General features: G+C 66.6%; 62 protein-coding genes and 1 pseudogene (2 of these 63 only partly in view). 32 read left to right on the top strand and 31 right to left on the bottom strand.

What is annotated here, in order from left to right:
* Both ACN0TP_RS07095 and ACN0TP_RS07090 read right to left on the bottom strand, forming a co-directional pair.
* On the bottom strand, window positions 1-1,296 hold the 5' portion of the coding sequence (locus tag ACN0TP_RS07095; protein ID WP_417218086.1) for a sulfatase-like hydrolase/transferase. The gene continues 255 nt to the left of window position 1, outside the view; 1,296 of the gene's 1,551 nt are visible here — the first part of the coding sequence; it begins with the start codon at window positions 1,294-1,296; its stop codon lies off the left edge, out of view.
* A gap of 184 nt (window positions 1,297-1,480) precedes the next feature.
* Complete coding sequence (locus tag ACN0TP_RS07090) at window positions 1,481-1,729, bottom strand: hypothetical protein (protein ID WP_417218084.1); 249 nt, start codon at window positions 1,727-1,729, stop codon at window positions 1,481-1,483.
* Between the two features lie 163 nt (window positions 1,730-1,892).
* Between ACN0TP_RS07090 and ACN0TP_RS07085 the strand changes: the two genes are divergently transcribed.
* From ACN0TP_RS07085 to ACN0TP_RS07065, 5 genes are all read left to right on the top strand, one after another.
* Entirely contained in the window at window positions 1,893-3,794 is a 1,902-nt protein-coding gene (locus ACN0TP_RS07085) for an FAD-binding monooxygenase (RefSeq protein WP_417218083.1), read from the top strand.
* A 161-nt stretch (window positions 3,795-3,955) separates the two neighbouring features.
* Entirely contained in the window at window positions 3,956-4,099 is a 144-nt protein-coding gene (locus tag ACN0TP_RS07080) for a hypothetical protein (RefSeq protein ID WP_417218081.1), read from the top strand.
* Window positions 4,100-4,291: 192 nt separating this feature from the next.
* Entirely contained in the window at window positions 4,292-4,819 is a 528-nt protein-coding gene (locus tag ACN0TP_RS07075) for a reprolysin-like metallopeptidase (RefSeq protein ID WP_417218079.1), read from the top strand.
* A gap of 32 nt (window positions 4,820-4,851) precedes the next feature.
* Window positions 4,852-5,187, top strand: a complete 336-nt coding sequence (locus ACN0TP_RS07070) for a hypothetical protein (protein WP_417218078.1) — start codon at window positions 4,852-4,854, stop codon at window positions 5,185-5,187.
* Window positions 5,188-5,228: 41 nt separating this feature from the next.
* Window positions 5,229-5,762, top strand: a complete 534-nt coding sequence (locus ACN0TP_RS07065; RefSeq protein WP_417218076.1) for a DUF6036 family nucleotidyltransferase — start codon at window positions 5,229-5,231, stop codon at window positions 5,760-5,762.
* Here the strand turns inward: ACN0TP_RS07065 and ACN0TP_RS07060 are convergent.
* The 6 genes from ACN0TP_RS07060 to ACN0TP_RS07035 all read right to left on the bottom strand — a co-directional run bounded on the left by ACN0TP_RS07060 (window position 5,759) and on the right by ACN0TP_RS07035 (window position 11,647).
* Window positions 5,759-6,055 carry a hypothetical protein gene (locus tag ACN0TP_RS07060; protein WP_417218075.1) on the bottom strand — a complete coding sequence of 99 codons (297 nt, stop codon included), beginning with the start codon at window positions 6,053-6,055 and terminating at the stop codon, window positions 5,759-5,761. The two genes, ACN0TP_RS07065 and ACN0TP_RS07060, sit on opposite strands and share 4 nt — an antisense overlap.
* Window positions 6,056-6,126: 71 nt before the next feature.
* The gene (locus ACN0TP_RS07055) at window positions 6,127-6,435 is read right to left on the bottom strand and encodes a hypothetical protein (RefSeq protein WP_417218073.1); all 309 of its coding nucleotides are present in this window, start codon (window positions 6,433-6,435) and stop codon (window positions 6,127-6,129) included.
* A 462-nt stretch (window positions 6,436-6,897) separates the two neighbouring features.
* The gene (locus ACN0TP_RS07050) at window positions 6,898-7,461 is read right to left on the bottom strand and encodes a cysteine hydrolase family protein (protein ID WP_417218071.1); all 564 of its coding nucleotides are present in this window, start codon (window positions 7,459-7,461) and stop codon (window positions 6,898-6,900) included.
* 3 nt (window positions 7,462-7,464) lie between these two features.
* The gene (locus tag ACN0TP_RS07045) at window positions 7,465-8,898 is read right to left on the bottom strand and encodes a purine-cytosine permease family protein (RefSeq protein WP_417218069.1); all 1,434 of its coding nucleotides are present in this window, start codon (window positions 8,896-8,898) and stop codon (window positions 7,465-7,467) included.
* Window positions 8,895-10,559 carry a BCCT family transporter gene (locus tag ACN0TP_RS07040; protein WP_417218067.1) on the bottom strand — a complete coding sequence of 555 codons (1,665 nt, stop codon included), beginning with the start codon at window positions 10,557-10,559 and terminating at the stop codon, window positions 8,895-8,897. The genes ACN0TP_RS07045 and ACN0TP_RS07040 overlap by 4 nt, the downstream gene beginning before the upstream one ends.
* A gap of 131 nt (window positions 10,560-10,690) precedes the next feature.
* Complete coding sequence (locus tag ACN0TP_RS07035) at window positions 10,691-11,647, bottom strand: flavin reductase (protein WP_417218065.1); 957 nt, start codon at window positions 11,645-11,647, stop codon at window positions 10,691-10,693.
* Between the two features lie 139 nt (window positions 11,648-11,786).
* Between ACN0TP_RS07035 and ACN0TP_RS07030 the strand changes: the two genes are divergently transcribed.
* From ACN0TP_RS07030 to ACN0TP_RS07000, 7 genes are all read left to right on the top strand, one after another.
* A complete protein-coding gene (locus ACN0TP_RS07030; RefSeq protein ID WP_417218064.1) occupies window positions 11,787-12,488 on the top strand; it encodes a GntR family transcriptional regulator in 702 nt (233 codons plus the stop codon).
* A 77-nt stretch (window positions 12,489-12,565) separates the two neighbouring features.
* Complete coding sequence (locus ACN0TP_RS07025; RefSeq protein ID WP_417218062.1) at window positions 12,566-13,690, top strand: LLM class flavin-dependent oxidoreductase; 1,125 nt, start codon at window positions 12,566-12,568, stop codon at window positions 13,688-13,690.
* Window positions 13,683-14,303 carry an amino acid synthesis family protein gene (locus ACN0TP_RS07020; RefSeq protein WP_417218060.1) on the top strand — a complete coding sequence of 207 codons (621 nt, stop codon included), beginning with the start codon at window positions 13,683-13,685 and terminating at the stop codon, window positions 14,301-14,303. Before ACN0TP_RS07025 ends, ACN0TP_RS07020 begins: the two co-directional genes overlap by 8 nt.
* Window positions 14,300-14,851 carry an amino acid synthesis family protein gene (locus ACN0TP_RS07015; protein WP_417218058.1) on the top strand — a complete coding sequence of 184 codons (552 nt, stop codon included), beginning with the start codon at window positions 14,300-14,302 and terminating at the stop codon, window positions 14,849-14,851. The genes ACN0TP_RS07020 and ACN0TP_RS07015 overlap by 4 nt, the downstream gene beginning before the upstream one ends.
* A 2-nt stretch (window positions 14,852-14,853) precedes the next feature.
* On the top strand, window positions 14,854-15,603 hold the full coding sequence (locus tag ACN0TP_RS07010; RefSeq protein ID WP_417218056.1) for an alpha/beta fold hydrolase: 750 nt from the start codon (window positions 14,854-14,856) through the stop codon (window positions 15,601-15,603).
* Window positions 15,596-17,077, top strand: a complete 1,482-nt coding sequence (locus ACN0TP_RS07005; protein ID WP_417218054.1) for an aldehyde dehydrogenase — start codon at window positions 15,596-15,598, stop codon at window positions 17,075-17,077. The genes ACN0TP_RS07010 and ACN0TP_RS07005 overlap by 8 nt, the downstream gene beginning before the upstream one ends.
* A 2-nt stretch (window positions 17,078-17,079) precedes the next feature.
* Window positions 17,080-17,268: a tautomerase family protein gene (locus ACN0TP_RS07000; protein ID WP_417218052.1), complete on the top strand. Its 189-nt coding sequence runs from the start codon at window positions 17,080-17,082 to the stop codon at window positions 17,266-17,268.
* Between the two features lie 37 nt (window positions 17,269-17,305).
* Here ACN0TP_RS07000 and ACN0TP_RS06995 read toward each other — a convergent pair whose 3' ends face one another.
* The 3 genes from ACN0TP_RS06995 to ACN0TP_RS06985 form a co-directional block, all read right to left on the bottom strand.
* On the bottom strand, window positions 17,306-18,166 hold the full coding sequence (locus tag ACN0TP_RS06995) for an alpha/beta hydrolase fold domain-containing protein (RefSeq protein WP_417218050.1): 861 nt from the start codon (window positions 18,164-18,166) through the stop codon (window positions 17,306-17,308).
* Between the two features lie 67 nt (window positions 18,167-18,233).
* Complete coding sequence (locus ACN0TP_RS06990; protein WP_417218048.1) at window positions 18,234-18,863, bottom strand: hypothetical protein; 630 nt, start codon at window positions 18,861-18,863, stop codon at window positions 18,234-18,236.
* 55 nt (window positions 18,864-18,918) lie between these two features.
* Window positions 18,919-19,590 carry a DNA alkylation repair protein gene (locus tag ACN0TP_RS06985; RefSeq protein WP_417218046.1) on the bottom strand — a complete coding sequence of 224 codons (672 nt, stop codon included), beginning with the start codon at window positions 19,588-19,590 and terminating at the stop codon, window positions 18,919-18,921.
* A gap of 416 nt (window positions 19,591-20,006) precedes the next feature.
* On the opposite strand from ACN0TP_RS06985, the gene ACN0TP_RS06980 reads away from it, so the two are divergent.
* Complete coding sequence (locus ACN0TP_RS06980) at window positions 20,007-20,297, top strand: hypothetical protein (RefSeq protein ID WP_417218044.1); 291 nt, start codon at window positions 20,007-20,009, stop codon at window positions 20,295-20,297.
* A 75-nt stretch (window positions 20,298-20,372) separates the two neighbouring features.
* Here ACN0TP_RS06980 and ACN0TP_RS06975 read toward each other — a convergent pair whose 3' ends face one another.
* Window positions 20,373-21,071 (bottom strand): TetR/AcrR family transcriptional regulator, encoded by a 699-nt coding sequence (locus tag ACN0TP_RS06975; protein WP_417218042.1) that lies wholly within the window; start codon window positions 21,069-21,071, stop codon window positions 20,373-20,375.
* Window positions 21,072-21,152: 81 nt separating this feature from the next.
* Between ACN0TP_RS06975 and ACN0TP_RS06970 the strand changes: the two genes are divergently transcribed.
* Together ACN0TP_RS06970 and ACN0TP_RS06965 are read left to right on the top strand one after the other, a co-directional pair.
* Window positions 21,153-22,370, top strand: a complete 1,218-nt coding sequence (locus ACN0TP_RS06970) for a glycosyltransferase (protein ID WP_417218040.1) — start codon at window positions 21,153-21,155, stop codon at window positions 22,368-22,370.
* Between the two features lie 116 nt (window positions 22,371-22,486).
* Complete coding sequence (locus tag ACN0TP_RS06965; RefSeq protein WP_417218038.1) at window positions 22,487-23,170, top strand: SDR family oxidoreductase; 684 nt, start codon at window positions 22,487-22,489, stop codon at window positions 23,168-23,170.
* A 38-nt stretch (window positions 23,171-23,208) separates the two neighbouring features.
* On the opposite strand, the gene ACN0TP_RS06960 is transcribed toward ACN0TP_RS06965, so the two are convergent.
* A complete protein-coding gene (locus tag ACN0TP_RS06960) occupies window positions 23,209-23,673 on the bottom strand; it encodes a hotdog fold domain-containing protein (protein ID WP_417218036.1) in 465 nt (154 codons plus the stop codon).
* Between the two features lie 17 nt (window positions 23,674-23,690).
* Window positions 23,691-24,578: a DNA-formamidopyrimidine glycosylase family protein gene (locus tag ACN0TP_RS06955; protein WP_417218034.1), complete on the bottom strand. Its 888-nt coding sequence runs from the start codon at window positions 24,576-24,578 to the stop codon at window positions 23,691-23,693.
* 143 nt (window positions 24,579-24,721) lie between these two features.
* Between ACN0TP_RS06955 and ACN0TP_RS06950 the strand changes: the two genes are divergently transcribed.
* Window positions 24,722-25,195, top strand: coding sequence for a carboxymuconolactone decarboxylase family protein (locus ACN0TP_RS06950; protein ID WP_417218032.1), 474 nt, complete (start codon window positions 24,722-24,724; stop codon window positions 25,193-25,195).
* Window positions 25,192-25,665: a hemerythrin domain-containing protein gene (locus ACN0TP_RS06945; RefSeq protein ID WP_417218031.1), complete on the top strand. Its 474-nt coding sequence runs from the start codon at window positions 25,192-25,194 to the stop codon at window positions 25,663-25,665. The genes ACN0TP_RS06950 and ACN0TP_RS06945 overlap by 4 nt, the downstream gene beginning before the upstream one ends.
* Before the next feature lie 4 nt (window positions 25,666-25,669).
* Here ACN0TP_RS06945 and ACN0TP_RS06940 read toward each other — a convergent pair whose 3' ends face one another.
* A complete protein-coding gene (locus tag ACN0TP_RS06940) occupies window positions 25,670-26,227 on the bottom strand; it encodes an HNH endonuclease family protein (RefSeq protein ID WP_417218029.1) in 558 nt (185 codons plus the stop codon).
* A 347-nt stretch (window positions 26,228-26,574) separates the two neighbouring features.
* Window positions 26,575-27,501, bottom strand: a complete 927-nt coding sequence (locus ACN0TP_RS06935) for an excalibur calcium-binding domain-containing protein (protein WP_417218027.1) — start codon at window positions 27,499-27,501, stop codon at window positions 26,575-26,577.
* Window positions 27,502-27,557: 56 nt separating this feature from the next.
* Here ACN0TP_RS06935 and ACN0TP_RS06930 point away from each other — a divergent pair, with 56 nt between their 5' ends.
* A complete protein-coding gene (locus tag ACN0TP_RS06930; protein WP_417218025.1) occupies window positions 27,558-28,211 on the top strand; it encodes an isocitrate/isopropylmalate family dehydrogenase in 654 nt (217 codons plus the stop codon).
* Between the two features lie 102 nt (window positions 28,212-28,313).
* Here ACN0TP_RS06930 and ACN0TP_RS06925 read toward each other — a convergent pair whose 3' ends face one another.
* The 3 genes and pseudogenes from ACN0TP_RS06925 to ACN0TP_RS06915 form a co-directional block, all read right to left on the bottom strand.
* A complete protein-coding gene (locus ACN0TP_RS06925) occupies window positions 28,314-28,607 on the bottom strand; it encodes an antibiotic biosynthesis monooxygenase family protein (RefSeq protein ID WP_417218023.1) in 294 nt (97 codons plus the stop codon).
* A gap of 106 nt (window positions 28,608-28,713) precedes the next feature.
* Window positions 28,714-29,137: pseudogene (locus tag ACN0TP_RS06920) on the bottom strand (heat-shock protein HtpX).
* A gap of 103 nt (window positions 29,138-29,240) precedes the next feature.
* Complete coding sequence (locus tag ACN0TP_RS06915) at window positions 29,241-30,269, bottom strand: MIP/aquaporin family protein (RefSeq protein ID WP_417218021.1); 1,029 nt, start codon at window positions 30,267-30,269, stop codon at window positions 29,241-29,243.
* A 194-nt stretch (window positions 30,270-30,463) separates the two neighbouring features.
* Between ACN0TP_RS06915 and ACN0TP_RS06910 the strand changes: the two genes are divergently transcribed.
* The 3 genes from ACN0TP_RS06910 (at window position 30,464) to fdhA (ending at window position 35,203) form a co-directional block, all read left to right on the top strand.
* Window positions 30,464-32,275, top strand: coding sequence for a glycerol-3-phosphate dehydrogenase/oxidase (locus ACN0TP_RS06910; protein WP_417218222.1), 1,812 nt, complete (start codon window positions 30,464-30,466; stop codon window positions 32,273-32,275).
* A 69-nt stretch (window positions 32,276-32,344) separates the two neighbouring features.
* The gene (glpK, locus tag ACN0TP_RS06905) at window positions 32,345-33,862 is read left to right on the top strand and encodes a glycerol kinase GlpK (protein WP_417218019.1); all 1,518 of its coding nucleotides are present in this window, start codon (window positions 32,345-32,347) and stop codon (window positions 33,860-33,862) included.
* 120 nt (window positions 33,863-33,982) lie between these two features.
* A complete protein-coding gene (gene fdhA / locus ACN0TP_RS06900; RefSeq protein WP_417218017.1) occupies window positions 33,983-35,203 on the top strand; it encodes a formaldehyde dehydrogenase, glutathione-independent in 1,221 nt (406 codons plus the stop codon).
* Between the two features lie 157 nt (window positions 35,204-35,360).
* Here the strand turns inward: fdhA and ACN0TP_RS06895 are convergent, their stop codons facing one another.
* The 4 genes from ACN0TP_RS06895 to ACN0TP_RS06880 all read right to left on the bottom strand — a co-directional run bounded on the left by ACN0TP_RS06895 (window position 35,361) and on the right by ACN0TP_RS06880 (window position 38,512).
* Complete coding sequence (locus tag ACN0TP_RS06895) at window positions 35,361-35,993, bottom strand: response regulator (protein ID WP_417218016.1); 633 nt, start codon at window positions 35,991-35,993, stop codon at window positions 35,361-35,363.
* Window positions 35,990-37,123 (bottom strand): sensor histidine kinase, encoded by a 1,134-nt coding sequence (locus ACN0TP_RS06890; protein WP_417218014.1) that lies wholly within the window; start codon window positions 37,121-37,123, stop codon window positions 35,990-35,992. Before ACN0TP_RS06890 ends, ACN0TP_RS06895 begins: the two co-directional genes overlap by 4 nt.
* A gap of 4 nt (window positions 37,124-37,127) precedes the next feature.
* Window positions 37,128-37,655, bottom strand: a complete 528-nt coding sequence (locus ACN0TP_RS06885) for a hypothetical protein (RefSeq protein WP_417218012.1) — start codon at window positions 37,653-37,655, stop codon at window positions 37,128-37,130.
* Window positions 37,656-37,735: 80 nt separating this feature from the next.
* Window positions 37,736-38,512, bottom strand: a complete 777-nt coding sequence (locus ACN0TP_RS06880) for an IclR family transcriptional regulator domain-containing protein (RefSeq protein ID WP_417218010.1) — start codon at window positions 38,510-38,512, stop codon at window positions 37,736-37,738.
* A gap of 237 nt (window positions 38,513-38,749) precedes the next feature.
* Between ACN0TP_RS06880 and ACN0TP_RS06875 the strand changes: the two genes are divergently transcribed.
* From ACN0TP_RS06875 to ACN0TP_RS06855, 5 genes are read left to right on the top strand one after another with little or no spacing between them, the layout of a single operon-like run.
* Window positions 38,750-40,036 carry a cation:dicarboxylate symporter family transporter gene (locus tag ACN0TP_RS06875; protein ID WP_417218008.1) on the top strand — a complete coding sequence of 429 codons (1,287 nt, stop codon included), beginning with the start codon at window positions 38,750-38,752 and terminating at the stop codon, window positions 40,034-40,036.
* Between the two features lie 24 nt (window positions 40,037-40,060).
* Entirely contained in the window at window positions 40,061-40,606 is a 546-nt protein-coding gene (locus ACN0TP_RS06870) for a carboxymuconolactone decarboxylase family protein (protein ID WP_417218007.1), read from the top strand.
* A complete protein-coding gene (locus ACN0TP_RS06865) occupies window positions 40,599-41,483 on the top strand; it encodes an amidohydrolase family protein (protein ID WP_417218005.1) in 885 nt (294 codons plus the stop codon). Before ACN0TP_RS06870 ends, ACN0TP_RS06865 begins: the two co-directional genes overlap by 8 nt.
* Window positions 41,484-41,510: 27 nt before the next feature.
* Window positions 41,511-42,308: an SDR family NAD(P)-dependent oxidoreductase gene (locus tag ACN0TP_RS06860; RefSeq protein WP_417218003.1), complete on the top strand. Its 798-nt coding sequence runs from the start codon at window positions 41,511-41,513 to the stop codon at window positions 42,306-42,308.
* Between the two features lie 23 nt (window positions 42,309-42,331).
* Window positions 42,332-42,958 (top strand): hypothetical protein, encoded by a 627-nt coding sequence (locus ACN0TP_RS06855; protein ID WP_417218001.1) that lies wholly within the window; start codon window positions 42,332-42,334, stop codon window positions 42,956-42,958.
* A gap of 136 nt (window positions 42,959-43,094) precedes the next feature.
* Here ACN0TP_RS06855 and ACN0TP_RS06850 read toward each other — a convergent pair whose 3' ends face one another.
* The 5 genes from ACN0TP_RS06850 to ACN0TP_RS06830 all read right to left on the bottom strand — a co-directional run bounded on the left by ACN0TP_RS06850 (window position 43,095) and on the right by ACN0TP_RS06830 (window position 47,843).
* A complete protein-coding gene (locus ACN0TP_RS06850; RefSeq protein WP_417218000.1) occupies window positions 43,095-43,826 on the bottom strand; it encodes a CPBP family intramembrane glutamic endopeptidase in 732 nt (243 codons plus the stop codon).
* 265 nt (window positions 43,827-44,091) lie between these two features.
* Window positions 44,092-45,102 (bottom strand): glycine betaine ABC transporter substrate-binding protein, encoded by a 1,011-nt coding sequence (locus ACN0TP_RS06845; protein ID WP_417217998.1) that lies wholly within the window; start codon window positions 45,100-45,102, stop codon window positions 44,092-44,094.
* A 2-nt stretch (window positions 45,103-45,104) separates the two neighbouring features.
* The gene (locus tag ACN0TP_RS06840) at window positions 45,105-45,902 is read right to left on the bottom strand and encodes an ABC transporter permease (protein WP_417217996.1); all 798 of its coding nucleotides are present in this window, start codon (window positions 45,900-45,902) and stop codon (window positions 45,105-45,107) included.
* Window positions 45,899-47,209 carry an ABC transporter ATP-binding protein gene (locus tag ACN0TP_RS06835; RefSeq protein WP_417217994.1) on the bottom strand — a complete coding sequence of 437 codons (1,311 nt, stop codon included), beginning with the start codon at window positions 47,207-47,209 and terminating at the stop codon, window positions 45,899-45,901. The genes ACN0TP_RS06840 and ACN0TP_RS06835 overlap by 4 nt, the downstream gene beginning before the upstream one ends.
* Complete coding sequence (locus ACN0TP_RS06830; protein ID WP_417218221.1) at window positions 47,202-47,843, bottom strand: ABC transporter permease; 642 nt, start codon at window positions 47,841-47,843, stop codon at window positions 47,202-47,204. Before ACN0TP_RS06830 ends, ACN0TP_RS06835 begins: the two co-directional genes overlap by 8 nt.
* Window positions 47,844-48,117: 274 nt before the next feature.
* Here ACN0TP_RS06830 and ACN0TP_RS06825 point away from each other — a divergent pair, with 274 nt between their 5' ends.
* Both ACN0TP_RS06825 and ACN0TP_RS06820 read left to right on the top strand, forming a co-directional pair.
* A complete protein-coding gene (locus ACN0TP_RS06825) occupies window positions 48,118-48,672 on the top strand; it encodes a type 1 glutamine amidotransferase domain-containing protein (RefSeq protein WP_417217992.1) in 555 nt (184 codons plus the stop codon).
* A gap of 40 nt (window positions 48,673-48,712) precedes the next feature.
* Entirely contained in the window at window positions 48,713-49,309 is a 597-nt protein-coding gene (locus tag ACN0TP_RS06820) for a Dps family protein (RefSeq protein WP_417218220.1), read from the top strand.
* A 75-nt stretch (window positions 49,310-49,384) separates the two neighbouring features.
* On the opposite strand, the gene ACN0TP_RS06815 is transcribed toward ACN0TP_RS06820, so the two are convergent.
* Window positions 49,385-49,708 carry a DUF1905 domain-containing protein gene (locus tag ACN0TP_RS06815; RefSeq protein WP_417217990.1) on the bottom strand — a complete coding sequence of 108 codons (324 nt, stop codon included), beginning with the start codon at window positions 49,706-49,708 and terminating at the stop codon, window positions 49,385-49,387.
* 3 nt (window positions 49,709-49,711) lie between these two features.
* Window positions 49,712-50,152: an acyl-CoA thioesterase gene (locus tag ACN0TP_RS06810; RefSeq protein ID WP_417217988.1), complete on the bottom strand. Its 441-nt coding sequence runs from the start codon at window positions 50,150-50,152 to the stop codon at window positions 49,712-49,714.
* A 233-nt stretch (window positions 50,153-50,385) separates the two neighbouring features.
* Here ACN0TP_RS06810 and ACN0TP_RS06805 point away from each other — a divergent pair, with 233 nt between their 5' ends.
* Window positions 50,386-50,829 carry a hypothetical protein gene (locus tag ACN0TP_RS06805; protein WP_417217986.1) on the top strand — a complete coding sequence of 148 codons (444 nt, stop codon included), beginning with the start codon at window positions 50,386-50,388 and terminating at the stop codon, window positions 50,827-50,829.
* Complete coding sequence (locus ACN0TP_RS06800) at window positions 50,829-51,455, top strand: RES family NAD+ phosphorylase (RefSeq protein ID WP_417217985.1); 627 nt, start codon at window positions 50,829-50,831, stop codon at window positions 51,453-51,455. The genes ACN0TP_RS06805 and ACN0TP_RS06800 overlap by 1 nt, the downstream gene beginning before the upstream one ends.
* A 32-nt stretch (window positions 51,456-51,487) precedes the next feature.
* Here ACN0TP_RS06800 and ACN0TP_RS06795 read toward each other — a convergent pair whose 3' ends face one another.
* Entirely contained in the window at window positions 51,488-52,882 is a 1,395-nt protein-coding gene (locus ACN0TP_RS06795) for an NtaA/DmoA family FMN-dependent monooxygenase (RefSeq protein ID WP_417217983.1), read from the bottom strand.
* A 305-nt stretch (window positions 52,883-53,187) separates the two neighbouring features.
* Between ACN0TP_RS06795 and ACN0TP_RS06790 the strand changes: the two genes are divergently transcribed.
* Both ACN0TP_RS06790 and ACN0TP_RS06785 read left to right on the top strand, forming a co-directional pair.
* Complete coding sequence (locus ACN0TP_RS06790) at window positions 53,188-54,867, top strand: ABC transporter substrate-binding protein (protein ID WP_417217981.1); 1,680 nt, start codon at window positions 53,188-53,190, stop codon at window positions 54,865-54,867.
* Between the two features lie 2 nt (window positions 54,868-54,869).
* On the top strand, window positions 54,870-55,026 hold the 5' end (the start) of the coding sequence (locus ACN0TP_RS06785; protein WP_417217979.1) for an ABC transporter permease. The gene runs 875 nt beyond the window's last position; the window shows 157 of its 1,032 coding nt (coding positions 1-157); the start codon lies at window positions 54,870-54,872; its stop codon lies beyond the right edge, outside the window.

Raw genomic sequence — 55,026 nt, 5'->3', positions numbered from 1 at the left:
GATCCGGTTGAAGATCGTGCGGTTGTCGTTGTTGTCCAGTTGCTTGTGGAAGGCGTCGCCCCCGCCCATGTGCTTGAGGTGGTCACCCATGATCACCACTGCGGTGTCCTCGAGGTAGCCCTTCTCCTTCATGTAATCCACGAATCCGGCAACCTGGGTCATGGAGCAGAAGAACATCGAGGTGACGACCTCTTGCGTATCCACGTCGCAGTAGTCGTAGATGTGCGCCGGCTCGTGGGTGTCCAGGGTCAGCATGGAGAGGTTGAACGGCTGGCCGGTCTTCTCCGATTGGGCATGCAGCTGGTCGATCTCGTCCCTGGCGTGCTCCAAGAGGCGCTTGTCGCTCAGGCCCCAGTCGCTGCGGAAGCTCTTCGCGGGGTCGCCGGCGGCCCGCCAGTCGGACAGGCCCTTCACGGAGGAGTAGCCGTGGCCTTCCAAGAAGGTGTCCTTCGCGGCGAAATTGCCGTTGGCGCCGCCCAGGAAGGTGCTGTTGTAGCCGTGTTTGTCCAGGACGTCACCCAGGCAGGTGAGCCCTCCAAGGTACGAGCCCACATCGCTGCCGAGCTCATTGAGGTTTCCGCTTCCCAGGACGGAACCGGTGCCCTTCAACGGGACGCCGCACTGCGTGGAGCTGATGCCGGCCATGGTCCAGCCCCCACCCTCGTACTGCTGGAATTCGTCCACGCTCTGCCACCCGTCGGCAGCCTGCGTGGCCTTCTCCAGGGGTGCAAACGCGTCCTTTTCGAAGAGCTGGTCGTCCGCGAGAGTGGCCTCACCGGACTCGAGGTAGATCAGCACCAGGTTGCGCTTGTCCTGGTCGCTGGTGATGGTCGGTTCGACGTAGTAGTCGTCGACGTCGTAGTTGGAATTGCCCGCCTTGATGTAGTCAGCCAAGCCGACGGTGGAGGAAAAGGCAGTGGTGCCACTGACCACCACGGCCGCCACCAGAACGCCCGAAATGGAGCGCCGGATCCATGGCGAGTTCCGGGTCCGACCGCCGCCGGCCCGGCGCTTGCGCAGCCGTGAGCGGTGCCAGAAGGCGATCCCTGCGATGACCAGCAGGGGCAGGACGACGATCAGGAGGATGCCAATCCAGACGAGGGGACCCCCGCCGCCGTCGGTCTGGACGGAGACCAGGTTCAAGAGCATCTGGCCGACGGAGATCTTGCCGAAGAACACGCGGATGCCGATGCCCGCGAACAGCAGAACCAGCCCCGCCCAGAGCAGGATGTAGACCAGGACGCGTACGGTGATGACGCCAACCCGTCGGGCAACGTTGGGCATCTGGTTGGACATGGCACACCTCGCGTTCCTGAAGTCCGCCTGTTTGCCGACCACCTTTGACTGCTGGCCCTTTTTTGGGCCCATAGAAGTTTAGTACCCCTACGATACCCGTTCAACCCCAGTTCACCTGGTGGCAACGGCTCGTACACCGAACGCCCGGGCACCCATCGGGGCCCCTTCCACGGTGTCGGGAGGACTACAGCCGCGCAGATCCGCCGCGTGTTGGCCGGTCGGCGACGGCCGCCTTTTTCCCGACGATCCATCCGACGATCCCGATCGTCGCACCCACGATGGCCGTCGGCACCGAGACCAGCAGGAGCAGCGCACCGCCGATGTTCGGCCCGGTCCCGTCGGGTACCGCCACCCCGGCGAACACGAACCCGGCGGCACCTGCAGCGGCCCCCACGGCCAGGATCACCAGCCCGGTCTTGGTCACGATTCCCATGGGTCAATCCTTGCATCCCATGCGGGCAACCCATGGCAACACTTGTTACCCACGTCATAGGCCCCGTATAGTGTGTTGCAGATCGCGTGTTCGATAATCGAATCAGGAATTCAAATATAGAACACGCACGAACGACCCGTACACAGCGAAGTGAGGATCCACCGTGCAGTTCCACCACCACGGATACGTTTCAGGCGACCCGCGCGTCCAGCCGGTTGACGGAGTCGGCATCGACCGCCCCGAGGAGCTGCCCGATGAGGTCGACGTGCTCATCGTCGGCTCGGGCCCGGCGGGCATGCTCACCGCCGCCCAGCTCTCCCAGTTCCCCGACATCACCACCCGCCTGGTCGAACGCCGCGGTGGCCGCCTGGAAATCGGGCAGGCCGACGGCATCCAGGCCCGGTCCGTCGAGACGTTCCAGGCGTTCGGCTTCGCCGAGGCCATCACCGCCGAGGCCTACTGGATCACCGAGATGGCGTTCTGGCGCCCGGACACCGAAAACCCCACCCACATCGTGCGGGGCGGCCGCGCCAAGGACGACGAGACGGGCATCAGCGAGTTCAAGCACCTGATCGTCAACCAGGCCCGCGTGCTGGACTACTTCGCCGAGGTCGCCCGCAACTCCCCCACCCGCCTGGTCCCCGACTACGGCTGGGACTTCCAGGGCCTGGAGGTCACCGACGAGGGCGATTACCCGGTCAAGGTCACGCTGGTGCGCAGCGCCGGCCCCGACGAAGGCGCCACCAAGACCGTCCACGCCAAGTACGTCGTCGGCTGCGACGGCGCCCGCTCCAAGGTCCGCTCCTCCATCGGCTGCACCATGGCCGGGGACCAGGCCAACCACGCCTGGGGCGTCATGGACGTGCTCGCCAAGACCGACTTCCCGGACATCCGCACCAAGTGCGCCATCCAGTCGCACGACGGCGGCTCCATCCTGCTCATCCCCCGCGAAGGCGGGCATCTCTTCCGCATGTACGTGGACCTCGGCGTCGTGCCGGATGATGACAACGGCAACGTCCGCAAGACCAGCATCGAGCAGATCATCGCCAAGGCCAACGCCATCATGAACCCCTACACGGTGGAGGTGCGCAACGTCGCCTGGCACAGCGTCTACGAGGTCGGCCACCGCCTGACCGACCGCTTCGACGACGTGCCCACGGCGGACATCGGCACCCGCACCCCGCGCGTGTTCATCACCGGCGACGCCTGCCACACCCACTCCGCCAAGGCCGGGCAGGGCATGAACGTCTCCATGCAGGACGGCTTCAACATCGGCTGGAAGCTCGCCCACGTGCTCGAGGGCCGCAGCCCCGAAGCGCTGCTCTCCACCTACTCCGCCGAACGCCAGGTCGTGGCCAAGAACCTCATCGACTTCGACAAGGAATGGTCCACCATGATGGCCAAGAAGCCCGAGGAGTTCGACAGCCCCTCGGACCTCGAGGACTTCTACGTCGCCACCGCCGAATTCCCGGCAGGCTTCATGACCGAATACACCCCCTCGCTGATCACCGCCGAAGCCACGCACCAGGACCTGGCCACCGGCTACACCGTCGGCAAGCGCTTCAAGTCGGCCATGGCCGCCCGCGTCTGCGACACCAACCCCCTGCAGCTGGGCCACCAGGCCGAGGCCGACGGCCGCTGGCGCATCTACGTCTTCGCCGACCCCGCCACCGCCGGCTCCGCCTCCCCCACCACGGACCTGGGCACCTGGCTGGCCACCGCACCGGACTCCCCGCTCGCCGCCACCCCCGAGGGGTACGACGACGATGCCTGGTTCGATGCGAAGGTCATCTACCAGCAGCCCCACGAGGAGATCGATATCAACGCAGTCCCGGAGGTGTTCCGCCCCGAGGTCGGCCCGTTCAAGCTGACCAACCTCGAGAAGGTCTTCGGCACCGTGCCCGGCGCCGACATCTTCGACGAGCGCGGGCTCAGCCGCGACGGCGTGATCGTCATCGTCCGCCCGGACCAGTACGTGGCCAACGTGCTGCCGCTGACCGCCACCGACGAGCTCGCCGCGTTCTTCGCCCCGCTGCTGCACGCCAACGCGGCCCAGAAGGCGTAGCCTTCGGCCGGCGGAACAACCCGCGGGGTCCGGCCACGCGTTGGCCGGGCCCCTTTCCATGGCATGGAAGTTCTAGCCGTCCACCTATTGCCGATAGTCCAGACGATGTGCTGATATCAGGCAACGGCCACCACCGGCCGGGTTGGGGATCGGGGAAGACCATGGAGAAGCTGCTCTTGCCGGTGCTGGCCTTGGGCTTGGTTTTCGGGACGGCCGGTTGCTGGGGAAGCTCGTCCGATGGCCAGTGCGCCGAGGAATCGATGTCCCCGGGCCAGGAATGCGACGACGTGGGAATCGGCGAATAGACCCCAGCCGCTCTGGTCCCGGGATCGAACTCGACCTCCAAGAAGTGCTCGAGCAGCTCCTGGACAAGGTCGCACAACGGTTCCCGGTAGGCCTTCTACTGGTCCTACAACACACGCAGCCAGAGGTACGCAGGGGAAAGCGCCACCGCCGGCGGCGCGACCGTAGTCACCAACGGGGTCGACGGGTGCGGGTTGCCGACGCCTTCGCCACGTCCCTCCCACATCTACAAGGGCAAGGTGAACGACACCAGATACCCGCAGGTGAAATCCAACGGCGGCTGCGGGGCACGGGATGGCCACAATGTCGTGGCGTGGAGGACCACCCCCTCGAGCAACCTCGCCCGGACCTGCGCCTGGTGGAACATTGTGACGAAGAAGATGGAGCAGGCGGACATCGCCTTCAGCCGCAACCCCAACCACCGCTTCTACACCGGAAGCACCTGCGTATCGGGGCGCTACGACTTACGCGGGGTGGAGGTACACGAATCCGGGCACGTCTTCGGGCTGAACCATGCGCCCAGCGACAGCGGCCAGGTCATGCAGGCCAGCACCGGAACCTGCAACACCTCGTCAGGCCGTGGCGGCAACCGCAGGGTAGGGCCATGTGCTGGTGGAGAGCCGCTCTGGTGGCGCGGCGCGACACTTGATGCGACAACTAGAGTTGAGGGCAGGGATGGCAGGGCAAGGCTGGATCGGCATGATTGGAACTGGCATAATTGACTTGAGTCGCCCACTGAAAAGGAGGGAGCACCATGAAGCTTGATCGCAGCCACACGGTCAGCCTGCGCATGCATACCCTCCTGAGCCAGCGCCTTGACCCCGAATCCCTGCAGGACTGGTCCGCGACCATCCTCTCCAACATCGACCGGATGACGAAAACCGTCAGCGGGCGCACCCACCACAACTCATTGAAGCGGTGGCGCGAGCTCGTAGAGACCGGTGACATCGACGGCATGAAGCGCATCATGACCGGCTTGGACCCTCTGGGCGTCCAGATGCGCGAGATGGGCCCCTTCCTAGGGCTTGTCACCCCAAGTGAGCGGCAGCTGGCGATCAACACGACGCGCCCGCTGCCGGTGGCGGCCTGAAACTCAATCAGGCCGATCTGGCCGTAGTCCAGTCTTGCCGTGTGCTTAAGGTCAACCACGTCATCGTCGTAGGCTCGCAGGCAATTCTCGCCACCTACGCCGAAGACGACCTGCCGGCAGGCGCATCCCGGTCGTTGGAACTCGATGTCATGCTCGACACCACCGACCACATGCTCGCCGAGGCAGCCGCTGACGAGCTCACCGGCACATTGGGTGAGTATTCCCCATTCAACGTCGAGAACGAGATCCACGTGGACGGAGTGGACTACACCACCTGTGTCTTGCCAGCAGGGTGGCGCGACCGACTCATCCGCCGCCCCACCCCCGCATTCCCCGGGGATTATGAAGGCTGGTTCCTGGAAAAGCACGACCTCGGAGCGGCCAAGCTGTGTGCCGGCCGCGAAAAGAATACGGAGGTCGTTTGGAGCCTTCTGACCATCAACAAGCTGTCAGGAATTACGCTCACTGAACGCCTGCGCACGTGCGACCCCTGGTCGCAGCCCGATGAGGACAACGCAAACCACGTGCACGCGAACATCCAACGCGCACTGCAATCGCTCAAGGGCGAGCTCTAGCCGCCCGGGGTAAAGCGGGCCCAGGCCTGCATGGCGTGCTTGAGCTCGGCGATCGCCTCGTGCACGTCTCGCTCGCCCCACACGTCCATCATGGCGACCTCCATGGACTCCGGGTCCCCCCGGAAATCGCCGTCATACAGCCCGGCGGCACTCGCGGCCCCGGCCAGGAGCCGGTCCCCGTCGACGGGGGCCAGGTCAATGGGTGCCTCGCCGGCGGGGAGGAGTCCGAAAGTGCCGTGGGAGGCGCGTGCGGCCTCGATGGAGGCGCGGTGCAGGTCGTAGCTGGTGGACATGGTGGTCTCCTTGATCGTGGTCAGACGTTGACGCGTTCCCAGACGGCTTCATGCCCCGCCCAATCCAGGAGCTACCGGACCTGGTTGGAGAACAATGCGGTGATCTCCTGCTTGCGCGGTGTCACCCGAACCAGGAACCCCGAAGGGCCCGGGCCCGTGCCGTCGACCTTTTCGGGAAGTGCGGCCGCCAGATCGGAGAACCCGACCGCATGCGCCGGCCCGGGAACCGGGTCCTTGCCGCGGGGGACGTTGAAGGCGCATTCGACGGGGTCCCCGTCCTCGTCCCGGGCGACAACGTAGACGTTCTCGCCTTTCAAAGCAGGGGAGTGGGCCACCACGTTCTTGATCGCGGCTGCCAGCTCGTCGTGTTCGGCGCTCATGCCCATACCGTGTGCGGGCAGGATGCGAAGCGCCCGCTCAGAAGGAGCGCATGCCGCCCCAGGCGACCTCCATGTAGCTGGCGATGTCGATGATCCGGCCCACGTCCCCGGCGGACATGTCATCGCCAGCCCGATGGCCCATTCGACACGTTTCCACCCTTGATCCCGCTTGTCAGCGGCCGCCTTCTGTCGGTAGGTCCGCCACGCCGCGAAGGCAACAACAAACGTCGCCTGCGGGCCGAGCGACGACAGCCCTCGAAGGAACGGCCAGAAACCGTCGTTCCAGAAGCCAATGACGTCCATGTTCGAAGCATGGGCCCAGATGTGGTTCCCCGGGCCGGTCGTCCACAGCCGCCCCAAGGCGGCAACTGCCGCCTGCCGATGCCTTGGCCGCCGGGTGGTTCCCGAATGGCACCGCTGCCGCACGGGCGCTGAAGTCGGCCCCACCGCCGGGGCTGCTTCCTATACAGCCGTTGGTTGGGCCAGCAACTCGGTGGTCGTCACCAGCCGGACCATCGGGGCGAGCAGCCCCATCAGCGCCACCGCGCCGTCGTGGGCCGCATCGTCCTGGCCGGCGCAGGCGTCGGTGACGACGGTGGCGAAGCGTCCGGCATCGACGGCGGCCAGCACGGTGGCCAGCACGCAGCAGTCGGTGGCCACACCGGCGACGATGAGCTCACCGCCCACCGGCACCTGTTCGGCCAACCCCGGCCCCCACTTGCCGAACGTGGGCAGATCCAGGGTGGCTTCGCCGTCGTACCCGGGGCAGGCCATGTCCCAGACCGGATGCTGCGGCGGCCGCCGCATCGCATCCCAGCGGTCGTAGTAGGCGCCCCACGACCCGGGCTCGGCGGGGTCGGGGACGAACCGGGTGAAGAGCGGGTCGTCGATCGCCTCGATGAGCCGGTGGACCCGTTCCGCCGCCTGGTCGTAGCGCGGCACCTGCCACTGGCCCTCCTGGCGGAAGGCCCGCTGCATGTCGATGACGACCAGCCGGGCGCCGCCGCTCCCCCGTGTTCCCTCCATGGCCTAGGCGTCCTGGCCGGCGGTGAGTGCGTCGCGGCGGGACAGGCGCGGCAGCCGGTAGGTCAGCAGGTAGACGATCGTGGCGATGGCCGCACCGACGTAGAACGTCAGGTCGCCCAGTTGCGGGTTCGCGGCGGCGATGGGACCGGTGTAGAGGGACGAGATCCAGAACGGGGTGGAGCCGAGTACGCCGGCGGCCCAGGCGACGAAGCCCCATTCGACCTTGCGCGACTTGTCGAACAGTTCGCGCAGTCCGCGATCGCTGCGCCGGTGGCCCAGGACGTAGTCGCAGATCAGCACCATGACGTACGGGGCCACGAAGTAGGCGGTGAGGTTCAGGAACACGGTGAAGCCGTCGTTGAAGCCGCTCTGGCCCCAGAGGGCCACCAGGTAGGAGGCGGCGCAGATGAACACGACGGCGGTGTGCCGTTTCACGGGAACGCCCATGGTCTGGATGGAGATGGCCCCGCCGTACACGTTCAGGAAGTTCTGCGTGAAGGAGGACAGCGCGACGATGCCCATGCCCACGATCGCCCACGGGCCCATCAGGTCCTTCAGCGCGCCGATGGCGTCGTCGGTGGTGGCTGTGGCCCCGAGCAGGACACCGAGGATGCCCATCCAGGACAGGGTCACGAAGTTGCCCAGCATCGTGAAGACGCCGGCCCCGCGGCGGTTGGCCGAGGTGTTGGGCAGGTAGCGGGAGTAGTCGGAGGCGAAGGGCATCCACGCGATGATGAAGGACATGAAGTAGCCGAAGAAGATGACCCAGCCGCCGATGCCGGCGAACCCCTCGGCCGATTCGTTGACGGAGTTGACGATCTTGCCCTGCGCCAGGGCGACGACGGTGATGAACACGAAGCCGGCGAACAGGATGATCGAGAGGACCCGCTGCAGGAAGTGGATCAGGTTGTAGCCCATCACGGCGACGCCGAGCTGGAGCAGCATCAGGACCAGGGCCGAGACCCAGAACGGCATGCCGGAGAGCAGGGCGATGGCCTGTCCGCCGAGGATGACGGTCACCGCAGCCCAGCCGATGCCGGCGAAGACGTTGACGTAGGCGACCGGCAGCAGGTTGCCCAGGAAGCCCAGCGGCCCGCGGGCCTGCATCTGCTGCGGCACGCCCAACCGGACACCCATGCCCGAAAGGTAGCCCATGATGGTGGCGGCGATCAGGCCTGCGGCGAGGATCGCCAGGGCGGCAGACCAGAACGGCAGGCCGAAGTAGGTGGCGCTGAAGCCCAGGACGACGATCGGGAAGTTCATGCCGGCGGCAAACCACAGGAAGAACTGCGAGGACGGCTTGCCGTGGCGTTCCACGTCGGGGATGTGCTCGATCCCGTAGGGCTCGATCTTGGTCAGGCTGTTGCGGTAGCCGCGGTCCTCGGCGAGGGAGTCCTCGGACGCCATCGCGGACTTCTGGGGCTTGATGGTGGTCATGAAAGTTCCTTGCTGTCCGCTGGAAGCTGGTCCGTGGAGTTAGTGGCGTGGCCCACGGGCGGCCCTGGCGGAATGGTTGTGGCGTGGGGACGGTAGGCGGCGAATTCGGGGTCGTTGCGCAATTCGATGATCAGCGAGATGCCCAGCAGCGCAACGATCACCGTGAACGGCAAGGCGGAAAGCATGGCTGCCTGTTGTAGTGCGGCAAGACCGCCCACCAGGAGCAGGACGATGGCGCTGATACCGGTGATTGCTCCCCACGTGGTCAGGACTGGTTTGGTTGGCTGCAGGGATCCCTTGGAGGAGAGCATGCTCAACACGAAGGTGTTGGCATCCGCACCGGAGATGAAGAAGAGTGCGACCAGGATGATCGTGACCACGGAGGTGATCTGGAGCAACGGCAGGCCCTCGAGCATAGCGAAGAATGCGTTGTTCAAGTTTTCATCGGTCTTGGCGGCGATGTCTGCGCCGCCCATCTCCATGTGGATCGAGGTCCCGCCGAAGATGGTGAACCAGGCAAAGAACACGAGGCTGGGAACGCCCAGGACGCCGGCAACGAACTGCCGTACGGTCCGTCCACGGGAGATCTTGGCCAGGAAGACGCCCACGAAGGCGCCCCAGCTCAGCCACCAGGCCATCATGAAGTAGGTCCACCACTGCATCCATTGGAGGTCATCGGCAGTGGAGGGCGTGATCAGGCTCGTGGCGACGAAGTCGGAGGCGTATTGGCCCACGGCACGGAAGAAGATGTTGGAGATGAAGTTGGTCGGCCCGGCAATGAAGACATAGATCGCCAGTGCTACGGACAGCCCCATGGTGAATTGGCTGATGTACTTGATCCCGCGGTTGACACCGGAGAGCGCCGAGAGCGTGAAGAGGATGGTGATCACCGCGATGATCACGATCTGGACCACCAACCCGGAGGGCAAGCCAAACACCCGTCCCATGCCTTCTTCGATCTGGGCTGCGCCAAGACCGAGGGATGTGGTGGTGCCGAACAAGGTGGCGATGATGGCTACGATGTCGATCGCCTTGCCGACCCAGCCGTCGACGATCCTACCCAGCACGGGGCGCAGCATCGGCGAAATGAGGCCGGGCCGGTTCTTACGGTGTGTCGAATAGGCGATCGCCAGGCCGAAGATGCCGAAAACGGCCCAGGCATGCGGACCCCAGTCGAAGAAGCTGAATTGTAAGGCGGTCACCGCGGCGTCCATCGTTCCGGCCTCCGCCAATCCGTGGGGTGGAGCCATGAAGTGCGAAATCGGCTCGGCGACACCGTAGCTGATCAGGCCGATGCCCATCACCGCCGAGAGGATCATGGCCAGCCACGCCCAGGTGCTGTGCTCGGGACTGGCGTCGTCAGATCCCAAACGGATGCCACCGAAGCGGCTGAAGGCCAGGTAGACCATGAGCATGATGCACAGCAGGGTCACCACCAGGTAGCTCCACCCCACCGAGGCAGCGGCCCAGTTCATGCTGGCGGTCATGGCTCCGCCCAAGCTGGACGGCGAGATGGCCGCCCAGAGGATGAAGGCGCCGATGAGGATGACCGACCCCCAGAAGACTGCACCGACGCGGTAGGCCCGGGGATCGTCGGGGGCCCGGTGACGGAGGGGCGGGATCGGCCGTTCTGCAAGCGGTGTCGAAAGGTGGTCGGCCACGGTGGGCTCCATTTCTGCTTCGTCGCACAATGGGTGGAGTGTGTACCGGCGTACCGGTCAGGGCGGCAAGATCGGCTGATCCCGCCCACGTGCTCCGGCGCAGCCCACAGGGCGGGGCCGGAGCACGTAGATCACAGCGGGCTGAGTTGTTCCCCGTCGTAGAACCGACCGGCCTTGTAGACCATCGGCTCGTTGTCGCTGACTTCTGCATGTCGGACGCGGCAAACAAAGATGGTGTGCGTCTTGGCCTGGAATCGCTCTCGGATCTCGGCCTCGATGGACGCAGAGGACCCGTCGATCAGGGGGCTCCCATGGGGCCCTTCATGCCAGTCGATTTCTGCGAACTTGTCGGCCGACTTGGAGGCAAACGTGCCCACCGTGGCCTTCTGGCTATTGGCAATGATGTTGATGCCCAGATGCGTGGAAGCAAACAGTGCGGCGTACGTCGATGACGTCTTCTGCACGCACACCATGACCAGGGGCGGCTCCAACGAAATCGAAGCATAGGCGTTGACGGCCAGCCCCTTGGGCGTCTGCCCGTCCTTGGTGGTCACTACGGTGACCCCGGTGACGAACTGGCGGTTGAAGGTCTTCATAACCTCCGGGTCCGGTTCCCCCCAGAGCGGGTCGACGACCACGTCGGACGGGCCGGATGCCTCTGCGGCAATGGCGTCGCCCAGGGAGCGGACGCCCAGGGAATTGAGAAGCTCGCCGCCGTCCCAGGTGACCACTTCGGAGGAGATGCGCCCCTCGACCAGGGTCACGTAATTGGATCCGCGGGTGTTGACCGTCCGTCCAGTCGGCGGAACGCCGAGGAAGGACTGGGAATGGGTCCCCGTGCTGGACCAGAAGATCGCGCCGCGCTCCCCATCGAGCACCACGGAGTCGATGGTCGTCTTCAGGTCAGGGAAGCCCTCGCGGATAGCCAGGATCTCTGCCTTGAAGTCTTCGAGGGTGTCGCCGGTACCCCTGCTCTTGCTGGTGCGTACGTAGTCGTCGGTGACCAAGGCATCGAGCGCTGCGACATCGCCGTCGTCCCACGCTGCAGCCCAGGCATCTGCCAAGAAAGTTTCGAAAGTCTGTTGCATGCTAGAGACCGTAATCCAGATCACTCATGAGTGCAACGCTTATTTAAAATTTCTTGTAAATAGTGCGGAAATCCCTTCATCTTGCATCAAATCAACGAAGGTGTTGACGGTCTCATGTATGCAACGTAAGCTCTCTTGCATGCAACAGACATCAACAGTTGGAACAGCGGAATCTGCTGTGACCGATGACCAAAGTCTCCTGGAGAAGGTCCGGGCACTGGTCCTTGGCGGCGACTACCTGCCGGGCGCGCCGCTGTCGGAAATCTTCCTGTCCCAGGAATTCAACGTCAGCCGCACCCCCATTCGCGAGGCACTCAAACAGCTCCAACACGAGGGACTCATCGAGATCCGTCCCAAAGTCGGCACGTTTGTCCGCGAGCCCACCCGGCGGGAAATCGTGGAGATGTTCCAGTTGAAGGAGAGTTTCGAGGGCATGGCCGCCGGCCTGGCCGCCCGTCGTGGGCAGGTTCCTGAACTCGATGTCCTCCAGCGCAATATCGAGGATTCCGACGCTGCGGCGGCACGAGACGACGCCGCCCGCTACGCGGAGCTGGTCCACGAATTCCATTGGACCCTGATCAGGGCAGCCGACAACACCAAGCTTGTCGAGCACTACCAGCGCCTGATGAACCAGCTGGCCTATCACCGACTGGTCCTGAAAACGGTTGAACGTCCGGGAAGGATCCATGCGTCCACTGACGAACACCGCAGCGTGTTGGAGATGATCCGGGCCAAGGACGCCTTCGGCGCGGAATCGACCATGCGCAACCACGTGTACGCGTCGGCCCGTGAAGTGCTCACTGATTCACGGACTGCCTACGGACAAGACCAGATCCACTAAGGACCACAGCAGCGGAAACCCGCACCGAACACACCAATACGGCACGCAGCGACGCGTGCCCCACGAAAGGAGCCATCATGCGCTTTTCCGTCTTCCACGGCCTCGGAGCACCCGGCGATGTGGAGAACTACAACCAGCATATGAAGGACGCCCGCGAATACGCGGTGGCCGCTGAAAACTACGGCTTCTGGTCCACCTGGTACACCGAGCACCACTTCGGCCACGAGGGCCAGGAACTGACCCCGAACCCGATCATGATGGGCGTGGACATCGCCGCCCGGACGAGCACCATCCGCATCGGGCAAGCCGCCGCCATCGTGACATTCTGGCACCCACTGCGCTTGGCTGAGGACCTGGCACTGTTGGATCAGCTCTCCGACGGACGGCTGGAGGTCGGCGTGGGCCGCGGACTCTACGGCCGTGAAGCGCTGAACCTGAATCCTGCCGCCGATCCCCGGGACCAAGAACAGAACCGCAAACTCTTCGGCGAGACCATGGAGATCCTGGACAAGGCGTGGAACAACAAGTTCTTCAGCCACCAAGGCGACTACTACCAGTTTCCGGCCCCGGGCGTGAAGTGGAACCACCCGCTCTCCCCTGCAACCCGGGAATTCACCAACGAGGACGGCGAGATCACCAAGATGTCCTTGGTTCCGCGCCCATACCAGCAGGAGGGCCCCGGAATCTGGCAGGTCATCGACAGCCCTCGTTCCATCGTCAGTGCAGCCGAGACCGGGGTCCAGGGCATCTTCTGGCTTCCACCCGTCTCCGCACTCAAGGGCCGCTTCGAGCTGTACCGCGACCACGCATCCACGGCCCAGGGCCGTGAGGTCCCCCTCGGCGAGGGCATAGCGCTCGTGCGTGACGTCTATGTCGCGGACACCATGGAGCAGGCCCGCGAGGAGTTCGAGGAAGCAGTCATGAACACCTACCGGTGGATCACCCACTGGCGCGGACTGAGCAACCTCATGGAGGAAGGCGAAGAGCTCACCGACGCGCACCACTTGGACTTCGACATGCTCATGGACCGCAACATGCTGGTGGGCACGCCCGAGTACGTGACCGAGAAGATCAAGGAACTCGAACGCGAAGTCGGCATGGAGCACATGATGCTCTGGACCACGCATCCCGGCTTGAAGCACGAACATGCCATGCGCAGCCTGCAGCTGTTCTCCGAGAAAGTGATGCCGCACTTTGCCTGATACATCCGCAGCCGTCGCCGCCGGCATCCGCAAGATCGTCTACTACCAGGAAGAAGTCGTCCGGGAAAACGGGACGGCCCCGGCCCTTCCCGCGCTCCGGGCCACCGTGGCCGCCGTCGTCTCCAACCCCTGGCTTGGATCCGGACCCGAGGCCGACCTGGCCGAGGCCGCCAAGCGCATAGCACCGCACATCGCCCAGGTGCTGACCGATCGGCTGATTGCCGGGCTGGGCGGCGCAGGGCAGATCGAGGCCTTCGGCAAGGCCGCGATCGTGGGCACGTCCGGGGAGATCGAACATGCCGGGGCGCTGATCCACACGCCGTACTTCGGCAACCTGGTCCGCGAGTTCTTGGAGGGCAGCTCGATCATCTCGTTCGCCGACGACCGGGCCGACGCCGGCGCCTCGATCGTTGTGCCCATGTGGCACAAGGAACATGCGGCCACCCGCAGCCACTACCAGACCGTCGCGGCCCGCGTCCCGGACGCCCCGCTTCCCGGAGAGATCGTGGTCATCGCGGCCGCATCCACCGGACCTCGCCCCCATGCCCGCATCGGCGATCGAAAAACCGACCGCCCTGTCACCTCCGCCGTCCTGCAAGGAGCAACATCATGAATGTCCGCAAGATCATCACCCTTCTCGAGGAAACCGTGACCGAAGGCGGCCGACCCGTCGAACCCGCGGCCCGCGTGGCCGTGGTGGCCGTGGTCATCGAAAACCCGTGGGCCGGCCAGGGGTTCGTCGAGGACCTCGGAGCCGGCATCGAAGCCACTGCATCCGATCTCGGCGCCCTGCTGGCCCCTCGTGTCATCGAGGCGTTGGGCGCCGATGTCGAAGCCTACGGCAAGGCCGCCATCGTCGGCCTGGACGGGGAAATCGAACACGGCTCGGCCCTAATACATACCCTGAAATTCGGCGACCATTTCCGCAAGGCCGCCGATGCAACCACCTTGCTGCCAGCCGTGGAGAAGCGCGCCGGGGCGGGTACCGTCTTTGACATCCCGCTCAAGCACAAGACCGACGCCACCGTCCGTTCGCACCACCAGAGCATCGAAGTCCGTATCGCCGACGCACCGCACCCCGGCGAAATTCTGGTGGCATTGGCCGCCTCCGCCCAGGGACGCCCGCAGCAGCGTCTGGCATCGCTGTCCACCGAACAGTAGCCATGTCCGACACACCCATCGTCCTGCTGCATGGTGTCGGCCTCGATCACACCATGTGGGGTCCGTTCATCAACGCGGCTGCGCATCTCACCGCGAGGCCGATGGTCGCCGTCGACCTCGCCGGGCACGGGGGCCAGCCGCCCCTGGCCCGGCAAACGACACTGGCCGAACTGGCCGAGGACGCCCTGGAACGGATCCCCGAATGCTGCCACCTGGTCGGTTTCAGCCTGGGTGCCCTGATCGGCCAGCACGTGGCTCGTTACCACCCTGATCGGGTGGCTTCACTGACCAGCGTCTCCTCCGTGTGCCAGCGGACTGCTTCCGAAGCCGCCGCCGTGGCGAAACGTTTGGAGATGGGTGCCCGGGACTTTCCCGCCAGCGTCGAAGCATCGATAGAGCGCTGGTACCCCCAGGGCAGCGGGGTCGGACCGGATCTCGTTGAGGCCACCCGTTCGACCCTGTACGCCAACAACGTCGCTTCCTACCTGTACGCCTACCGGGTTTTTGCGACCGGGGATGCGGAAATCGGCCCGGAACTGGGAAAGATCCGAGGCCCCGCATTGGCGGTCACCGGGGAACTCGACCCAGGGTCCACACCTGGGATGACCCGCCGACTGGCGGCAGCCATTCCCGGATGCCGCACCGCGATCGTCTCCGGCGCACGGCACATGCTTCCGGTCCAGGAAGCGGACGAACTCGCCCGGCTCGTCACCGGGTTCATCGACGAATCGACAGGAGCATCCGATGCCTGAGCAATTTGGACATTTCATCAACGGCACATCCGTGGCCCCTTCCAGTGGCGAATACTTCACCAGTACGAACCCGGCCACGCTGGAACCCCTCTACGAGGCCGCTCGCGGCACTGCCGCCGACGTCGAGGTCGCAGCCCGAGCGGCACAAGCCGCCTTCGAGAACCCGGTCTGGCGGAACCTCAGCGCCACCAAGCGCGGACACCTGTTGCGTCGGCTCGGTGACCTGGTCGGCGAAAACGCCGAGCAACTGGCGCGCATGGAATCCCTTGACAACGGAAAGCTCCTGCGCGAGATGAGAGGCCAGCTGGCCTCCGTTCCCGAGTACTACTACTACTATGCCGGCCTGGCCGACAAGGTCCAGGGAAGCCAGATCCCGGCAAACTCTCCCTTCATCCTCAACTACACCCAGCGCGAGGCGCTCGGAGTGGTTGGTGCGATCACCCCCTGGAACTCTCCGCTGACGTTGACGACATCGAAGCTGGCCCCAGCTCTTGCTGCCGGAAACACCCTGGTGATCAAGCCCTCCGAATACACCTCACGCACTGTGCTCCGGCTGGCCGAACTGGCCTCCGAGGCCGGTTTCCCCGACGGCGTGATCAACGTAGTCACCGGTTTCGGGGCCGAGGCCGGAGCCGCGCTGGTGGAGCACCCTGCGATCGCAAAGATTTCCTTTACCGGATCCACCGCCACCGGATCCTCCATCGCCGCATCCGCGGCCGCCCGATTCATCGGCTGCACCCTGGAACTTGGCGGCAAGAGCCCGAATATCGTGTTCGAAGACGCCAACGTATCCAACGCCGCCATGGGTGTCGTCGCGGGCATCTTCGCCGCTGCCGGGCAGACCTGCATCGCCGGCAGCCGCGTCTTTGCCCACCGCTCGGTCTATGACGAACTGCTGGAAAAGGTCTCGGAGCGGGCGAGGACCATTGTCATCGGCGACCCCCTGGACGAAGCAACCGAACTCGGGCCCCTGGCCTTCGACGCCCAACACCAGAAGGTCTCCTCCTACGTGGATCTCGGCGTCTCCGAGGGCGCGAAGCTAGTCACCGGGGGCGGGCGGCCCCAGGTGGATCTGCCCGGCTACTTCTATGAACCAACCGTGCTGACGGACGTGGATAACTCCATGAGGGTGGTTCGCGAAGAGATCTTCGGCCCCGTCGCCGCGGTCATGCCGTTCGAGACCGAGGATGAGGTCCTCTCGCTGGCCAACGACACCAACTACGGGTTGGCGGCCGGGGTGTGGACCAACAACCTGGCCCGTGCCCACCGGATGGCCACCCGCCTTGAAGCCGGGACCATCTGGGTGAACACCTACCGGGCCATGTCCCCGATGTCACCACGCCAGGGCTTCAAGTCCTCCGGTGTCGGCATTGAGCACGGACTGGAATCCATGAACGAATACACCCGTCTGAAGAGCGTGTGGATCAACACCGATGAGGGTCCCGTGTCGGATCCGTTCGTGATGAGGGGCTGAGCATGCCGTTGATCGAGGTATCCATTGCCGAGGGCAGGTCCCCCGGGCAGCTGCGTTCGCTGGTCTCCGCACTGCACCGGGCGGCCGAGGAGTCCATCGGAGCCGCCCCGGACAACACGACAGTGATCATCCGCGAGATCCCGAAGACCCATTGGTCACGGGCGGATGTGACGATCGCCGAACGGCAGTAGCCACACCGGGGCGGCTGCAAACAACCCGTGCTCGCGGCTACTCCGAGGTGGCATTCCTGATGCGTTCGGCCATGACCAGGTACGTCTCCCGGGCCCGGACGTCGTCGTTCCCGTCGTATCCGTGATCCGCGCCTTGGATCTGCCGGTATTCGATCAGGGCGCCGACGGCGTCGAGCCGGTCCGCGTACCGTCTGGCTTCGCCGCGCAGGATGTCCAGTTCCGCAGCGATGACCATAGCCGGTGCCAGGCCGGTGAGATCGGCTGTGTCGCCGACGGACGCAGAGGACGCAAACCGATGTCCGCGCATGGCCGGGTCGGGCACGTAGGCGGAGTCGAAGACGGCACCCATCCACGGCCTCAGCGTGGGCTTGTCGCTGGCCGACGGCTTGCTTCCGGCGGGAACGGACAGGTCCAATGGCGGGTAATGGAGGATCTGGAGGGCGATGTCCGGGCCTTTCAGTTCCAGCGCCTGGCGGGCAACCGCTGCGGCCAGCCCACCACCGGCACTTTGCCCTCCGATGCTCAGACGACTGCCATCCCACCCATGTTTCTGACCGTGGGCGGCAATCCATTTGACGATTTCAAAGGCCTGCTGTGGCGGGTGCGGAAACCGATGCTGCGGGGAAACGACGTAGTCCACGTTGATCACGGTGGATCCGCTGGCCATGGCCACTGCACGGCAGAGTGGGTCGTCCAATTCGGTGGTCGCCAGGACGTAGCCGCCTCCGTGGAAATTCACGTGCACCGGTGCCGAAGCCCGGCTTCCCGGCGCTCGGTAAACGGTCGCCCGTGCGGTGCCCAGGCGCGTGGGGATCGACAGGTCGCTTCGGGTGGCGACGAATTCCGGCAGCCGACGTGACGCCTCGGTGGCGATCTTGCGTCCTGCCACCCGTGTCATAGTCTGCAGAGCACGGGCCATGGTGTCGGCTATGAGGGGTCTCGAAATGATCGACATGGACGCTCCCTTATGGGCTGCGGAAGGTGATCACGTGTGCCGCGACAGTCCAGCCGGTGCCGGTGTAGCGGGGAACCTGGCGTTCGGAGACGACGGTGTAGAGGGTGTCGGCGCCGTGGACGTAGGCCTCCTCGACCAGGGCGGCCAGCACCGCCTCGCCGAAGGCCGGGCTGGTGTCCGGGTGGTGGGTTTTGAGATAGCCGATGACCGCCACGCCATTCTCGACCCGGACGCGGCCGCTGGCGACCGGACGGCCGTGCTCGGTGGCCTCCACCAGGTCGTACCGGTCCAGGGGTGCTTCCTCCAGTCCGCCGGTGCCGGGCAGGGCCGATGTGGTTTCCAGTTCCGAGGTGGCTGCCGTGAGCAGGACCGCACGCCTCACGGGCACCAACCCGCGGGGCGCCGCGCCGTCGAGGATCCCCTCGCCCGGGTCGGCGACCAGGGTGGTCAGCGCCCCGGGACGCGACCGCACATCCTCCACCACGCGTTCGGCGCCGCCACCGGGCCAGGCCACCAGGTGCTCGGTGATGCCGTTCGGGTCGGTGGTACGGATTCCTTCACCGTCGAGTTCGGCCTCGCGATCGGTAACACCCGCCCACGCCAGACCCCAGTCCTGCAGGGTGTCCCGCCATCCACTCACCGCGTCCTCCTGGTTGCTCGTCTCCTTCGAGCATACGACTGCGGCGGTGGGCCCGTCAGACGGTCGCCCTGCGCCGGACGATCTCGTTGATCCAATCGGGGGCAAAGGGTGAGGTGCAGTTCGGCGGCGTCGGGTAGTCCTTCAGGACCTGGAGTCGTTCCCCGATGTCCAAGGCGCGTGCGCGCAGCTCCTCGTGTTCGATGCCGATCGTGGCGAGCGTCTGGTTCATGGCCCACTGCAGCCGCTCCGGGGCCTGCCTCATCTGCGCCTCGATCGTGTCCAGCAAGCCGGGCAGGTCAAGGCCCTCTGGCTTTTTCGCCACCCGGTCGCTGGTCAGCGCCCAGCCGGCACTCGCGACCACGGGGTCGGCATCGTCCATCCAGGCCACCCGGAGGTTCTCGACGTCCGCGTTCTTCTTGACGACGTAGTTCACCAGCCAGTCCTGTACCTTCGGCGCCCGGGAGTCGCGCAGCATCGCGTCCAGTTCACCGGCGTCGTACTCCCTGGGCCTGCAGACCAGCAGGGCCAGCAGGCGGGCCGCTGTGTCGCCGGTGGCCCAGAGTTCCCGGGCGAGGGGCTGCTGGGTCTTCAGGCGTTTGGCGATGGCGCGCAGTGCTGAGAGGTTCACCCCGTGGTCGTCGCCATGGCGCTCGTTGACGGCGCGCATTTTCGGGTTCTCGAGGTCGGCCAATTCGGCCATCAGCTCGTCCACCGTGCTGCTCGACATGGCTTCCCCCGGTTCGCTGGCGTGTAGGACTCCACTTTATGCCCCGCCCCCGGCCAGTGACATCGAGGGCTCCCGAAGACTTCGCCTATGACAAGCTGGAAACCGTGAGCACCGAAAGCCTGGAAAAGTGACCCGATGCCCCGGAGCGCCCGGGCCGCAGTGGTGGTTGCCATCACGGCAGCCGTCATCCCACTCCTCGGAGGTTGTTCCACGACGACGACGCCGGACCCCACCCAGGCTTCGAGCGCGTCGGCAGCACTCGGGCAGGAAGTCGGTTCCGTACTGACCGGGCTCCTCGACACGTCGCACGGCTCCTTGGAGCTCCAGGTTCACAAGGCACGGGAACAGACCTGCCTGCGTCCCGAGGAAGACGCCCCCAAACGAACACCGCGTGGATCGGGCTGGCCGAAGCACCGGTGACGTCCCGTGCCGTCGCCAACGAGGCGTTGGACCGCATGGACCGGTACCTGCTGGCCGAGCAGTGGGAGAAGAAAAACGAGGTCACGGACCCGTCCAAGCGGGCCGTGTACTTCCACAAGGGCGCCTTGGGGGCCACCGCCAAGATCGTCGAGGGAGCCTCCCGATCCCGGGTGGAGGTCACCATCACCTCGTCGTGTGCCGCACAGCCCAGCGATCACCGGATGCAGCGCTTGGAATTGGACGCCGACTACGGGAAGAACAGCCAGTACTACGACGACTGGAAGTAACCAGCCGGCGGGGCCGGGCGATCCGGCACGGTGTGTGCCCGGACGTCAGCACCCTGGCCCATGTCACCTGTCCGCTCAGCGACAGGTGATGCCCTCGCCGCGGAGCTGCCGGCGGACCAGGCCGGAGAACACGTCATCCGCCGGCTCCCGGGCCGGGCGGGCGTCGAGCATCGCCCGGGCCAGTCGGGGAAACTGTCCGGAGGCCAGTGCCGCCGCGAGGTGGGAGGGGACAGCCGGCTCCGTGCCCGCGCTCTCCACCGCCGGGATCGCGGAGAGCTCGTTTTGCACAAAGGCTGACGTGATGGCCGTCAGCGACGCAATCGCTTCCAGCTTGCGTGGCTCCGGCAGGTCCACGCCGGCCATCGATTCCAGGGCGCACTCCAGATAGGCCAGGGTATTCGGACCGAGGGACGGCCGCGTGAGCAATAACGGTGGCAGCCACGGGTGCCGATGCATGATCCTGCGGCCCTGGAGCGCCAACCCGAGCAGCTGGTCTGCAGCCGGTTCCGACGAGGGCGACAAATCGTATTCACCGGCCACCCGGTCGACCATGACCTCCAGCAGCTCATCGTGCGAGGCGACATACCGATACAACGAGGCGGCCCCGGCCCCGATGGCTGCGGCGACCTTGCGCATCGATACCCCTGCCAGGCCGCTGGCGTCGGCCAATCCGACGGCCGCGGCCCCGATCGAGTCCAGCGAGTGCGCCGGCGCCGGTCCCCCCTTCCGGTCCGTCGAACGAAGCCATACCCGGGTGCGGTCTGGGGAGGCCATGGGTTCTCGGTCCAATCGTCGGGGGGATCTACCCCTATCCTAGTAACTGCGAACAGTGTTCGTATCATCGAAAGGACTGGCATGCGCATCCTCATGGTCGCCCCCGGAACCCGCGGCGACGTCGCACCCCTGACCGGGTTGGGCGCTGCCCTGACCCGCGATCACAGGTTCGACGTCTCCCTGGCCGCCAACCCTGCTTACCGTGAACTCGCGATTGGCTCGGGTGCACGATTCCATGCGCTGGATGGCGACATGTCCGCGCTGGTTTCACCGGCCGCCCCCGGGACGAAACCACGACCGGTCGACATCCGCCGCTACCTCGCGGAGTTGACCGCCTACCTGGACCATGCGGCGACCGGCACCCTGGCCGCAGCCCAGGCCGGCGCGGACCTCATCCTGGCCAACGGCATCTCCCCCTACGCCTACGACATTGGCGAAGCGTTGGGCATCCCCGTCATCGGCGCACACCTGCAGCCCCTCGAGTCCAGCAGCGCCCATCCCCCGATGGCGCTGGGTCTGGCCCGCTCGCTGACGGGCCCGGGCAACCGCCTGCTCGGCACCCTGATGGCCGCGGCACGTGCCCCGTACGACCGGCCCTCGGCGCGGATCCGCAGCGAGCTGGGCCTGCCGCCCCGCAGCAGGCGTGCCTCCGAGGCCCTGCGCCGCCGGCACCGCTCCCCGATCCTGCACGGATTCAGCCCATCGGTGGTGCCGCGGCCCCGCGACTGGCACGCCGGGCTGGAGACCACCAGCTATTGGTGGCCCCACGTCGATCCCGGCTGGACTCCGGAGCCTCGACTGGTGGAATTCCTCGCCGCGGGCCCACCACCGGTGTTCATCGGCTTCGGCAGCACCGCGGCCCATGACACACAGTTCATGCTCGACGTCGCCTCCCGGGCAGGAGTCCGTGCCGTGCTCCAGGGTGCCGAGGGGGTGGACACCGCGCACGTTCTCGGCATCGGCGATGTCCCGCATGCCTGGCTCTTCCCGCGGATGGCCGCGGCCGTCCACCACGCCGGTGCGGGAACGACTGCCGCCGCGTTGCGCGCCGGGATCCCCTCGGTGGGCGTCCCGGTCTTCACCGACCAGCCGTTCTGGGCCGCCCGCGTCCACGCGCTCGGGGCCGGTCCGGCCCCCGTCCCGTACGCGAAGGCGACGGTGGGCGCGGTGGCCTCCGCCGTCGCCGCGGCCATCCGGACCCCCAGCTTTGCCGAGCGCGCGCGCCACCTGGCCGGACTCATCGCCCGCGAAGACGGCGTCGCACCGGTGGTCCGGGCCATCCGGCACACCGTCGACTGAGGGACCCAGGAATATCCGGCCGCGCCACACGTTATGCCCCTTGGAAGGACCCGGCCGGACCCACACCGACGGCCGGGCGAACCGTGGCACCGGCAGCGGTGCAGAAGGAGCCCCACATGTCAGCAGAACGCGTCGTCATCCTCGGCGGACACGGCAAGATCGCCCTGCTCGCCGCACCCCAGCTCACGGCGGCCGGGTACGCCGTCGAATCCGTCATCCGCAACCCGGAACAGTCAGGCGACGTCGAAGCGGCAGGCGGCACCGCCGTCGTCCTCGACATCGAAACCGCGACAGTTGACCAGCTCGCCGAGGCTTTCTCCGGCGCGCAGGCAGTGGTCTTCTCCGCGGGCGCCGGCGGCGGGACCCCCGAACGCACCCGGGCCGTGGACTTCGAGGCGGCAGTGCGGTCCATGGACGCCGCCGAGCAGGCCGGGGTGAAGCGGTTCGTCATCGTCTCCTACTCGCGTGCCTCCGTGGACGTCGGGAACCTGGACTCGGAGAACTCGTTCTACCCCTATGCGCAGGCCAAGCACGACGCCGATGAGCACCTGCGCGGCACGGGGCTGGACTACACCATCCTGGGCCCCGGCATGCTGACCCTGGAACCGGCCACCGGCCAGATCCGGCTCGCCGCCTCCGACGGCTCACTCGATGGCCGCGACCCGGACGGCGAGGAGCGCAACACCTCGCGCGGGAACGTCGCGGCGGTCATCACCCACGTCATCGCAGCGAACGCGGCCGTGCGCCAGACGGTGAACTTCTACGACGGGGACACGGCCATCGCCGATGCACTGGCCTGATGCCCCGGTGCCGTGCCGCCCACGGGGCGGTGCGGCACCTACGTGCGGTCGGTGACCCAGATCGGGATGGTTCCACGGACCACCACGGTGCCATCGCGCAATTGCGCACCGACCCGCACCTCCACCTCGAAGGGCGTCTCGTGGTCCCAGTCCCGGGGATCGGTCTCCGCCAGACAGCGGACGTCGCCCGGGACCTTCGCCAGGTAGTCCAACGTGATTCCCTTGGGGATCCACCGCCTCCGCGGCCCCACGGTGGCCTCGGCCAGCAGGCCCATCGCCGCCTCGAGCCCGTTCGCGATGGCGATGGCGTGCAGGGTGCCCAGGTGGTTGTGCAGCGCCCGCCGCTTCCTGAGCTGGACCACCGCCCGGTGTGGGGACATCTCGACGACGCGCGGGCGCACCGAGCGGAAGTAGGGCACCTTGAGCCTGTAGGCGGCCGAGAAGATCCGGCGGCCCAGCGGACGGGCCGCCAGGTTGCGGTAGAGGTCATAGGTCGAGGCCATACCGGGGATGCTACCGCCTACTTCAGGAACCTGGACGTCCGGCGGTCCGCGAGCAGCTTGCCGCCGGTCTGGCAGCCCGGGCAGTACTGCAACGACGAATCCGCGAACGAGACCTCCCGGATCGTCCCGTCACAGACCGGGCAGTCCTCCCCGGCCCGGGCATGGACCCGCAGGGAGCTGCGCTTGGAGTCCTTCAACTGGCTGGCCGGCCTCCCGGCGGCATCGGCCACCGCCGCGTCCAGGATGCCATGCATCGCGTCGAACAATTGATCCACCGCTGCGGCGTCGAGTTTCCCGGCAATGGCAAAGGGGGAGATCCGGGCCGCGTGCAGGACCTCATCGCTGTAGGCATTGCCGATCCCGGCGAGCGCCGTCTGGTCACGCAGCAGCCCCTTGATCTGGCCACCGTATCCGGCGACCATCCGGGCGAAGTCCCGGCGCGGAACGTCCAACGCCTCCGGGCCCAACCGGGCGATCCCCGGGACGTCCTCCAGCTGGTGCACCACATGCACGGCCAGGGACTTCCTGGTGCCAGCCTCGGTGAGGTCGAAGCCCGGCTGGGCCCCTGAACCGTCGTGGGCTGCGAAGCGCACCCGCACGGCGATTGGACCCGCTCCCGGCCGTAGCGGCCCGGGTTTCAGCGCGTTGGACCAGCGCAACCAGCCGGCCCTGGCCAAGTGGATGACCAGCTGCGCCTCCCCGGCGCCGATGACCAGGAATTTGCCGCGGCGGCCCACGGAGGAGACCGGCCCGGCGCCCAGCTCCGCCAGCGGCACGGCAGCGGTCTTCAGCACCGAGAAGGAGAGCACCTCCACCTCGGCGATCACGGCCGGCGCCGCATCGGGCGGCATCAGCTGCTGGTGCAGGAAGTCCACGAGACCCTGCACTTCGGGCATCTCGGGCATGGTCCACCCTAACCCCGTCCCGGACGCGGCACGCCCGGCGGCGTCACCGACTTTCGGCCAATTGACAGCGCGGGGCCGCAGCGGGAAGGTGAAATGGACGGCACAACAGCTGCCGCCGGTACCCACCCGAAGGATCCACCACCATGTCATCTGCACCCCGCCTGTCCATCCAGGACGTCGACCCCGCCGCCTACCAGCCCATGTTCGCGTTGGAGAAGTACATCCACGCGGGCAACCTCGGAGAGGACCTGCTGGCGTTGGTGAAGATCCGCGCCTCCCAGATCAACGGGTGCGCCTACTGTCTGGACATGCACGGCCGCGAGGCCCGCGCCGCGGGGGTCGATGACCGCCGCCTCGACGTCCTCGCCGGATGGCAGGAGGCGCCCGACCTCTATTCGCCCCGCGAGCAGGCCGCCCTCACCCTGACCGAGGAAGTCACCCTCATCGGCGAAGGCGGCGTCTCCGAGGAGACCTGGGCCCAGGCCAGCGCGGAGTTCAGCGAGCAGGACATCGTGGTGCTCATCATGGCGATCTGCGCCATCAACGCCTGGAACCGGATGGCCATCACCACGCGCCAGGCCCTGCCGGAACTCCCGGCCGCCGGGTCCGCCTCATGAGCGCCGGCACCCTCAGCGCCGCGTTGGAGCGCGAACACCGCGAAATCGATGGCGGCATCGAGGCCTACACCGCGGGGACCGGCACCGGCATGTACGACGACGACGCCCTGCTGGCCGCGCTGTCCGCCCTGCGTCGGCACATCTACCTCGAGGAGGCCTTCCTCTTCCCGCCCCTGCGCGAGGCCGGGTTGATGATGCCCATCCTGGTCATGGAACGCGAACACGGCACCCTGTGGGACCTGATGGACACGCTCACCGACCAGCACGACGGCGGCGCGGCACCTGCCGAGCTCGTCTCGACCTGCGCCGAGCTGCTCTCGGTGCTCGATGCGCACAATTCCAAGGAGGAACCGATCATCTACCCGCAGGCCGACGCCGCCCTGGACGCCGACGCCACGGCCCGGCTGCAGGAGTTCATCGACTCCGGCACCACCCCCGACGGCTGGATCTGCGCCCGCGCCGGAGCCTGACGGCCTACCGCAGCGCCTTCTGCCCCGGGCACTGCTTCGTCACGATGCGTTGGATCACATCGCGTTCGGCCCGGGTGACCCACAGGCCATACTTCGCTTTCACGGCGGTCTGCCGTGCCACATAGGCACAACGGTAGGACTTCCGCGGCGGCAACCAGGTCGCTGCATCGCCATCGCCCTTGGAGGCGTTGGTTGGCCCGTCAACGGCGAGCAGGTTCAGCGGGTCGTTGGCCAGCGCGATCCGTTCGTCGGCCCCCAGCTGCTGGGCACCCTTCTGCCAGGCATCGGACAGGGCCACGACATGGTCGATCTGGACCGCGTTGCTGGTCCCCTGCCCGCGGACGAAGTCGATGAACTTGCCGGTGTAGGGGTCGTGGAGGATGCCCGAGGTGATGACGCACCCCTGGGTCCCCGGACGGGCCACCACGGCGGTCAGGTCGCGGCGCAGGATGTCATTGCGTCCGTCGCAGCCGTTGCGGTCGGGGTCCTTCCAGCCGGAGCCGAAGTTCGACCGCTCATACCCGGTTTTCGGGGCCCGCCCCTTCACGGTCAGGGTTGCCAATTGGGCCAGGACCGTTCCCGCCGCCGGGCCCTCGGATCGCTTCTTCGAAGCGGGTGCTGACCGCTTGGGCGCCGGTGTCTGTACAGCGGCCGAACCCGCCGTCTCCTGTGGAGCCGCCTGCATCTCGGAAGGAACAACCGCCGCCGGCGACGCCGCGGACGTCGGGGCCTCGGACCAGACGACGAGCGGGCCCGGCCCCGCGGATTCGGTCGTGATAACGATTGGTCCCGCCTGCTGCGTGGCACCTGCGTCCCCACAGCCGGCGAGTCCCAATCCAACGGCTCCGGCCAGGAGAACACCGATCCATCGCCTGCCGCAGCCTACCGCGCCACGGTGGACCCCAGCGTCTACTCGCAACCGACACCGTCGCCATCGCGGTCGAGCTTGCGACTGTATCCCGGGTCGCCGACGTGGATGGGATCGGCCCCGGCGGCACGCACGGCCGTGCAGTTCTTGTAGTAAGCCGACGTCGACGCGGGCTTCTGCGGTACCACCGGCTGGGCGACGTAGCTCTGCTTCCGAACAGCGGATGCCTTCTCGGCGGCCTTCCTTTCGGCGTCCCGTGTGGCCTGGGCGGCCTGCGCCTTGCGGGCACTCTCCTGCTGTGCCGCCCTCTTGGCCTGCGCTTGCTCGACGGCTTTCTTTTCGGCCGCGGCCTTCTCGGCCTTGACCTTTGCAGCGGCCTTGTCCCGGGCGGCTTGCTTGGCCTCGGCTGCCGCCTTGGCTGCCGCGGCCTTCTGGGCCTTGGCCTGGTCCGCCGCTTGTTGGGACGCGAGGGCTACGACCGCCGCCTCCGACTTCTCATGGTCGGCTGCCGCAACCCAGACGAAGGACCCGCCCTCGTTCGCGTCGCAGTAGTTGCTCTCCCCGTCCTGCGTCATGACCAGTTGATCACCCTCGCAGGCCTCGCCCACGAAACTGGCCAATTCCGGCTCCGCGCTCGGGGCGGGGGTTTCCTGGGCCGCGGCATCGGCAGCTGGCGTGGTGGCCGTCTCCGATGGACCCGTGAGGGAAGCGGCGACGACGATCAGGACCAGCGCCCCGCCGGCGACCCCGGCTGCCGCCTTGCGGTGCGGGATCCGGGCCCACCGGCCGCGCCCGATCAACAGCACCACCAGGGCGAAGACCAATGCCAGGACTGCCAGGAACGCCACGACGACGGGCGCTGCGATGAGCAGGAGAATCAGGACGACGACGGCCACGGCGAGCGCGATCCAGAAGCGTGGTCCTCGGGTCTTCTTCGGGGCAGGCTGAAGCCCCCATGATGCGGTCAAGTAGTTCCCCCCCAGGGCGATAAATCAATCAGATGCCCACAGCATATCGGGGGTACTTGAACCTTGCACGTAACGATCAGGCCAGTCCTGCCGACTCCATTCGCAGCTGTGCAGGGTTCTGCGGGTTGGCGACCGCGGCAACGGCCAGGTTGCTCTTTTTCTTCACGTCCGACTACGACTACTTCGACGACACGGACTATCCGGCAACTACCTTCAACGTCCGCGGCAAGGCCACAACCGGCCTGTCGTGGGAGGTGGATGTCGACAAGTTCCACATCGACATCCTGGCCGCGAACTTCGTCCTGCACCCGGACTGGTTCGACGTCGTGGTCGCCAGCAACCTTTTCGGGGACATCCTCTCCGACCTCGGCCCGGCCTGCACCGGGACCATTGGCATCGCCCCCAGCGGCAACATCAACCCCGAACGCCGATTCCCCAGCCTCTTCGAACCGGTCCACGGCTCGGCCTCGGACATTGCCGGGAAGGGGATCGCGAATCCGGTGGGCCAGATCTGGAGCGCTGCGATGATGCTTGAGCACCTCGGCGAGCACGAGGCCGGCGCGGCCGTGCAATCGGGGTTCGAAGGCGTCCTCGCCGAACGGGACATGTCGGTACTGACCCCCGACCTCGGTGGCACTGGCACGACCGGGCAGCTGGGGGGTGCCATCGCCGGCCGGATCACGTCGGACGCTCTGTCGGCCGCCAGGTAGCACTAGCGGGATTCTCGGCCCGAACCGATCACCACCTGGGGACGACGACGGAGCTGCAGCCCCATCGTCGTCCCCAGTCCTTGCGTGGCTGGTGTTTCGGGGCTAATCTCCGAGATCGACGACCTCGAACTCAAGCAGGCCCATGCCGGTGGCCACCGGTGCGCCCTTGGAGTGGTCGTGCGGGGCGCGCTGGTCGCGCCAGTTCTCGAAGTCCTCGCGTGTGGCCCACTGCGTGTAGACGAAGTACCGGTCGTCGCCGGCGATGGGACGCAGCAGCTGGAAGCCCTCGAACCCGGGCTGACCATCCACCGAGTGCTTGCGTGCCGCGAAGCGCCTCTCGAGCTCCGACCCGGCTTCGACGGGGACATTCAGGGCATTGATGACGACGACGGACACGGCGCTCCTTCCGGGCCCGGCACCTCCGGACCACTCATGTTTCCAAGCTATCGCAGCACGGTCCGAACCGCCGTCGCACCCGTCACGCCCCGTCGCTCCGACCGCCCTACCGGACAGCAGGCGCCAGGGACTTGATCAGGCCCTCGATGCGCGATCGGATGTCATCGTGGATCGGCCGCACGGCGTCGAGGTCCTGGCCGGCGGGATCCTCATGCGCCCAGTCCTCGTAGCGTTTCCCGGGCAAGACCGGGCAGGAGTCGCCGCAGCCCATGGTGATCACCATGTCTGATTCGCGCACCGCGTCGATGGTGAGGACCTTGGGACTTTCGGCGGACAGGTCGGTCCCCCTCCGCCGGGGCCGCCGCTGCCGCCAGATTGACCGAATCGGCCGGCTCGGATCCGGCGGGACGGACCTCGATGGCCCCGCCGTACAGTGCGGCGAGGTGCGTGGCGGCCATCTGCCAACGGCCGGCATTGTGGACGCAGACGAACAAGGCTGACGGCTTCGTGCTGGTCCCGCTCGCGGTCATGGGTTCGTGTTCCTCGTGGAGGCGGGCAGATCCGCGGCTTCGACGGCAAAGAAGCGATGGCGGGAGACATGTCCACATAAACCAGAAGGGGATCGGCAACCAGCTACTCCTCGTCTGATGCGTGCGGCGGGTCCGCTGCGGCGCCCCGGCCCGTCGTATCGGCCGAGGAGCCTGGTGCATTTTCCTCGGTGCCGGGCCCTGACTCCCCCTCCAACTCCTGCAGCCGGAACCGGGCGTGCAGGATGTCACCGATGAACAGGTCGTACAAGAAGATGCCGATCAGGCCGCCCACCACGGGTCCGACAATGGGAACCCAGAAATACCAGCTGAACGAACCGTCGATCGTGCCGGGTAGCGCCGTATCCCCCCAGCCGGCCATCCATGCGAAGAGCCGGGGGCCGAAGTCGCGGGCAGGGTTGATCGCGTACCCGGCGTTGGCGCCGAATGAAATGCCGATAGCCGCGACGCTGAATCCGATGATGAGGGGGCCCAGGTTGGCCTTGACGCCGCCGTTGCGCATGTCGATGACAGCGGCGATCAACATCAGCAAAAGTGCGGTGCCGACAATCTGATCCACCAGGGGCCCGAAATTGTCTCCGTTGTAATACGGGGCAGGGAAGGTGGCGAAGATCGAATACGTGGCCAGGCCTCCGGCCGCGTCCCTGGCGGTCTTCGCTGCGTGGTTGAACGCATCGATGGCCTGCCAGTACACGGCGTACACCACGGCCGCGGCGGCAAAGGCGCCGACGACCTGGGCAAGGATGTACGGCCCCACTTTCTTCCACGCAAATTTGCGCCGGACCGCGAAGGCCAAGGTCACGGCCGGGTTGAGATGCGCGCCGCTGACCCCGCCGGCGATGTACACGCCGAAGGCCACGGCAAAGGCCCAGCCCCAGGCGATCAGCATCCAGTCGCCGGACCCCTGGAAGAAGATGTTTGCTCCCGCAGTGCGGCCCGATCCCGGCAATGCCGCCACTGCCATGGCAACGGATCCGTCGCCCAGGAGGATGAGGACAAATGTCCCCAGAAATTCCGCCAGTGCCTCCCCCCACGTTCCGCCCAGCCGTTTGAGCCCACTTCCATTGCGTACGGCGCCTCGCAGAGCGCTTCGGATCGGGGCGATGTCACTCACGTCGAACCTCCTCGGCAGTCCGCTGCGGCGCACCGTTTGTGCAGGGCAATCGGGCTTGCACGAAGACTAGCGCTCGGCGGGGCGCTTAGCTAGGGAAGAACGAAGATCGCTGACGCTGCCCCATGGGCTCTTGTGCCGGAGGACCTTTGGTGTGACTCTAGGCACAGTGAACGGCATTGGAGGCTCACGTGATTTTGCCTAGTTCCGACCTGACTCCGCAGTCGCGGAGCGCCGCCCTGGAGACCCTGCAGGCCACGACCGCCGCGGAGCCACTCGATGTCCTGGTCGTCGGCGGCGGGGTCACGGGTGCCGGGTCCGCACTGGATGCGGTGACCCGCGGGCTGAGCACGGCCATTGTCGAGGCCCAGGATTGGGCTTCAGGGACGTCCAGCCGGTCCAGCAAGCTGGTCCACGGGGGCTTGCGCTACCTGCAGATGCTCGACTTCCACTTGGTCCACGAGGCGCTCACTGAACGGGACCAGCTGATCTCCAAGCTTGCCCCCCATCTGGTCCGCCCCGTGTCATTTCTCTACCCGCTGGAACACCGGATCTGGGAACGCGGCTACGTCGGAGCCGGAATCGCCCTGTATGACACGCTGGCCAGCCTGACCCCAGGAAAACGGGCGCTTCCCCTCCACCAACATCTGACACGCAAGGGGATGAACCGGCTCTTTCCGGACCTGCGCCACGATGCCGCCGTCGGTGCCCTGCGCTATTGGGACGCCTCGGTCGATGATGCCCGCCTGGTCTGCACCCTCGTCCGCACAGCCGTCTCGCATGGGGCCCAGGCCGCCAGCAGGACGCAAGTCATCGACCTGACGCACAACGCGGGCGGACGCGTCGACGGTGCACGCCTGCGTGATCTGGAAACCGGGGACGAGCTGCGCGTCCACGCCCGCCACGTCATCAACGCGACAGGCGTCTGGACCGAGCAGACGGAGGCACTGGCCGGTGGCAGCGGCGGGCTGCGCGTCCTGGCGTCGAAGGGCGTGCACATCGTGGTGCCGCGCGAACGCATCCGCGGCGAGGCCGGGCTGATCCTCCAAACCGAAAAGAGTGTCCTCTTCGTCATCCCCTGGTCCCGCTATTGGGTCATCGGCACGACCGACACCCCCTGGAAGCAGGAACTCCAGCATCCGGTCGCCACCTCGGCCGACATCGACTACATCCTGGACCATGCCAACGCGGTCCTCGCCAGGCCGTTGACCCGCGACGACATCATCGGCACCTGGGCCGGCCTGCGACCACTGCTGCAGCCGGGAACGAAGGAGGGCACCTCCTCCGCCAAGGTCTCCCGCGAACACACCACCGCTTCCCCGGCACCCGGACTGACCGTCATTGCCGGCGGAAAGCTGACGACCTACCGCATCATGGCGGAGGACGCCGTGGACTTCGCGCTTGGCTCCCAGGCCCGGAACAACCCCTCGGTGACCAGCAACGTCCCGCTTTTGGGCGCGGTCAACCTCGAGGTCCAGCGCAACTGGAGCCGGACCTATGCGCGGATCTACGGGTGGTCGGACGCAGTCGTCGACCACCTGCTGCACCGCTACGGATCGCTGATCACCGACATCGTCGCCCTCTGTTCCGCGGACACGTCGCTGGCCCGGCCGCTGGAGCACGCGCCCGCCTACCTGCGGGCCGAGATCAGCTATGCGGCGAGCCATGAGGGCGCCTTCCATCTGGAGGACGTCCTGCTGCACCGTACGCGGCTGAACTACGAGGTCCGTGACCGCGGGCTGGCGGCACTGGACGAAATCTCTGCGCTGATGTCCGACGTCCTGGGCTGGGACGAGGCCCGACGCCAGCGGGAGGTGGAGTCATACACGGCCCGGGCCACGGCGGAGGCGGCAGCGGAGGCCGATGCCAATGATGCGACGGCCGAAGCCACGCGGTTGCGCGTCGATGACATCGCTCCCATGGCATCCCTGGGGCCGCCCCCCGATGCGGGACTGAAGCCGGGGTCGCCGCCGGAATCGGCCGGCACCTCTGGCCCCGTCGGCACCTAGGGGCGGCCCGGGTTCCCCGCACACATCGAATCTTCGACCCACCGTCCACCCGAACCACCAGGAGCCCCCATGAGCACCCAGTACGTCCTCGCCATCGACCAAGGCACCACCAGTTCCCGCGCCATCGTCTTCACGCACGAGGGAACCATCCACTCGGTCGGCCAGCTGGAGCATGACCAGATCTTCCCCCGGGCCGGATGGGTCGAACATAATCCCGAGCAGATCTGGAACAACGTCCGGGAGGCAGTCGGCCAGGCCCTGACCCGGGGCAACATCGCCCACCAGGACCTCGTCGCCGTCGGGATCACCAACCAGCGCGAGACCACGGTGGTGTGGGACAAGACCACCGGGAAGCCCGTCTACAACGCCATCGTCTGGCAGGACACCCGCACCCAGAAGATCGTTGACGAGCTCGGCGGCAGCGACGGCGCCGACAAGTACAAGTCGCGCGTTGGCCTGCCCCTCGCCACGTATTTCTCCGGCCCGAAGATCAAGTGGATCCTGGACAACGTGGAAGGGGCCCGGGAGGCTGCCGAGCGCGGGGACCTGCTCTTCGGCAACACCGACACGTGGGTGTTGTGGAACATGACCGGCGGCACCGACGGCGGCGTCCACGTCACCGACGTCACCAACGCTTCGCGCACCATGCTCATGAACATCGACACGCTGACCTGGAACGAGGACATCGCCGCCGACATGGGCGTGCCGATGTCGATGCTGCCCGAGATCCGCTCCTCCTCGGAAGTGTATGGGCGCGGCCGCCAGCGCGGCATGGTCCCGGGCGTGCCGATCGCCGGCATCCTGGGCGACCAGCAGGCGGCAACCTTCGGGCAGGCCTGCTTCCAGAAGGGCGCGGCCAAGAACACCTACGGAACGGGCAACTTCATGTTGCTGAACACCGGAACCGAGCCCGTCGCCAGCAAGAACGGGCTCCTGACGACGGTCTGCTACAAGATCGGCGACGCCCCGCAGGTCTACGCTCTCGAGGGGTCCATCGCGGTCACCGGTTCCCTCGTGCAGTGGCTGCGGGACAACCTGGGCCTCTTCGAGGAAGCCCCCGACATCGAGTACTACGCGAACAAGGTGGACAACAACGGAGGCGCCTACTTTGTCCCTGCATTCTCCGGGCTGTTCGCCCCGCATTGGCGGGCCGACGCCCGCGGCGCGCTGGTGGGGCTGACACGATTCGTGAACAAGAACCACATCGCGCGTGCGGCCCTGGAGGCAACGGCGTTCCAATCCCGTGAAGTCCTGGATGCCATGAATGCCGATTCCGGCGTCGATCTCACCGAATTGCGCGTGGACGGCGGCATGGTCGCCAACGAGCTGCTGATGCAGTTCCAGGCCGACATCCTCGATGTGGACGTCGTGCGTCCCGAGGTTGCCGAGACCACGGCCCTGGGTGCGGCCTATGCGGCGGGGATCGCCGTCGGCTTCTGGAACGGCGAGGACGATGTGGTCGCCAACTGGCGCGAGGGCAAGCGTTGGAGCCCGGAGATGGATCCGGCCGAACGAGACCGCCAGTACCGGCTCTGGAAGAAGGCGGTCACCAAGACATTGGACTGGGTCGACGACGACGTCCAGTAGGTGCCCCGGCTGGCTTGCCCGTCCGCACCGCTGATTGGAGAGGAAGTGATCGTCCGATTGCACGCGCCCACCACCACGCTGGGAATCCGCTTGAACACCTTTCGAAAGGACTGAAGAGCCATGTCTGACAACAGAGCCGTCGCATACAAGGGAACCGGAAAGGTCGAGGTCATCGACACCGAGTACCCGACGTTCGAACTCAAAGACGGTCCGGGAGTCAATCCCGCCAACGTGGGTCGCAAGGTGCCCCACGGGGTCATCCTGCGCACCGTCACCACGAACATCTGCGGTTCGGACCAGCACATGGTGCGAGGCCGGACCACTGCGCCGATCGGCCTGGTGCTGGGGCACGAAATCACGGGCGAGGTCGTCGAGGTCGGGCCCGGCGTCGAGTTCATCAAGGTCGGCGACATCTGCTCGGTGCCGTTCAACATCTCCTGCGGCCGCTGCCGCAATTGCAAGGAACGCAAAACCGGCATCTGCCTGAACGTGAACCCCGACCGCCCGGGCAGCGCCTATGGCTACGTCGACATGGGCGGATGGGTCGGCGGGCAGGCCGAATTCGTCCTGGTTCCCTACGCCGATTGGAACCTGCTCAAGTTCCCGGACCGCGACCAGGCGCTCGAGAAGATCATGGACCTGACCATGCTCTCCGACATCCTGCCCACCGGCTTCCACGGCGCCGTGAGTGCCGGCGTCACCGTGGGTTCCACGGTCTATGTGGCCGGCGCGGGCCCCGTGGGGTTGGCTGCCGCGGCCAGCGCCCGCCTGCTCGGTGCCGCCGTCGTCATCGTGGCCGACATGAACGACGACCGTCTGGCCCAGGCCCGCTCCTTTGGGTGCGAAACCATCAACGTCGGTTCCGGGGACCCGGGCGACCAGATCGAGCAGCTGCTCGGCGTCCCCGAAGTGGACTGCGGGATCGACGCCGTGGGCTTCGAGGCGCGGGGGCATGGCGGTGGACGGCAAGCCGAGGAGGCCCCGGCCACTGTCCTGAACTCGCTCATGGACATCACCGCTGCGGGCGGCTCGCTCGGCATCCCCGGCCTCTACGTCACCGGTGATCCGGGGGCCGCGGACGAAGCGGCGCAGAAGGGTTCGCTCTCGCTGTCGCTGGGGACCGGCTGGGCGAAGTCGCTCTCGTTCACCACGGGCCAGTGCCCGGTGATGAAGTACAACCGCCAGCTGATGATGGCGATCCTGCATGACCGGATCAAGATCGCCGACGCTGTCAACGCGAAGGCCATCGGGCTCGAGGACGCGCCCCGCGGCTACGCCGAGTTCGACGCCGGCGCGGCCACCAAGTACGTGCTGAACCCCAACGGCTACATCAAGAACTAGTCGGCACGCCACCACCAACAGCAAGGAGCACACATCGTGTCCGTGACCCTGGCCGGCGCCCGGACGGCCATCGGGGTCGGCGGGGGCGGCGGCGACCAGGCCCAGGCAGTTGCCAAGGCGCGGGCGGCTGCCCTGTAGTTCCCTGTACGCCGGGCCGTCAGCTGGCGGCCCGGCCGGTGGCCAGGGCGATGGCATGTGCCCGGTCGCGGGCGCCGAGCTTGGCGAAGATGTCGTTCACATAGGACTTCACGGTGCTCGGTGACAGGAACAGGTCGGTGGCGATCTGCGCATTGGCCCGTCCGGTGACGATGAGGTCCAGGACCTCGGCCTCGCGCGGGGTCAGCTGGGGAAAGCGTTCCCGCGGGCTGGGCTGCGTCGCCAGGTTCCCGATGATGCGCTCGCCGATCCCCCGGGCAAAAGTCATCTGCCCGTTCGCCGTCGACCTCACGGCGGTTGCGATCTCCTCGCGCCCGGCGTCCTTGGTCAGGTAGCCACGCGCCCCGGCCGCCAGGGCCGCCGCGATGGAGGCGTCGTCGCCATACGTGGTCAGGACGACGACGGCGCTGCGCGGGGCTTCGGCCCGCAAGCGGGCCGTGGCATCGGCTCCGCCGAGCACCGGCATGCGCAGGTCCATCAGCACCACGTCCGGGTCCAACGACACGGACAACTCGATGGCTTCGACCCCGTTGGCGGCCTCGCCGACCACTTCCAGATCGGGAACGAGCCCGAGCACCGTGACCAGGCCGTCGCGCACGATGGCCTGGTCATCGACAACGAGGATGCGGATCATGCGGGCAACCTCACGGTGACGGTAAACGGGTCCCCTGCATCCACGGTGGCCTCTCCCCCGGCGGCGGAAACCCGTTCGCGCAGTCCGGTCAGCCCCCGACCTCCACCGCCGCCATCGCCTCCGGCGTGGACAGCATGTGGTGTGGAGACCACCAGCGTGACCTCTGGTGCTCCGGTGAGTTCCAGGTGGACGTCCTCGCCGGGAGCGTGGCGGCGGGCGTTGGTCAGCAGTTCCTGGGTAGCCCGGCGGACGGCGTCGACCGTCTCGGGTCTGGTGGAGGGCACGCCGTCTACCGTGGCCGTGAGGGTTCCGCCCAGTGAACGGTGCGTCTCGATCAGCGAGCGGACCACCGATTCCGTGGTGGCGCCGGGCTCCCGCAGCGCGGCCACGGCACGCCTGGCCTCCTCCAGTCCGTCGGCCGCCAGCGTGCGGGCCCTCCGGGCGCGATCCCTGGCGGGTTCGGCCTGGCCGGCCTCGAGTTCTGCGTCGACGGCGTCGAGTTGGATGACCAGGGCGCCCAGGCTGTGGGCGAGGACGTCGTGGAGGTCGCGGGCCAGTCGTGCCCGCTCCTCCAACGCCGCCATCTGAGCCCGTTCGGCTGCGGCCGTCACCCGTTCTTCCAGCATGGAGCGATCGGCGGCCTCGGATGCACGGAACTGGCGCCTGCCCAGGGCACCGAGCAACACCATGCCGAAAGCCACCAGTGAGCCAACTGCGGCACCGACGCCGGCAACGGGAGACGCCACCAGCCCGATCGCCAAGGCCAGCAGGGATGCCCCCGCAGCCACGAGACCCCGGCGGAGGGGGATGGACGGCCACGCCACGCAAGCGAAGATCCCGGCAATGGCCGGGACGAAACCGACCACGTCGGTGGACGCGGACGCCAGGGAACCGGCAATGAGCATCACCGCCACCGTCGTCCAGCGGGCAACACCCCAGCGGGTGTTCGACGTGCGCAGCATCGTGGAGGCCAACCAGCCCACTGACGCGACAAGCCCCAGCCACGCACCGACATGACCCGCGGCGTCCGCCAGACGCAGGACCATCAGCACGCCGACCAGCACCGGGGCGACGATGCCCGAAATGGTCATCGCCGGCGAGCTGCGATCCGGCTGGCGGGTGGTCTTCACGTGCTCAGACTATCGCCGGTACGCCGTGTCCCAGACGGGCGGAAATGACCAGGGCACGGACGGCCCGGTTCACTGCGACGACGATGAAGATCATCCCGGTCGCTGAGACGAGCTCGTAGCCCAGGCGGTGGCTGCCGACATCCAGGACGATGCGCACCGCAATCAGCGCAATCCACAGGGCGAGCCCGATCCAACCGGTCCTGGTTTCGGTGGTGATGTCCGCCCCGGTGCCACGGCGGGAGGTGGCTGCCCGGCGTCGCGTCTGGTCCGTCGCGGGACGGAAGTGGGCGAGCCGGCCCATGGCGGCACCGGCACCTGCTGCCAGCAGCAGTTCGATGACCACCAGGCCGAGGTCCACGGTGGTGATGTGTAGTGTCGTGTCACTCAGCGAGGCCAACCCGATGACGGTGAAGATCAGCGGCCCGCGCCAGAACCGGGCCGGGTCCATCGGCCGCCACATGAGTTGGCGGGAGCAGATCCACACGATGATGGCGAGGGCGAGCAGCAGCTGGAAGAAGTTCATGGAGTTCATGCTTCGATCCTTCCGCGCACCGGTCCGCGGCGGCACCACCCCCGGGTGGTGGTCCGGGTGGTGTTCCCGGCGTCGTTGTCCTATCCGACCGCCGCAAACCCCAGCTCAGCTGAAACCGCTTGAGCAGTTTCGATCAGCTGGGGAACGTAGGTGCTGACCAGCTCCTCATGGGAAACCCGTAGCCCGTTGGCCGAGACATTGATGGCGGCCACAACGGTGCCGTTGCGCGTGCGCACGGGCGCAGACGCAGACCTGACACCAATTTCCCGCTCACCATCGACCACGCTGAATCCCTGCATGCGAACGCGATCCAGCTCGTCTCGCAGGGCGCCCGGGTCGGTGATGGTCGTCGGCGTCAACTGGCGCAATTCGACACCCGCCAAATAGGCGTCCAGGGCCTGGGGTGGCAAGGCAGCCAACATGACCTTTCCCAAGGACGTTGCGTAGGCCGGCAGCCGTGAACCGGTGCTCAACGAAATGGCCATGGTCCGGTTCGCGGGGATGCGGGCGAGATAGACAATTTCGTCCCCGTCCAGCGTTGCCATGGAGCAGGACTCATCAAATTCCTTGGCCAGTCGGCGAAGGTGCGGCTGGGCCGTCTCCCAATACGGCAAGGCCGCAAGATATCCGAAACCCAAGCGGAGGACTTTGGGAGTAAGGGTGAAGTTCTTCTCGTCGGTCTCGGCAAATCCGAGACTGACCAGGGTATGCAGGATCCGACGCGCTGTCGGCCGGCTCAGGGATGCCAGCTCGGCGGCCTTGCTGATGGTCAGCGACGGGTTTTCCTGCGAAAACACCTGAAGCAGCCCCAGGGCCCGTGCTACCGAGTCGATGATTTCAGGGTTTTCCCGCGACATGTTTCCTCCTAGATGGACCCCCCCAAGTGTACTACTGGCGTACATGTGGATCTCGGTAGGACAAACTTTCGTTTCGCCCTTGACGTGAGCGGTGTCATACCGGAGGATCAATACATGATCAACCGGCGTACGACCGTACGCCTGTAGTACGAAATACAGATATTCTCGCATCTTCCCTGAGAGATCCCCATGAAAAACTTTCTTCGTTCGGCGTTCGGACCACGGCTATACATCACCGTGGCTGTCGCAATCGTCCTTGGCGCGCTCGTCGGAATACTCTTTCCGGCTGTCGGCACCGGTCTGGCCCCGCTGGGCACCAGCTTCATCGGGCTCATCCAGATGTTGATCGCCCCCGTCATCTTCTGCACGATCGTCGCCGGCATCGCCGGCGCCGGCGAGCTGGCGTCAGTGGGGAGGATCGGCGTCAAGGCCTTCGTCTACTTCGAGGTCATGACGACGCTCGCACTGGCAACAGGCCTGCTCGTCATCAATGTCCTGAAGCCAGGGGCCGGCATGAATGCCGATGCGTCCGAATTGAAACTCAATGATGCGGCCCAGTCGTACGTCCAAGCCGGCGAGAACAATTCCATGCTCGACTTCTTCCTCAACATCATTCCGCACTCATTCGTTGGAGCCTTCTCCGACAACAACGTCCTCCAGGTCCTGCTGCTGGCCGTCCTGACTGCCATCGCCATCGGCATCGCCGGGCCAAAGGCAGACGGGATCGTGGCGGCGGTTGAAAAGCTCAACGCGGTCATCTTCGGCATCATCAAGATCATCATGTACCTGGCGCCCCTCGGCGCGTTCGGGGCCATGGCCTACACGACCGGCAAGTTCGGCGTGGCAACGCTGCTGAGCCTCGGATGGGTTGTGCTGCTGTTCTGGCTGACCGGCATCGCCTTCGCCGTCCTGGCCTTTGGTGCAGTTGCCCGCATTTGCGGGCTGAGGATCCTCGTCATCTACCGCTATTTCAAGGAAGAAATCCTCATCACCCTGGGCACATCGAATTACGAAGCGGTCATGCCGCAACTGATGCGCAAGCTCGAGGCCATCGGCTGCCCCAAGTCGGTCGTCGGGCTGGTGGTTCCCTCCGGCTACGCGTTCAACGGAGACGGCGTCTGCCTCTACCTCGGCTTCGCCTCCCTGTTCATCGCGCAGGCCTTCGGAATCGACATGACCATCTGGCAGCAGGTCGGCCTCCTTGCGGTCTTCATGCTCACCTCCAAGGGAAGCGCCGGCGTCGCCGGCGCAGGATTCGTCATCCTCGCCGCGACGCTGTCCACCACCGGATCGGTGCCGGTCGTGGGAATCATGCTTCTGCTCGGTGTCGACCGCTTCCTGTCCACGATGCGTGGGCTGGTCAGCCTGGCGGGACAGATGATGGGAAGCATCGTGGTCAGCAGCTGGGAGAAGAGACTCGATGCCCCCCGGGCCCTGCGCATCATGCGCGGCCAGGAGTCGCCGATTGAAACCGAAGTCCCGTCCCCCAAAAAACTGTCCGAGCTGAACGCCGCCCAGGCCTAAAGAACGAAAGAGACACCCCACAAAGTGCCACGCCTCCCCTATGCCATACCGTCCAATGATGTCGCCGCTTCCATCAGCAACCGGCGCGGCGGCCAGTTGACTCCGCTGGACCTCCTCCTATCCCACAATGACGCGCTGGCCAGCGGCTGGAATTCCCTGCTCGGGGCAGTCCGAAATGAATTCAGCTTCCCGGGCGATCTCCGGGAGATGGCCATACTACGCATCGGCCATCTGAATCACGCCCGCTATGAATGGGATGCCCATCTCCCGGTGGCCCGGGCGGAGGGCCTACCCGACGAGGTCATCGCCACGTTGGAGCAGGAATCGCCCCACACTGGACACGAGATCCACGATGCCCTTCTGGGCTACATCGACGAAATGACACTCGACGTCGTCGTCACCCAGGAGACGTTCGAGCAGCTGCGTTTGCATTTCTCCGACGTCGCCATTGCCGAGCTCACCGCGATCGTCGCCAGCTACAACATGGTCAGCCGGTTCCTCGTCGCCCTCGACGTCCAGACCGCGGACCGCGAACTCGTCACCGCCATCACTGGGGCCCGGAATGCATGACCTGACCGTCACCACCCCCGGGCCCCACACCGATTTCAAGAAGCCGCGGATCACCCTGCCGGTCGGAAGCTGCGACGCACACGTCCATCTCTTCGGGCCGCATGACCGGTTCCCCTTTGCACCAGAACGCACCTTCACCCCGCCCGACGTTCCGCTGGAAACATTGCGCCAGCTCCACGAAACCATGGGGTTCAGTCGTTCGGTCCTCGTCCAGTCCGCCTGCCACGGAGGAGACCACAGCGTCTTGTTCGATGCCCTGGAACGTGGACAGGGCGCCTACCGCGCCGTGGCCCTCCTGGGCCCGGAGACAACGATTGAGGACATCCGGACCATGGACGCAGCCGGCTTCTGCGGGGCCCGGGTCCACTTCGCCCCCCATCTTGGGGCGCCGCCGACCCGGGAAGAACTGCGACGGCTGGTCGACCTCATTGGGCCGTTCGGCTGGCACCTGGAAGTACACACCATGGGTGCGGGCATCCTCGATTTCGCGGAGATTGCCGACGCCGTCACCATCCGGGTCGTCGTGGACCACATGGCCCGCTTCGTCCTCCCGGACGGCGATGTCCCGGGCGCATATTCGGCGACCGTGGACCTCCTCCACGGCGACGACGTCTGGATCAAACTCAGCGGGGTGGACCGGGTCTCCCGCGAGTTTCCATCCATGGCCGATGGGCTCGCGCTGGCTCGTCGGTTCTTCTTGGCCCGGCCGGACCGCTGCCTCTGGGGCAGCGACTTCCCACACCCGAACACGCAAGGTTTCATGCCATGGGACCACGACCTGGTCAATGGCATCGAAACCATCGCCCCGACCGACTCCGAGCGACGCCAGCTCCTGGTGCGGAACCCCGAAGTTTGTTTTGGCTTCGGCCCTGCCTAGCCAACCACGACGAAAGGAACTGCGAAAATGAGTCGACTTCACGACAAGATCGCACTGGTCATCGGTGCCGGAAGCGCCGGGCCGGGGTGGGGGAACGGCCGGGCATGTGCCGCGGTTTTCGCCGCAGAAGGTGCCACTGTGGTGGCAGCGGACGTCAATGAACTGGCCCTTGAAAACACGCTGGAGTTGATCCGGGATCAAGGAGGTACTGCCTCCGGCCGCGGATGCGACGTCACCGACACTGCCTCGGTCCGGGCCCTCATCGAATCGGTCATTGCGGAGCACGGACGAATCGATGTACTCGTCAATGTCGTCGGCGGGTCGATGCACGGTGGTGCGGCCGAGCTGGGCGAAGACGACTGGAACCGGCAGGTGGATCTCAATCTCACGAGCGTGTACCGGGCCTGCCATGAGGTCATCCCCCACATGATCGCCGAGAAGTCCGGCTCCATCGTCAACATCGCGTCGACGTCAGGACTTCGCTGGACAGGCTCCCCTCAAGTCGCCTACGCCTCCACGAAGGCAGGGGTCATCTCCTTCTCACGAGTCACTGCCGTCCAGTACGCCCCGATGGGCATTCGGATAAATACCGTCGTTCCCGGCCAGCTTCACACTCCGATGGTCGAATCGCGGCTCGCCGGGCAACGAGCCGGCGGGGATGTTGACGGGCTGCTGAAACAGCGGCAGGCACGCATCCCTTTGGGGTTCATGGGAGACGGGCGCGATACGGCCTATGCTGCCTTGTTCCTGGCTTCGGACGAGGCCCGTTTCATCACCGGCACGGAAATCCTCGTCGACGGCGGCATGACCGCCCGGTGCGACTAGGACTTGGAAGACAGGACAAGAAATTGACCGATCAGGAACTACTGCTGGTGTATTCGGATCCCGGCGACGTCCCCTTGGAAAAATTCAACGACTGGTACGACAACGAGCACGTCCCGTTGCGCATGCAGTTCCCGGAATTCCGCAACGGGTTCCGGTTCACATCGGCCGATGATGAGCGACCACAGTGGATGGCTGCCTACGACGTGGAGGCCGGGTTCCTCGACACGGACCGCTACGGGCGGCTTCGCGCGAATCGAAGCCCCCGGGAGCAGGGAGTCGTTGAACGATTGGCGACATTGGACCGAAGGACCTACGAGTTGATCCGGGAATCCGGCGGACTCCACGGGTTACCGCGCTACCAGGTGATCGTCGGCATGACCTCGAGGGATGAGGCGGGGCTGCTGGATTGGTATGCCGAGGAGCACATTCCCTTGTTGTTGCAGATCCCCGGGTGGCGTCGCGTCCGCCAATTCAGACTCCGCGAGGGCAGCGGCGAAGCCCTCTTGGCCATCCACGACATCGACGACCCCGCGCTCTTTGACACCGCGGAGTGGAAAGCAGCAACCTCCACCTCGAGACGTGCGGCTGTCCTGTCTGCCGTGACGCAGCGAAGCCGGCGGGTCTTCCGGTTCCACAACTCGGGCCGCTGAACGGCGGGCCGGCCCGTCCCGGCGTGCAGATGGGCCCAGAGCTGGGGATCAACCCTCTTACCAGCCGCTTCCGGAACACCCGGATGAAGGGGACGACTACCGGAGAGTGGTCGGAAGCGGTGACCCCGGAACGGGGTCACCGTGGGCGTCGGCCCGGTCCATCCGGTGGGGGGTCTCTCCTGAAGAACGGCTCCCGTTGCGTCGACACGACGATCCCGGCCACGATCAGCAACAGGATGGTCTGGATGATCTTCGTGTCGGGGTCCGTCCTGAAGAGCTCGTTGGCGAGATTTGCGGTGACGTGGAAGAGGAATGCGATGAGGATGCTGCGGCCCGTGCTGAAGTACAGCCAGTTCCTCAGGATCACGAACGCCACCATGGACAGCGGGAAGTTCAGCACGTGAACCCAGCCCATCTCGATGACCTCCTGGCGGTAGTAGCCCTGGATGAACCCCAGCGGCAGGTGCCAGAGGGCCCAGATGAGCGTGGACACCAGCGAAGCGGTGAAGACCGGCATCCGTCGAAGCAGCGCGTCGGTGCCGTAGCTGTGCCAGGCCAGTTCCTCGAAGACTGCCGCACCGATCAGGGTGAACCACACGGGAAGCAACCCGGCGGAAAACGTGATTCCGCCGCGCAGTTGGAACTGTTCGGGACCGTATCCGAAGGCCAACGAGATGGCCTGGGCGGCCAGGATGCTCGCCACCGGCAACAGCAGGGCCGCCCCGGTGTGAAAGGCGCCGATGCGCCGCGGCAGGAGCCGCCGCAGGATGTCCGCCCGGAGATCGGGCCGGTGGCGGACCAGGAAGACGACGACTAATACCGGTGCCACCAGACCGCTGACGCCCAGGGCCGCGGTCCAGACCTGCACTGCACCGGTCTGCGCGTCCAGCTGGCTGAGATGGGCCGACAGGAACCAGAAGCCCCACGGAATGATCGTCGCGAGGGCATAGAAGACAACGGGCCGATCGTATGGTGGAGGTGACCGGGAATTCGACGGTGCTGCTCATCGGGAGCTCCCAGGTGGTGTGAAACCAGCCTAGGGACGTGCAGAGGCGCGCGGCATCGGTGAAGTCCCCGGTCCCACCCTGAAGAAACCCGCAGTTGGCATCGAGCACTTCAGGGGATCGGCACCCCTACTTCGCCTCGGTGATGAGTCCCTGCTGGAGCATCCAGTCGTAGGCAACGTCGGCGGGTTCCTCGCCGTTGACGTCCACGCGCAGGTTCAGCTCACGCATCACGTCGTCGGTCAGCAGCGGCGAAATCTGCGCGAAGACGTCACTCAACTGCGGATACTCCTCCAGCGTCTCGGTGTTGTAGACCGGTGCGCCGTTGTAGGCGGGGAAGAACTTGCGGTCATCTTCGAGGACGACGAGGTCCAGGGCCTTGATGCGGCCGTCGGTGGTGAAGACCTCGCCGAAGTTGCAGTCGCCCTGGTCGGTGGCCGAATACACGGCGCCGGTGTCGTAGGTGCCGATGTTCGAGTCGGGAACCCCGTTGGCGGCACCGCGCTTCAGCCCGTAGGCCTTGAGCATGGGGTTGAAGCCGTCGGACCGGGAGTTGAATTCGGCTTCCACGCAGAAGGTGCGCTGTTTGACCGGCAGGTCCGCAATCTGCGAGAGCTTGGTGATCCCCCCGAGCTTCTTGACCGCCTCCCGGCGGACGGCGAAGGCATAGGTGTTGTTCAACGGTGCCGGCTTACCCCAGGTGAGGCCGTTCTTGAGGTCCTCGTCGTGGACCGCCTGCCACTGCTTCTGCTTCTCCGGGATGCCCTTGGCGTGGCCCATGTAGGTGATCCATGCGGTTCCGGTGTATTCCCAGGTGAAGTCGGCCTGGTCCGAGAGCATGAGCTCGCGCACCGGCTGGCTGCCCGGCACATTGGTCAGGTCGGTGACCTTGAAGCCGGCGGCCTTCGCGGCGAGCACCGCGATCTTGCCCAGCACCAGCTGCTCGGTGAAGTTCTTCGAGGTCACGGTCAGCTTCGCGTCATCGGGAAGCCCGTCGATGTGCTTGATAGTTCCCGGCGCCGCGTCCGGGACGTAGGAGGCAGCGGACTGCAAGCCGCATCCGGCCAGCATCCCGACGGTGGCGAGGGCCGCGGCGGTGGCGAGCAGCCGGCGTCGTGCTGTCTTGATCGGTGCAACCATGGCTAGAGTCCCTTCGGGCGGGCGACGTGCTCGACGAGTCGGCCCAGCCAGTCGACGATCAGGGCCAGCAGGGCCACGAGCAGCGAGCCGGCCACCAGCACCGCGGTGAGGTCGAGGTTCACCCCGGTGGTGATGAGGATGCCCAGGCCGCCGCCGTTGATGAACGTGGCCAGCGTTGCCGTGCCGACCAGCAGCACCAACGCCGTGCGGATGCCGGCCAGCATGACGGGCACGGCCAGCGGGAGTTCGACCTTCCAGAGCACGGCGCCGGAGCTCATGCCCATGCCGCGGCCGGCCTCGATGAGTCGTTCGTCGACCTGGCGCAGGCCGACCATGGTGTTGCGCAGCACCGGCAGGATGCCGTACGCGACCAGGGCGATGATGGCCGCCCAGAAGCCGAAGCCGACCCAGAAGGCCAGCAGCACGACCAGGCCGATGGCCGGGGCCGCCTGGCCGAAGTTGGCCACCGCCACGATGGGGCCGCTGGCCTTGCGCAGGGGTCCGCGGGTGAGCGCGATGCCCAAGGGGATGGCGATGACCAGCACGATCACCGTGGCGAGCACCGTGAGCTGGAGGTGCTCCACCGTGTAGCCCCAGAGGGCGTCCGGTGCCAGGGTGGCGCGTTCGGTCTCCGACAGATCCGCGGTGGCCAGCCACACGAGCAGGATCCCCAGGGCGATGAGGATGCCCACGAGCTGCCAGATCAGGGGCTTGAGGGAGGGGCCGGCGGCCGGTCGGGACGGTGCCAGGGCTTCACCGGGGTCCGGAGCCGTCTGGTTGCTGGTATCGGGCGTGCTCATGGCCGGGTGTCCTCATCCGGGGCGGACCCGTCCGGCGCGCCGGCCGGCCCGGCGTCCGGGGACTCGGCCGACAGGGCTGCGGCCGCCGCGGTGGTGGGGATGGCCCCGCTGTTCAGCCCCACCGGCGAATCTGAGTCCCCCTTGGCCGCTTCCTGCGCGGCCCGGATGGAATCCATGACGGTGTCGACGGTGACCAGCCCCAGGAAGGCGTCGCGCCGGCCAGTGACGAGGGCCGCACTGACGCTGTTGACGAGCATGACGTCGAGCGCGTCGTTGAGCGTGGAGCGGTCGGAGACCACCGCAAGGTTCGGATCGACCTGATCGGTCATGACCTGCAGGCGTGATACCTGGCGGCGGTTCAGCCACTGCACGGGCCGCCGGCGCCGGTCCAGCACCACCACGTTCTTCTTGCCCTCCCCCTCGAGGCGGGAGAGGACGTCGGAGGCCAGGTCCCCGGCGACTGCGGTGAGGGCCTCCTCGAGGTCCACGTCATGGACGCGGTTCAACGTCAGTTGCTTCAGGCCGGCACCGGAGCCGATGAAGTTCTCGACGAACTCGTTGGCCGGGTTGGCCAGGATGCGCTCCGGGGAGTCGTATTGGACCAGTTGGGCGCCCTCGTTGAACACGGCGATCCAGTCCCCGAGCTTCACCGCCTCGTCGAAGTCGTGGGTGACGCAGACGATGGTCTTCTGCAGTTCGTGCTGGATGTTGATCAGCTCGTCCTGCAGACGCTGACGGGTAATCGGATCCACCGCGCCGAAGGGCTCGTCCATGAGCAGGATGGGCGGGTCTGCCGCGAGGGCCCGGGCGACGCCGACGCGTTGCTGCTGGCCGCCGGAGAGTTCCTTGGGGTAGCGGTCCTTGTAGGTGGCCGAATCCAGCGAGACGAGTTCGAGCAGTTCGTCGACGCGGGCCGCGATGCGTGCCTTGTCCCAGCCGAGCATCTTGGGGACCAGGCCGATGTTCGCAGCGACGGTCATGTGGGGGAAGAGCCCACCGGCCTGGATGACGTACCCGATCTTCCGGCGCAACTTGTCGCCGTCCATGGCGGTGACATCCTCGCCGTTGATGACGATCCCGCCCCCGGTGGGTTCGATCAGGCGGTTGATCATCTTCAGCGTCGTCGTCTTGCCGCAGCCCGAGGGGCCCACGAACATGACGATGGAACCGGCCGGGATTTCCAGGGTCAGGCCCCCCACGGCCGGCTGGGCCTGGCCCGGGTATTGCTTGGTCACCTCCTGCAGCAGGATCGATGCACCGGTGACGCCTTCGGGGGTGTCCTGGGTGGAAGTTTGCAGATCAGACACGGATACCTCGCGGTGTGGTGAGACGACCCAGGCCGACAAGCAGCAGGTCGAGGATGAAGGCCAACAGGATCACGCCGACGACGCCGACGACCACCGATTCGAAGGCGTTGGCGCCGCCGAGCCGGGACAGACCGGAAAAGATGAAGCCGCCCAGGCCGGGGCCGAGCGAATACGCGGCAATGGCGGCCACGCCCATGACCATCTGGGCGGAGACGCGCACGCCGGTGAGGATGATGGGCCAGGCCATCGGGATCTCCACCGTGGCCAGCGTGCGGAAACGGCTCATGCCGATGCCGCGGGCCGACTCAACGGTGGCCGGCGGGATGCCCGCCAGGCCGACCACCGCGTTGCGCAGGATCGGCAGCGCCGCGAAGAACGTGACCACGGTGACGGCCGGCGGAACACCGAAGCCCATGGGGGCGATCAGCAGCCCGATCATGGCGAAGGACGGGATGGTCAGGCCGATCGCCGAGATGCTGTTCGCCGTGGAACTGGCGATCCTGCTGCGGTAGACCAACGCAGCGATGACCACGGCGATGATGGTTGCCAGGATGAGGCACTGGACGACCAGGCTGAAGTGCTGCCAGGCAGCAAAAAGGATCTGGCGGTATCTCTCGCCGACGAATTCCCACACGTTCAGACCTACTTCACCCTGGTTGCGAATCACTCAGTGCAGCGGATCGTGATCCGCGTCATGGGTACCCACGCTAGCCACGGCGGGCACTTTCTGCCCGGTGATATCGGAGAAGTGGGTGATCCGTTACCATTCCGTAACGTGTGGGCCGGCCCACCGCACGCCGGTTTGCGCGGTACGCCAGGAGCCAAAACCGGCGCTGGTGCTTGCCACGCACCGGGCCGGGTGCAAAAGTGAAGACGTTGACTCCCCACCACGTTAGGAGCACGAAACCATGGCTGATCTCGCCGGCAAGAAGGTCCTCGCACTGGTCACGAACCGCGGCGTCGAACAGGACGAATTGAAGATCCCCACCGATCGATTGCGCGGCGCGGGCGTGCAGGTCACCGTCGCAGCCCCCGAGTCCGGGGACGTCCAGACCCTGGTCGGCGACTGGGACCTGGGCGAGAAGATCCCCGTGGACACCATCCTCGCCGACGTGGCGGAGGCCGATTTCGACCTGCTGCTGGTTCCCGGCGGCACCCTGAACGCCGACAACCTGCGCCTGGACGTCGACGCGCAGCGCATCGTCACCGCCTTCACGACCTCCGGCCGACCCGTCGCCTCCATCTGCCACGGACCGTGGCTGCTGGTCGAAACCGGGCTGGTCAAGGGCAAGACGCTGACCTCCTACATCTCCATCAAGACCGACGTCGAAAACGCCGGCGGCACCTGGAAGGACCAGGAGGTCTTCCGCTGCACGGCCGAGGGCTACCCGCTGATCACCTCACGCAACCCCGGCGACCTGGACCCGTTCATCGGTGCCATCGAAGACGAACTGGCGCAGTAGGACCCCGCACCCCACACCATCCACAGAAGGAGCAATGACCTTGGCTACCAAGAACACCACCCATGCTGGATACACCGTCCCCGGGCTGAGCCTCGCCGACGGACACCAGGTGGGCGACACGCTGCAGATGCGCCTCCACGCCCTCAACGACCTCCAGCTCACGCTCAAGCATGCGCACTGGAACGTGGTGGGCCGTGACTTCATCGGCGTCCACGAGATGCTGGACCCGCAGATCGAGCAGGTCCGCGCCATGATCGACGCCCTCGCCGAGCGCATGGCCACCCTGGGGGTCTCCCCCAACGGCCTCGCCGGCGCACTCGTGGCGGCGCGCCCGTGGGATGACTACGACATCCAGCGCGCCGGCACCGCCGAGCACCTGGCGGCACTGGATCTCGTCTACACCGGCGTCATCGAGAGCCACCGGAAGGCACGTGCCGTGGCCGAGGAGCTCGACCCCATCACCGAGGACCTGCTGATCAGCCAGATCGGCGAGCTCGAGCTGTTCCAGTGGTTCATGCGCTCCCATCTGGAGAACAGCCAGGGCACCCTCGACGATGCCTCGGCGAAAACCGAGAAGTCGGCGGCCGCCTCCACGAAGTCCTCGTCGGCCAAGAAGGGCACCTCCAAGAAGAAGTAGGCGCCAAGTACGACGACGGTCCGTGGGCTTGATTGCCCACGGACCGTTTTCCATGACGTCGATGCGCGCCGGTGCCTACCGCCCCAGCTCCAACCCCACGGTGATCTCATCGTCAAGTTCGATCCCATCCGCCCGGCGCACTGCGACCTTGAGCGGCACCAGATAGCCGCCGTCCTTCGGGAAGAGCGAGGTGGTGAACGTGGTGCCGCCGATCGTCGCGGTCACCGGGATCACGCCCCAGCCGTAGGTGACCTGGGCGGCGACATCGTGGATGTAGTTCGCGACGTCGTCGGGCACGGGCAGGTAGTAGAAGGGTGCCGGCCCGCGCCAGTGGAACACGGTTCCCGTGGCCCGCAAGGCGCCGTCGTCGTCCTCAATCGTTTCCGCCGCGGAAGCCATGGCCTACTCCCCGGCCGGAGCGTTCGGGTCCAGGTGCTGGCGCGGCACCCGGTCCCGGTCGTAGGTGATCTCCGTGTAGCCGTGTTCGCGCGGCGTGCCGTCGTCGCCGAGGTTCACGAAGACGATCCGCTCGATGGTCAGGATCGAGCTGCGGGTGAACATGTTGCGGACCTCGGCGCGCATGGTCAGGGAGGTCCTGCCGAAATGCGTGGCGGTCAGCCCCATCTCGATCAGGTCGCCCTGCCGGGCGGAGCTGACGAAGTTGATCTCCGACATGTACTTCGTCACCGCGTTGCCGTTGCCCAGCTGCACGATCGCGTAGATCGCCGCCTCCTCGTCGATCCACCGCAGCAGGCTGCCGCCGAACAGCGTCCCGTTGGCGTTCAGGTCCTCCGGCCTCACCCACTTGCGGGTATGGAAGGTGATGTCCCCGTGTTCCTCCATGCGCCTGCCCCTGCCCTGGTCCGAGTACGACGACGGTGCCCGGCTGCCGGGACGCCGCTGCGGTTGCTGGTCTCAGCCTACGGTTTCCGGGCGGGCCAGCCCAGTGCACCGAATGGTCGTCCCTCCGGCCGGGCCCAGGGAGCCGAGCGGGACGAACGCGCTCAACGGCGCCTGACCGGCTCGGCGTTGAAGCGCTGACGCGAGTCCGAAATCACCTGCAGGCCGCTCGCTCGTTGAAAACGAGCCTCGCTCAGCTCGACGCCGACTACTCCCCGGAGCAGGTCTCCAGAGCGCACACGACGGAGAGTGCATGGCGGTCCATCGACACGGAAATCGGCCTCCTCACCGCCACCGAGGTCGCGCAGCGGTGCGGGTCGGGGTCAACTGGCCGCAGCAGCTATGCCTCGGACGCGCGCCGCGGCGGCCGGCTGCTCGGGCTCAAGCGGTTGAACCGCTACCTGTATCCGGCGTTCCAACTCGGTCCGACGGGTCCCCACGCTGTCGTCGCGAACCTGAAGAAGGCCGGCGATCTACTCGAAGTAGGCGAGGAGGCGATACTGCTGTGGATGACGACGCCGACCACGTGGTGGGATGGGGAATCCCGCCCGATCGACCATCTCGATGATCCTGAAGGTGTGGATGCCGCTTTCACCTCGCATTATGGCAGCACTTGGTGATGCCCACCCCCGAGGGAAGGACGGTCAATCCCCGTAGTGAGCTGCTTCCGGCCGGCACCGAACTCGCCAGGATCCACTCGGCCGCCTATGGGGCAGCTGATTTCAATCCCGGGCCGACGCCGGCCGCCGTCCAGACACGGTTTGCCTTCTTTGGATTTCCCACTGTTCCCGTCCTCCACGCCGCACAAACGGACGACGCTGCCATCGCAGAAGTCCTACTGCACGACGTCCCCGTCTCAGGCGGCAGGCTCGACGAGGGTCTGGTCCGCCAGCGGGTCCTCTCCCACGTCGTCTCGACGCGGGATCTTCGGCTCGCTGTGTTGCACGGCGACGGGTTCCGAAGGCCCGGGACGGGTCCCGAAGACATCACCCGCACTTCGCCGCGCCGGTATTCCGAAGCGGTTCCCTGGGCCGAGGCTGCCCACACTGCCGGTTTCGATGGCCTCGTGTGGATGAGCCATCGTCATGATTCCGCAAGATCGTACGTCTTCTTTGGAACCGACACGGCACCTGACGCCTTCGAGCCCGGCGCCGGAACCAAACGGGTCTTCGCCTTTGACCACGATCTGGATTGGCTCACCCGAAAGCTGCTCCCCCTGAACGTCCACATCACGACCGCGCCCTAGCCACTCGGAGTTCCCGTGCCGTGCGCCCGACCTCAGGGTGCCGGCGCGGCGACCGGCGCCGCGGCCGAGTCGACGGAAGCGAACGCCCCGCGGTAGGCGGCAGCCGGGTGCCGGTCGTTGAGCCGGTCGGTGCCGAACAGCTTGGCGCGCAGGGTGCCCTCGCTGTACTCGCTCTGGGCCAGGCCGCGCTGGCGCAGCACGGGCAGCACCTCGTCGGCGAACTCGGCAAACGAGCCGGGAATCACCCAGTTGATGACGTTGATGCCGTCGACTCCGGCGTCCTGCCACTCCTGCAGCCGGTCCGCGATCTGTTCCGGTGTTCCGACGATCCGCGAATTGCGGGCCTGCAGCCAGGCCAGGTCCTCGACGAGCGGCTCACGGTCGGTGATGTGCTTGGACACCCACTCGGTGAAGCCCTTCGCCGTGTTGGTATCGACCTGGCTCAGCGGGGTCTTCGGTGGGTACACGCGGCCCGTCTTGTCCACGATGGCCATATGGGCCAGGTAGCCCTCGATGGAGACGTACTGGTCGTATTCGGCCTCCTTGGCCCGTGCCTCCTCCTCGGTGGCACCGATGACGAAGGAGAGCCCCATGAAGAACTTGATGTCCTCACCGCGCCGCCCCAGCTCGACGGCCTGGCGGCGGGTGTCCTCGATGATCTGGCGGGCGATCGCGGGGCTCGGCGCGATGATGAAGACCGCCTCGGCATTGCGGGCGGCGAACGCCCGGCCGGAGGCGGAGCTGCCGGCCTGGAAGAGCACGGGGGTGCGCTGCGGCGACGGCGAGGGCAGGTGGGGGCCCTCCACCTTGTACCGCGGACCCTCATGGTGGATCTTGTGGACCCGCGCCGGATCGGCATGCCGGCCGCCCGGCCGGTCGACCTGCACCGCACCCTCGTCCCACGAGCCCTCCCAGAGCTTGTAGGCGACGTCGACGTACTCGTCGGCCCAGGCGTAGCGCTCGGCATGGTCCGTCAACTGCGGCAGCCCGAAGTTCCGGGCGCCGTTGTCCTGCATCCCGGTCACGATGTTCCAGGCGATGCGCCCCTTGGAGATGTGGTCCAGGGTGGAGATCTGCCGGGCGAAGTTGAACGGATGGTTCTGCACGACGTTGGAGGTGGTGGCCAGCCCGATGTGCTGCGTGCTCACGGCGAGCGCACCGAGCAGGACGGTCGGGTCATTCGAGGGGATCTGCAGCCCCTCCTCGACGTAGACGTCGTAGTCGGCGTCCGAATCCCCGTACAGGCCGGAGACGTCGGCGAAGAACATGGCGTCGAATTTCGCGGCCTCCAGCAGCTGGGCCAGCTCGATCCAGGTGTCCACGTCGTTGAAGCGGGTCTGCCCGGCGTCGGGGCGCCGCCACTGCCCGTGGTGGATGTGGCTGGTGGTGTTCATGACGAAGGCATTGAAATGCAGTGGCTGGCCCATGGGTGCTCCTTGGCTGGACGGCGGGGTGGGGCGGTGGTGTTGCGGACCATGCTGGCACCCGGGTGCAGCCGCGTCGATGGGCCCGACATCCGGCGTCGTCCTGCGTCTCATGACGTGCGGACAGCGCGTCACATGTCCTGAGATGACGCAGCCAACCCGCTGCCGTGGCGGCCCCAGGGGCCGGATATGTCGCCGTGTGTCGCGCCACGACAACCGGTGAAGCGGCGGTGGTGGGAGGTGGCGGTGCGCGCGTAGAACTGACGTCAATCCACTCATCCAGCACGCCGATCCGCAGGAGAACCATCGTGATCCACCCCGCTCCGGGCCCCTCCCCGGCCAGCCGCCAGCCAGTCCCCGGGCGGCGTCCGCATCTGCTGGGCGCAGCCCTGGCAGCCACCTCGATGCTGCTGCTCTCCGCCTGCGGCGGCAACGCGACGGCCGCCGGGAACACCGGGGAGCGCGTGGACGGCGGCACCATCCGCTACGCCCACCTGCAGGAGGTCCCCTGCGTGTATGGCGGCTGGGTCCAGCAGGCGTACCTCTCGCGCCAAGTGCTCGATTCGCTGGTCAGCCAGACGGACGACGGGTCGATCGTGCCCTGGCTGGCCCGGTCCTGGAAGGTCTCGGCGGACCGCACGACCTGGACCTTCCAGCTCAAACCCGGCGTCAAGTTCACCGACGGGACACCACTGGACGCCCAGGCCGTCGCCGACAACTTCGACTTCTGGATGGACGGGGGCAACGGCACCGTCCAGGCACACATCGGCGACTACTACTCCTCGGCGGAAGCCGTCGATGCCACCACGCTGCGGGTCCACCTGAAGGCCCCCTACGGTCCGCTGCTCTCGGCGCTGAGCCAGGGGTACTTCGGCATCCAATCCCCCACCGCGCTGCGCACCCGCACCGAACAGCAGAACTGCGAGGCGCCCATCGGTTCCGGGCCGTTCACCGTCGGCGAGTGGAAGCGGGGCGAATCGATCACGCTGCACCGCAACGACTCCTACGATTCCGCGCCGGCCAACGCCAGGCACCAGGGGCCGGCCTACGTCGAGAACGTGGTCTGGTCGTTCGTGCAGGACAACACCTCACGGTACGGCTCCCTGGTCAGCGACGAGTCCGATGCCATCGGCGAGGTCCCCACAGTGGACTTCGACGATGCCAGCTCCCGGTTCAACGCCCAGCAGTATGTGACGCCGGGCCGGCCGGTGACGCTGTCGCTGAACACGGTCCAGGGTCCGTTCACCGACCGCCGGGTCCGCCAGGCCTTCTCCTACGCCTCCGACCGCCGGGCCAACGTGGAATCGGCGTTCCTGGGAGTGGTCCCCTTCGAGGGCAACGGGTACGTCAGCCAGACCACCCCCGGCTACAACGCGTCCGTTGCGGGCGACTACCCCTACGACCCGGCGAAGGCCGCGGCACTGCTGGACGCCGCCGGGTGGACGGGGCGGGCGGCGGACGGGACCCGGACGAAGGACGGGAAGGAGCTGGCGGTCGACATCGTCTTCGGGCTGAACTCGATCGTCACCCAGGAGGGGGCCACCGCGCTGCAGAACCTCCAGGCCCAGGTCAAGGAATCGGGCATCAAGGTCAACCTGCACCCCGTCACCCAGTCGGAATTCTTCTCCGGGACGTATTCGACCCCCGACAGCTACGACGCCCAGCTGGGCTACTGGACCAGCCCGCACTCCGGCATCCTCTACATCAACTACCGCGAGACCACCGCGGCAAAGCCGAACAACGCGAACACCACGTTCTACAACAACCCGGCCATCGTCTCCACGATCCGCCACGCGCTCTCCGCCGGCACCACCGCCGACGCCAACCGCTTCTACGCGAAGGCCCAGCAGCAGCTCAGCGACGAGGCGGTCGCCGTGGGCCTGTACGACCAGACCTCCACGATCGCCAGCCGTCCGGACCTCAAGGGCCTCTGGCTCGAGGCCTCGCAGGGCGAACCCGTGTTCCACGACGCCTACTTCACGGAGTGAGAATGACCACCACCTTGCCCGAGACCACCCTCCACCACCCCACGCCGGCACCCGCCGTCGTTCCCCCGCCCACGCGCCGGCCCCGGCGCGTCCTGGGGCTGTTGCGCCGCACCGGGCTCCGCATCCTCTCGGCGCTCGGGGTCATCTGGGCCGCTGCGA

This window comes from Arthrobacter sp., from assembly GCF_048266065.1.
Taxonomy (GTDB): domain Bacteria; phylum Actinomycetota; class Actinomycetes; order Actinomycetales; family Micrococcaceae; genus Arthrobacter_H.
This window is presented reverse-complemented; position numbering and strand designations above follow the sequence as displayed.

Bases quoted from the DNA above. Each gene is read 5' to 3' on its own strand.
- ACN0TP_RS07010 (WP_417218056.1), top strand. From the start codon at position 14,854: ATGTCCGACACACCCATCGTCCTGCTGCATGGTGTCGGCCTCGATCAC.
- ACN0TP_RS06880 (WP_417218010.1), bottom strand. From the start codon at position 38,512: ATGTCGCGGGAAAACCCTGAAATCATCGACTCGGTAGCACGGGCCCTG.
- glpK (WP_417218019.1), top strand. From the start codon at position 32,345: ATGAGCACCCAGTACGTCCTCGCCATCGACCAAGGCACCACCAGTTCC.
- ACN0TP_RS07025 (WP_417218062.1), top strand. From the start codon at position 12,566: ATGCGCTTTTCCGTCTTCCACGGCCTCGGAGCACCCGGCGATGTGGAG.
- ACN0TP_RS06825 (WP_417217992.1), top strand. From the start codon at position 48,118: ATGGCTGATCTCGCCGGCAAGAAGGTCCTCGCACTGGTCACGAACCGC.
- ACN0TP_RS07080 (WP_417218081.1), top strand. From the start codon at position 3,956: ATGGAGAAGCTGCTCTTGCCGGTGCTGGCCTTGGGCTTGGTTTTCGGG.
- ACN0TP_RS06800 (WP_417217985.1), top strand. From the start codon at position 50,829: ATGCCCACCCCCGAGGGAAGGACGGTCAATCCCCGTAGTGAGCTGCTT.
- ACN0TP_RS06985 (WP_417218046.1), bottom strand. From the start codon at position 19,590: ATGTCGAGCAGCACGGTGGACGAGCTGATGGCCGAATTGGCCGACCTC.
- fdhA (WP_417218017.1), top strand. From the start codon at position 33,983: ATGTCTGACAACAGAGCCGTCGCATACAAGGGAACCGGAAAGGTCGAG.
- ACN0TP_RS07030 (WP_417218064.1), top strand. From the start codon at position 11,787: ATGCAACAGACATCAACAGTTGGAACAGCGGAATCTGCTGTGACCGAT.
- ACN0TP_RS07050 (WP_417218071.1), bottom strand. From the start codon at position 7,461: ATGGAGGGAACACGGGGGAGCGGCGGCGCCCGGCTGGTCGTCATCGAC.
- ACN0TP_RS06970 (WP_417218040.1), top strand. From the start codon at position 21,153: ATGCGCATCCTCATGGTCGCCCCCGGAACCCGCGGCGACGTCGCACCC.
- ACN0TP_RS07070 (WP_417218078.1), top strand. From the start codon at position 4,852: ATGAAGCTTGATCGCAGCCACACGGTCAGCCTGCGCATGCATACCCTC.
- ACN0TP_RS06945 (WP_417218031.1), top strand. From the start codon at position 25,192: ATGAGCGCCGGCACCCTCAGCGCCGCGTTGGAGCGCGAACACCGCGAA.
- ACN0TP_RS07045 (WP_417218069.1), bottom strand. From the start codon at position 8,898: ATGACCACCATCAAGCCCCAGAAGTCCGCGATGGCGTCCGAGGACTCC.
- ACN0TP_RS07015 (WP_417218058.1), top strand. From the start codon at position 14,300: ATGAATGTCCGCAAGATCATCACCCTTCTCGAGGAAACCGTGACCGAA.
- ACN0TP_RS06840 (WP_417217996.1), bottom strand. From the start codon at position 45,902: ATGAGCACGCCCGATACCAGCAACCAGACGGCTCCGGACCCCGGTGAA.
- ACN0TP_RS07035 (WP_417218065.1), bottom strand. From the start codon at position 11,647: ATGCAACAGACTTTCGAAACTTTCTTGGCAGATGCCTGGGCTGCAGCG.
- ACN0TP_RS06845 (WP_417217998.1), bottom strand. From the start codon at position 45,102: ATGGTTGCACCGATCAAGACAGCACGACGCCGGCTGCTCGCCACCGCC.
- ACN0TP_RS06895 (WP_417218016.1), bottom strand. From the start codon at position 35,993: ATGATCCGCATCCTCGTTGTCGATGACCAGGCCATCGTGCGCGACGGC.
- ACN0TP_RS06810 (WP_417217988.1), bottom strand. From the start codon at position 50,152: ATGGAGGAACACGGGGACATCACCTTCCATACCCGCAAGTGGGTGAGG.
- ACN0TP_RS06885 (WP_417218012.1), bottom strand. From the start codon at position 37,655: ATGAACTCCATGAACTTCTTCCAGCTGCTGCTCGCCCTCGCCATCATC.
- ACN0TP_RS06965 (WP_417218038.1), top strand. From the start codon at position 22,487: ATGTCAGCAGAACGCGTCGTCATCCTCGGCGGACACGGCAAGATCGCC.
- ACN0TP_RS06865 (WP_417218005.1), top strand. From the start codon at position 40,599: ATGCATGACCTGACCGTCACCACCCCCGGGCCCCACACCGATTTCAAG.
- ACN0TP_RS06995 (WP_417218050.1), bottom strand. From the start codon at position 18,166: ATGACACGGGTGGCAGGACGCAAGATCGCCACCGAGGCGTCACGTCGG.
- ACN0TP_RS06795 (WP_417217983.1), bottom strand. From the start codon at position 52,882: ATGGGCCAGCCACTGCATTTCAATGCCTTCGTCATGAACACCACCAGC.
- ACN0TP_RS07000 (WP_417218052.1), top strand. From the start codon at position 17,080: ATGCCGTTGATCGAGGTATCCATTGCCGAGGGCAGGTCCCCCGGGCAG.
- ACN0TP_RS07055 (WP_417218073.1), bottom strand. From the start codon at position 6,435: ATGAGCGCCGAACACGACGAGCTGGCAGCCGCGATCAAGAACGTGGTG.
- ACN0TP_RS06815 (WP_417217990.1), bottom strand. From the start codon at position 49,708: ATGGCTTCCGCGGCGGAAACGATTGAGGACGACGACGGCGCCTTGCGG.
- ACN0TP_RS06955 (WP_417218034.1), bottom strand. From the start codon at position 24,578: ATGCCCGAGATGCCCGAAGTGCAGGGTCTCGTGGACTTCCTGCACCAG.
- ACN0TP_RS06950 (WP_417218032.1), top strand. From the start codon at position 24,722: ATGTCATCTGCACCCCGCCTGTCCATCCAGGACGTCGACCCCGCCGCC.
- ACN0TP_RS07090 (WP_417218084.1), bottom strand. From the start codon at position 1,729: ATGGGAATCGTGACCAAGACCGGGCTGGTGATCCTGGCCGTGGGGGCC.
- ACN0TP_RS07005 (WP_417218054.1), top strand. From the start codon at position 15,596: ATGCCTGAGCAATTTGGACATTTCATCAACGGCACATCCGTGGCCCCT.
- ACN0TP_RS07060 (WP_417218075.1), bottom strand. From the start codon at position 6,055: ATGTCCACCAGCTACGACCTGCACCGCGCCTCCATCGAGGCCGCACGC.
- ACN0TP_RS06860 (WP_417218003.1), top strand. From the start codon at position 41,511: ATGAGTCGACTTCACGACAAGATCGCACTGGTCATCGGTGCCGGAAGC.
- ACN0TP_RS06960 (WP_417218036.1), bottom strand. From the start codon at position 23,673: ATGGCCTCGACCTATGACCTCTACCGCAACCTGGCGGCCCGTCCGCTG.
- ACN0TP_RS06975 (WP_417218042.1), bottom strand. From the start codon at position 21,071: ATGGCCTCCCCAGACCGCACCCGGGTATGGCTTCGTTCGACGGACCGG.